The organism is Desulfobotulus sapovorans DSM 2055 (assembly GCF_059569355.1).
This window is the reverse complement of sequence record NZ_JCANVJ010000014.1, coordinates 1-55412: the sequence shown is the minus strand read 5'-3', so window position 1 is coordinate 55412 and position 55412 is coordinate 1. Positions and strand designations below refer to the sequence as shown.

The window sequence follows — 55412 nt, the reverse complement described above, 5'->3', positions numbered from 1 at the left end:
AAATCAAGGCTATGGATGCAAAAGGGTTTACATTGATAGAGTTGTTGATTGTGATCGCTATTCTGGGGATTCTTGCGGCCATTGCCTGGCCTCCGTACCAACGGTACCGGATGCAGTCCGGTCGTTCTGATGCACGGGCCAGTCTTATGGAAAGAGCCCAGCAGGCGGAGAGATTTTTTGTGCGGAACAGTACCTATGCCAATGCCTTTGGTGTGAATGCAGGAGACAATACCTTTTTCTCGGCTGAAGGACTTTACACGATTGTGTATGCGGGTACGGCGACAGGTTTTACCTTGACGGCAACGCCCAGGCTGGGGCAGACAGCGGATACTCTTTGTTCCCGTATGATTGTCAACAGTCTGGGGCAGAGAACGGCACGGGATGCAGCGAATAACGATACCTCTGTTCCCTGTTGGTGAGAAATTGTACTTGGTCGCGAGATGGATGGGTGTGGAAAAGCATACTTGAAAAGGGTTCTATTCTTTTCAAGTATGCTTTTTTTGAGGTCAGTTTTTTTTCGGGCCCTGTATGGTGAAGCTTCCGTTGGCAGTGAGTGCAATGGCATAATGGATCTGGTTTGTATCAACAGCCGTGTCGTCATTGTTGGGAGAGCCAATGGTAAAGGTTCCTGCAGGAGTTCCTGTTGTCATACCTGTAGGAAGATAACGGATATTGTTGGGGCCTCCAAGAATTAACAGATTGCCTTTTGGCCCTGAAAAGCTTCTCACCAAAGCCTCTCCTGCATCTCTTATCCCGTTTCTGCTGGTATCCACAAAAACGATGTATCCGGTTTCCCAGCCCTTTCCTGCGGTAGTACTGCATGTCGGTGCAACGGGGGCTACGGAACTGTCTGTTGCATTGGGATTTGCAGATCGGCAGAGGGTTATGGGAGTCCCCCGTGTGATGGCTTCATTTCTGGCATAGCTCAAGGCTGTTCCCAGGGTGAAGACGGCCGTTTTTTTCTGGTTGTTGCCCCGGACTTCCCGGAATGTGGGTGTGGCAATGGATACGATAATGGCAATGAGAGCCATGATCACAATTACTTCAATGAGGGTGAATCCCTTTGTATTGTTCATGAGGCCCCCTTTCTTTCTTGAGATATCCGCTGGATACGGTTTGGGCTGGGGCAGACTAAAAATTACCGAAGAGGGCTAAGTACCAGCGTCCCCAGCCGTGCATCTTTTCTGGACTGAATTACAACGGCCGCAGAGGCTTCTTCCCGGGTATCCAGGATAAAAATGGCACCAAAGGGAATACGGTCTTTCCGGATATCCTTTTTGTTTCCCGTAGGATTGATCTCTTTTTCTTCGATCAAATGGTATTCCTGACCGGGAAGTACCCCCTCTTTTTTTCCAAGATTGATATACAGGAGATCGCCCTGGGCGAACATGACCTGACCCAGATCGCCAGCAATGATTTTTCCTTCAAGCCCTGGGGTGTGGTCATCCATGGGAATCTGAGCGCTGCGTTGTGGAAGGGGGAAAAGTCCGTCATGGGCCTGGATGGGACGGAAGGCGTGGGTGACCTGGCCAACGGTCAGCGTGTCTTTGTACTCTGTGATTTCAATAATGCCGGAAATATGGTGCAGGTAGCCAGCGGTTTTGCGGGGAAGATCCGGATCCTGAATTTTTTCGGGTTTGCCGTATACAATGTAACGTCCGGCAATGGGAAGGGTGTATCCCGTTGCGGGCTGAAGGTATACCCTGTCGCCCGAACTGATCATATCCTTGGCTTCCGTTGCCGAAATCAGGTGGGCTGACGGTGCTTCAGGCTGGGGGGTGATGAAGCCGACCTTGTGGATGGCAGAATAGGTGAAGCTAGGCCTTGGGGGGGGCGTCTGGGCGGGGGGGGCTTTCTTTTCAGGGAGAGCCTGCGGGATGATGGGCAGCTCTGGTGTTTCTGGCCGGAGGGCAAGGCGGAGTTTCTGACCGGGATAGATCCAGTGAGGATTGTGGCTTGTGATGCTCACGCCGTTTTCTGCCCAGAGTCCCGGCCAGTACCAGGCCGTGTTGAAAAAGCGGGCGGAAATATCCCAGAGGGTATCTCCTTTTTTTACAATGTAGTAATATCCGTCCCCATCCTTCAGAATATCCGCTGGCAGGGTACTGGCAGAGAGAAAAGAGGGGCAGAGAAGAAAAAATATGAGGGTCGTGTACAGTACAGATCTTGGAATCATGGCGGATTTTCCTGTAAGTGATGAAGGGTAGGATGACGTGTGTACCATTGTTTTTTATCGGGATTCCGGTGTCTTTGTCAAGGTGGATATCCCGATGTGGGTATCCTGATTTTCCAGGGAGTGCCCGGTGCGGTTTGGGTTCCGCCGGGATCGGGGAACATGTATTCAAATGGAAAGAGAGAGAAATTCCCATGCAGCGTATTGTTCAGCTTTTTTTTGAAGCACTCATGCTGAAACGTCTTCCCCGTTCCGGCTACCAGTTTCTGGGTTCTGGAGATGAGAGTGTGGCCGAGCATTCTTTTATGATCAGTCTTATTGCCTATGTGATGGGACGCATGACGCCAGGGGTGGATTGTGAAAGGCTGATGCTCATGTGCCTGCTTCACGATCTGCCCGAAGCCCGTATGGGAGATTTGAATTATGTCCAGAAGAACTACGTCCGGGCCGATGAGGAAAAGGCGGTACGGGATCTTGTTCATGGGCTTCCCTTTGGGAAGGAAATGGCTGATCTTCTGAAGGAATTTTCCGAAGGAAAAACCCCGGAAGCAAGGCTGGCAAGGGATGCGGATCAGCTCGCCTTTCTTGTGGATCTGAAGGCCCTTGCGGATACGGGACGTCAGGGGCCTCACAAGTGGATGGATGTGGTTGAAAAACGGATTGTAACGGATACGGGCCGCAGTTTGGCGCACAGCCTGATGTCCACGGATTGGGATGCCTGGTGGCTGGAAAAGTACGTTGACGCTTCTGGAGATGAAAGTTAGGTTGGCGCTCATGACATCGTTTTTTCCGGACAGGGTTTCAGGGGGCGGATACCGTATAATGAATTAAAGCAACTTATATGCCCATGGTAAAGGTGGGGGAAGCCCCCGTTTTTTTCGGGAAAACGGGCATTTTTTTGTCGGATTTAGCGTTTTTTGTCGGTGATTGTGGTGCCGGGCTTTGGGAAAGAATGGCCGTATGCACGGAGAAGAACAGGAAACGGAAAAGGACGGGGAACCGCTGAATGCCCCCTCTGGGGAGGTGGATGGGCGCAGCATGGCCCTGATCCGTCACTCCCGGGAACTGGAGCGGCTCCTGCAAAATGCCCTGGAACAGAACAGGCTGCTTCTGGAGGAAAGGCACTTCTTGCGGAAGAAGATCGGATGGCTCCAGGAAAGACGCCGACGTGCCAGGGAAAACAATCTGGATCTTCTGGCCTTTCTCGTGAATCTTCATCTGGAAGGGCACAGGACGGCTATGGCTCAGGAGCTTTCACTGGCCATTGGCAGGGATCTTGGACTGGAAAAGGTGCAACTCTGGCGATTGTCCCAGGCGAGCCGTCTGTATCCCCTCGGACTGTTTCATGTGCCGAAGTCCCAGCATCAGAAAAGGGGCTTGTGTTTTTCAGCCACACAGGAGGATATTCCTGTGCAGGTTCCCCTGGCGGCTGCCCGTATGCTGGAAGCGCTTGACGGTATGGCCGGGCTTGCTGCCGTGTTGCGCCATCTGGGGGAGCGCTGTGACGGCAGTGGCGGGCCGGACGGTCTGAAGGGACGGCGGATTCCTGTGGAAAGCCGGATTTTATCCGTGGTACTGGCCTATCAGGAGTCCCTGCATGACTGTGGCACATCTGCGGAGGTGCTGCGGCGGATGCGGGGGGAAGCCCTCTGGGATCCTGATGTTCTGGCCGTTTTGCAGCATCATGCCCAGGATGGCGGGGATTTATCCTGCCGTATCCGCATCTGGGATCTGACTCCCGGCATGATCCTGGCGGCGCCTGTGCATGCCCGTGCCGGAGCCATGCTGCTTCCTGAAGGAACCTGTATTACGGCCCATCACCTGAAGCAGCTTGTCGCATACAGTGGAGCCGGGCCCCTTGAGGACATGGTGACCATACGGAAAGAAGGACTTCCTTTAAAAGACTGAAGCAGGGGCTGCCTGTCAGGAAAAGGAGTTTTTATTTTTTGCAAAAATTCTGTAGAGAATAGGGAGGACAGCGAGCCTGTCCATTTTATGTACCGTCAAAGCGAATTTCAGGACTTTCCCCTGCAACTGAAACAGTAAGGATAGATGCATGGATATTGCCTCCATTGTGGGCCTTCTTGCAGGTCTTGGTTTTATTCTCATGGGTATTCTTTTGGGAAGCGGCATCGGTCTTTTCATTGATTTCGCTTCCCTTGCCATTGTAGCGGGCGGTACCGTAGGTGCGACTCTGGTGGCTTTTCCCATGAAGGATTTTGCCAAGGTGGGCAAGGCCATGAAACGTATTTTTCTGTTCAAGCTGGAAAAGCCCGAAGAGCTGGTGGTAAAGCTTGTGGAAATTTCCAACAAGGCGAGAAAGGGCGGTCTCCTTTCCATAGAAGGGGATATCAAGGTGATTGAGGATCCCTATTTCTCCTCTGCCCTTCAGATGACCGTGGATGGTGTGAAAACGGCGGATATTGCCGCCATCATGCAGAAAAAAATGGGGATGGTTTCCAAGGAAAACAAAAGCGGTGCCACCATGTTTACGGTTATGGGGGCGTATGCCCCGGCTTTTGGCATGATCGGTACCCTGATTGGTCTTGTACAGATGCTGGCCAACCTGGATGACCCTTCCACCATTGGTCCGAAAATGGCTGTGGCCATGATCACAACTTTCTATGGTGCGGTAATGGCCAACCTGTTTTTCCTGCCCATGGCGGACAAGCTGAAAATACGGAGTGCTGAGGAAATTATGAATATGACCCTTGTCTATGAAGGTGTGATTTCCATCCGGGAGGGTGAGCATCCCCGTCTGATGGAGGATAAGCTGAATATCTACCTCGCCAATGCCAAGAAAAAGGATGAGGGCAAGAAATGAAGGCAGGCGCTGGAGTCTCCATAGGCCGAAGGGGAAAAGTGAGGAAATGCCATGGCAGATGAGAATGCGAATGAAAATGAAGCTGCCCCTCAGCTGGCTCCACCCGAAGAAGAGGAAGATGAGGGGGGAGGGGGAGGTGCACCGGCCTGGATGGCCACCTTTGCAGATCTGGTTACCCTGCTCATGTGTTTTTTTGTTCTGCTTTTTGCCATGAGTACCATTCAGGATGAGGTGTTTAAAGAAATTGTACAGTCTTTGCGTACGGCTCTGGGGGTACAGCAGCTGCCCGAAGCCGGTACCCGCGAGGGCCTGATCATGGAGCCCAGCCGTCCGGATCCCCGTGAAAAACAGAGGGACGCCGTGGATGAATTGGGTTCCATGGTACAAAAAGAGGTGGAAGAGATTGTGTCCGATGTGCGGGAGCTGGTGCTTTTCAACCGTCTGGGGGGGATGGTGGAGGTCAGGGAGAGCGATGTGGGGGCTGTGATTACCATTTCAGACATGGTGCTTTTCCGTTCCGGTGAAGCGGTCATGGTGCCAGAGGGGGTTGAAATTATGGCTAAGCTTGCAGATGTTCTCAAGCAGTTTCGCTATCCTATCCGGATTGTGGGGCACACGGACAATGTGCCCATTACCACCGCCTTTTTTCCGTCAAACTGGGAGCTTTCCACGGCAAGGGCTTCCCAGGTGGTGCGTTTTCTCATCGGACGTGGCCTGAACCCCATGATGCTGACGGCTCAGGGCTATGCGGAGTATCGCCCCGTGGATACCAATGACAACAATCCCGGTCGGGCCAAAAACCGGCGGGTGGAAATTATTTATGAGCGGGCCAGCATTGGCGATGCATTGGGGAAATGATGAAACGTCTGACTCTTCAGGAAACGGCAGCAAGTCTGGATTTACCGGTGCATACCCTGGAGCGCTGGATTCGTCAGGGACGTATTCCCATTGTACGTACGGCACAGTTCTGTGAATTTCGGGAAGAGGCTTTGAGCCGCTGGGCGCGGCAGCATCATATCCCCTTCCGGATTGCCGGAGATACGGCACATGGTGTGCCGCATGGCCAGAACGAGGCCTTGCAGGCTGTTTTACGGCGTGGCGTCCTTCTTCGTGAACTCAGGGCAGGGACGCCCGCCGATCTTCTGGGGCAGATGGTGCGTGCCCTTCCCGGTCTGAACCCTGATCTGGAACCCCTGCTTTTGGAAAGGCTTCTCGAAAGGGAGGCCTTGGGATCTACGGGGGTGGGAAGGGGGATTGCCCTGCCCCATCCGAGAACGCCCCTTGAAAATTTTCCGGAAAAAAGTTGTATTGTCACGGCTTTTCCCGAAAAACCCATCCCCTATGGTGCCATTGACGGACAGCCTGTTTTTGTCCTGTTCATGCTGCTTGCTCCGGATGTGAAGGCCCATCTCTCCCTGCTTTCCCGTCTTTCCTTCTGTCTGCGGGACAGGGATTTTCATGCCCTTCTCTCCAGCAGACCCGAGGATGAAATTCTTTTTGCGGCTGTGGAGGAGATGGAGAAGGCCTTTCAGGCCAGGGGGAGCGCATGAGGGGGGAAGGGATGAAATTGACCGGAAAATGGGGATTCCGGGGGTGGCTCTGGCTGCGAACCCACATGGATCCTGCCTTTTTTCTCATCCTGATCGCCATTGGTGTGGGGGTGGCCGGTGGTCTTGCTGCTGTGGCCCTGCACCACCTCATCGGCAGTTTTGCCTCCTTTGCGGCAGCCCACAGACAAAGTCCCCTGGGATTTTTTTTCCCCGCCCTTGGAGCCGGTGCAGCGGTTTTTTTCATGGAAAAGATTGTACGGGAAGGAGGGGGGCACGGGGTTCCTGAGGTGATTTATGCGGTGAGCCGCCATGGCGGGCTGATTCGTCTGCGGTCAAGTTTTTCCCGTATTCTGGCCAGCAGTATGACCATTGGCAGCGGTGGATCTGCAGGGCCTGAGGCTCCTGTGGTGATGGCGGGGTCTGCCATTGGATCCAATATCGGTCGTTTTCTGGGGCTGGATGAGAGGCAGCGGGTAGTGCTGGTGGGCTGCGGTGCAGCCAGTGCCATAGGGTCTATTTTCAATGCCCCTCTGGCGGGTATGGTTTTTACCATGGAAGTGCTTCTGGGCCAGTGGCGCAGCACCCACCTGGTTCCTATTACCATCGCGGCGGTGACGGGTACGGAAGTCAGCCGGAGGATGAACGGCAACCGGATTCCCTTTGAAAGCGCTGCGTTCACTGTGCATCTCCAGGATATTCTGGCAGCAGCGGGGCTGGCGCTGCTCACCGCACTTGTGGCCATCGTCATTATGCGCAGTCTTCGGGGGATGCATGGGTTTTCCGTCAGAGTCGCGGGCCGCATGGGAATTTCCCTGTGGATGAAAGCTGCTCTGGGCGGGCTGTTTGTGGGAGGAATCGGTTTTTTTTTCCCCGTAGCACTGGGAGAGGGCTATCAGGCTGTCCGGGAGATGATTGCAGGACAGTACAGTTCCGGAATTCTCCTTGTTTTTCTGGCTCTGCTGGCGAAGATGGCGGCAACCAGTTTTACCCTTGGCTGGGGAGGCGTAGGAGGAATTTTTGCTCCCAGCCTTGTGATGGGCGCGTTAACCGGTCTTTTCTATCATCGGATTCTGGTGCTGGCCTTTCCCGGAGTAGTCTGGGCCAGTGAGGGGGGCTTTGCCCTTCTGGGGATGGCGGGGCTTCTTGCCGGTGTCCTTCAGGCCCCTCTGACGGCTATTTTTCTGATATTTGAGATTACGGGGGGCTATGATGTCATGCTGCCCCTGATGGTGGTATCTGCCCTTTCTACCCTGCTCTGCCGTCTGGGGGAACCCGCATCCATTTATCTGCGGGATCTCATGGCCAGGGGAGAGCTGCTCCGCCCCGGAACGGATCGCCGGGTACTTCTGGATCTCAGAATCTCTGAAATCATGGAGCGGGACTGCATGTCCATACGCAGAAATCTCCTGCTGCGGGATTTTGTCCGTTTGCAGCAACAGTCCCGCAGAAATTATTTTCCCGTGGAAGATGAGGCTACGGGCCGTTTTGTCGGCATGGTGCATCTGGATGATGTGCGGCCCTATCTTCTGGATGATCTTCTTTATGATACGGTTCTGATGGAACAGCTCATGCACAAGGATGTCGCAGTGGCCCATCCGGATGATGAATTGCAGGATGTGCTGGATCTTATGGATGCCAGAGGGGTGTTCAGTATGCCCGTTGTGGCCAACCACCGGTTTGTGGGTATGATCTCCAGGGCAACCCTTCTGGATCACTACCGCAGAGAACTGCGGGTACAGACGGGAGAGCTTTGATGGGAGAGATTGTTGCCAGTCCTCGTTTTTTTCATGTGTACCAGGATACGCCCAGAGGTCGCGAGGCCTTGCAGCAGACCGCCTTTTTCTGCCGGATCATGGGCGCTGCACCTGTGGTATATATTCCCGAATCGTCCCGGTTTCTCATGTATTTTGAAAACCGTGTGGTGCAGGTGGATCTGGAGGGTGGCCACTGGGGAAAAAGGGAGCGTGAGAGGGCGCAGTCACGGGCTGCGGAAATTCTGGCTGATGCAGGTCTTGATGCACGTTTTTTAGAGGTACGGCACAGAACGACCCCTGCCCTTCCGGATATCCCCGTGGACTTTGACTACATGGCCTGTCCCGTTCCTCTGCACACGGATTCATGGGTATATTCGGATCTGGGGATGCGCAGGCTTCCGGCTGTGGCACCGTTTTTTGTGCTCATGCCCGCACCTGTGGCCAGACCCTGGAAAAGTCTTCTGCTTTGTTATGGTGGATCCGAAGGGGCATCCCGGGCTTTAAAGATTGCTCTGGGGCTTGCGGAAACCATGGGCCTTCCCCTGGATGTCTTCGGCCTTGGAAATCCGGAAGAGCTGGCCGCTTCGCTGGAGAAGACCGCAGGTTCCGGAATGTCGGCTATCCGTCACTGCCTGTGGCGACAGGAGACAGGGGAGAATCCCTGGATGGGTATCCCTCCCGATGCTCTTCTGGTGCTGGGAGCATCGGGAAAAAGCTGGATACGGGAAGCCCTTTTACCTTCTTTCAAGAAAAAAATCCGGTGCTGGCTGTCTTTTCCCATGCTTTTTGTGGGATCCGAGGGAGCGGCCACATTTCTGGAGGATTTTACATCCTTACGTGGCTGAGTTTTATGGGGCCTTGCAGCATGGTATGGGCACTGCGTTGGAACTGTTCCGTAATATCGGAAACGTAAAAACGGTGTTCCCCGTTTTTTCCAAGCAGGGCATCCACCTCAGGGTGCTGCTGGAGATAGCGGGCCACCGTACCGGCAACACAGCTCCCCGAATCAATGATGCGTACACCCTTTCCGATTTTTTTCTGGATCAGATCTTTGAGGATGGGGTAATGGGTGCAGCCCAGAATCAGGGTTCGGATTTGTCTTGTTTTGAGGGGATGCAGGTATTTTTTGACAATGCGTGTGGTTTCCGGCGTGTCCAGCCAGCCCTCTTCCACCAGGGGAACGAGCAGGGGGCAGGGGATGGAATGAACCGTCGCTTCAGGTTTTAAGGCCTTGATTCTGGCTTCATAGACACCCGATGCAATGGTGGCCCGTGTGCCAATAACCCCGATGCGTGGTGCGGTACGGACTGTAATGGCAGCATCCACAGCAGGATTGACCACTTCAAAAACGGGCAGGTCAAAGGCCTGGGTCACGGAGTCCATGGCCGTACTGGCTGCGGAATTGCACGCAATGATAATGATTTTTGCCCCTCTTTCGATGAGAAAGCGGGTGTTTTCCATGGCGTACTGCCGTACCGTCTCCGGGCTTTTGGAGCCATAGGGCATACGGGCGGTATCGCCATAATAGAGGATATCATAGCCGGGAAGCTGCTGCATGATGGCCCGTACTGTGGTCAGGCCGCCAATACCGGAATCGAAAATACCGATCATGGGTGCATGGCTTTCATTTGGCCCCGTCTTCCATATCCATGTCAGATCCGGAAGACGGGGCAGGAAAGGGTGTAAAAAAGATGCATTTTAACAGCAATCCGATGCGCCAGGAGATTTTCACACTGGGTCTCGATGTGGGAGTTCTTTCCGCCTACCTCTGCTGCTGCGGTATTGCTGCGGAAGGGCTTTTGTCCCGGAGCCGTTTATGCAATGTCTGGAATCAGGGAGAAGAGGCACTGGAAGCAGCCCTGGCCATCCTGGAAGCCCGCAACATCATTATGGCTTTTCAGCAGGACGGGGAAACGGTGTATCAGGTGCATCCCCCTTCCCTGTGGGTGACTCCGCTGTAAAACCTGGACGAGTCTGCCTGAGGGAGGCGAGGGTACGGGCACGTATGGCTTCGGGGGGAGCATCCGGTCGTATACCCGGACAGGCTTCTCCCATCAGCCGCCAGTTGCCGGGCTGGCGGAGAACGGCGGGGATAAAGGGCCATTCCCGGCACATCCGGGGTTTCACGGGATGGATGGAACAGATGTTGTTTTTTTGAAAAACACAGCGTCCTTCCTTTCCCATGGCAAGGACCAGACCCTGATCGGACTGCTGGCAGAATTCCCTTTGGGTTTCGGTTGCAGAGGCACCGATGAAGGCGGCGATGGCACGGATATCTTCTGGACTGACATAGGTGCCACCGAAACCTACGCAGCACTCTCCACACTGTTGACAATCAAAGACCGTATCTTCAAACATGGCGTCGTGACTCCAAGGCCCGTTTCAGCGTGACCTGATCAATGTATTTGAGATCGCCGCCCATGGGGATTCCCGAAGCAATGCGGGTGACCCGGACGGGAAAGCCGGAAAGCTGGCTTGCGATATAGGCTGCTGTGGCTTCTCCTTCCACTGCGGTACCGGTGGCCAGGATCACCTCCTGTACCTCTTCTGGGCGGATACGCAGTAAAAGCTCCCGGATACGGATATCTTCAGGGCCGATACCATCCATGGGTGACAAAACTCCCTGAAGGATGTGGTATACTCCCCGAAATCCACCGGAGGCCTCAACAGCCATCATATCTGCGGGGCGTTCCACCACGCAGAGCACGCCCGTATCCCGCTGTGGATCCCTGCATACCGGACAGAGATTGCCTTCGCTCAGGGCAAAACAGCGCTTGCAGAGGCGTACATTCTCTTTGAGGGCCAGAATGCTCCGGGCTAAATTTCGCACATCCTCACCGGGAGCCTTGAGAAGGTGCAGAGCCAGACGTTCGGCGGTTTTCGGCCCAATGCCGGGAAGTGTCGCAAGGCTGCGGATCACCTGAATCACCGAAGGGGGATAGTGCTGCATGGCTGTCCCTCAGAGAAGAAAAATGTCCGTTGCGCATGGCGTCGCAACGGACATGGAACAGGAAGAATTTCCCATGGGACTTTTCAGAAAAGCCCCGGTATTTTCATACCACCGGTAAGTTGACCCATGGCGGAGGACATCATTTCCTGGGATTTTTGCAGGGCATCATTCACGGCGGCCATGAGAAGATCCTGGAGCATTTCCACATCTTCAGGATCCACCACCTCTTTTTCAATGTGAATGGAAAGTACCTGCTGCTGTCCATTGACCGTTACACGTACCATGCCGCCGCCTGCGGAGGCTTCCACGGTTTTTTCAGCCATTTCCGCCTGCATTTTTGCCATTTGCTGCTGGAGCTTCTGGGCCTGCTTCATCATCTGGCCCATGTTGCCTCCCATGCCTTTCATCGTGCCTCCTTCAGAAAAGTGATGTCCACAACCTTGCCTTTAAAGATATCCAGGGCATCCTGTACCAGGGGGTGGGTTGTGGCGTCGTTTCGTAACAGTTCTTTTTCAGACTGGCTGCGGAGCGCCGCAGAATCGTTTTCTTCCGTGACATGGATCACAAGGGAAAGGGGGGTACCGAAAAGTTCCGCAGCATGGGTTTCCACAAGCTGCCTGTTTTTTTCATGTGTCAGTCTGGCTATAAAAGATCCCGACCCCTGAACTTCAAGTTCCATACTCTGATCAGAGAGCTTTTTCAAGGTTGTTTTGGTTGCCAAAAGGTCTCCGAGGGACGGGCTGACCTCACGCAGGCGACTGATGAGGCTTGGCCAAAGGGTTTCTTTTTTTCCATGGGGTAGGGTGGCGGTTCGGGGAGGGGGGACGGGAACAGACGCGGGAGGGGATGGGGCAGGCAGTACGGAGGGAGGCAATTCTGAAAGACGCGGGTCGGGTGAGGAGGCAGGGGGACGGGCAGCAGGCTCAGCGGGCTTTTTTTCAGGGGCAGGAGGGGGGGGTGTCTGGGGGATGGTGGGGAAACCCTCTGCTTTCAGGGGCGCGGAGAGGAGGGAAGGGGCTGACAGCGACGTGTTTTCTTCCCCATTCAGCATGTCCTGACGCAGGATCTCCAGTCTTTCCACAAGGCGGTCAATGGAAAGAGCGGGTTGAATACGGATACAGCGGAGCAGCAGGGTTTCCAGGGCCAGCCTGGGATGACTGGCATGGCGCATGCTGCCATCTTCGCCCATGAGAATATCCAGAAGTCGGGAGAGGTAGTGCTCTGTCAGGGGCCTGGACTGGCTGAGGAGATCCTGAACCATGGTGTCGGGAAGATCCAGAAATTCACCGCAGTCCTTTGGCTGCATTTTGGCGACCAGCAGATTGCGGATGTGGTTTGAAAGGTCTCCATGGAATTTTCTGAGATCCACACCCCCATCATGGAGATCCCGGATAAGGGTAAGCATTCTGCCCGTATCCCCCCGGAAGAGGGCATCTGCCGTTTGAAAGGCCTGGCTGCGTGCTGCGATCCCCAGAATACGGGCCACGTCTTCACGGTTTCCCTGACCACCATCCAGGCTGGAGATTACCCGATCCAGCAGGCTCAAGGCATCCCGTACGGAACCATCCGCCTCCCGGGCGATCATATCCAGCGCCTCTTCTTCAAGGAGAACGGATTCCCGCTGACAGAGACTGGCGAGATGGGCGGTCAGGACAGGCGTCGAAACTCTGCGGAGGTCATGACGCTGGCATCGGGAGAGTATGGTCAGGGGGATTTTGTGGGCTTCCGTGGTGGCAAAGAAAAAGAGTACATGGCTGGGAGGTTCTTCCAGTGTCTTGAGAAGGGCGTTGAAAGCTGCGGTGGAGAGCATGTGGACTTCATCAATGATGTAGATTCTGTAGGGGCTGTGAGCGGGCATGTAGCCCAGACCTTCCCGAAGATCCCGGATCTGATCCACGGAATTGTTGGAGGCACCATCAATTTCCATCACATCGACCCCGTTGCCTGCGGTGATTTCCATGCAGGAACGGCAGGTGTTGCAGGGGAAGGGGGAAGAACCCTGGGCACAGTTCATCGCTTTGGCAAGAATACGGGCAATGGAGGTTTTTCCTGTCCCTCTGGGACCACAGAAAAGAATGGCGTGGGCCAGACGTCCTGCAAGGATGGCGTTTTGCAGGGTCTGGGTGACATGATCCTGGGCAATGATTTCAGAAAAGGACTGGGAACGGTATTTGCGAGCCAGTACCAGATAAGACATGGGGGTCTCCTTGCCGTCGTATGGGGGAGTACGCAGCATTGATGAAGGGTTCATCATTCTGCCAGAACGTCTGTTTGCCCACTACCAGAAAAAAACAGGATTTTAAAGGGATGATTTTTGGCGGAAAATTGGAAGAAAAACGGGAGCTGCCCTACAAAATTCTGACGACGGCCCTGGCGCAGCCATGCCGTTTCAGGCGTTGCCTTTAGATCAGTAAACCCATCGCTCCCGCGCTGGAATGTGGGAGTGATGGCTGAAGGAAGGTGATAATCAGATGCAGCCTTGCCTTGCAGTTTTTCAGGGGGGCATGGAGCTGAACCCCCGGAAAAGAAAAAAGGGAATCCGAAGATTCCCTGACAATTCGTAACCTGCTTTATTTTAAAAGCTTGTAATAAGCAGGTATCTTTTTTGTATGGCGGAGAAGGGGGGATTCGAACCCCCGGTACGCTTTTGACGTACACACGCTTTCCAGGCGTGCACCTTCAGCCAGCTCGGTCACCTCTCCGCAGTGTATGGCCTGACATTGTATGTCAAGAATGCGCCAGACAGGAATGAGTAATTAGTCGTTTTTATTTCTGGTGTCAACAGAAGAATTGGAACAGGGAGGATCTTTTTTGTGATCAGGTTCCTGGCTTCAGAATCTCTCTGGCCTCGCGGCTCTGTATGCCAACCTGATCGTAAAGAAAAAGGGGGGAATGGAGGAGCAGGCCGGAGGCAGCGCCAAGGATACCTTCCACAATCACCAGACGGGCGGGATTTCCGGGCAGGGAGTGAATGCTGCGCAGTCTCTTGGGGGTGATTCGGTATGCGTTCATGGTGCAGAGCAGCTCTGTGCTGCGATCTGCCGGGAAAATACAGTGAAGTTTTCCGCCTGTTTTCAGGAGGCGTTTTGCTGTGTTCAGCCAGCCATCAAGGGTGATCAGGATTTCATGCCGGGCGATGGCCCGCTCTTCCTGGGGGTTGATACGACCGCTGTGGTGTTTGTAATAAGGGGGGTTGATGACAATGCTGTCCACAGGGCCGCAGGTCACTTGCTGATCAAGAAGCTGCATGTCCGTTTCCAGGATCCGGAGCCTGTTCTGTACGCGATTTATCAGGGCGTTTTTCCGGGCCAGCTCCGCAAGCCCCGTCTGGATTTCAACGGCAGTAATGGTAATATCAGGATTTTTAAGGAGCAAAAGCAGGGAAAGGATGCCGCATCCTGTCCCAAGATCCAGTATATGCTCACCGGAACGGGGGAGGATGTGGTGGGCCAGAAGGACGGGATCCAGGGAAAAACGATACCCTTCCTTGTGCTGAAGGACGTTCAGGGTTCCAAGGCTGTCTGTGCTGAAGAGTGTCACAGGACTCCGATGCGCAGACGGATATCCTGGACAAGGGGGGAGCCGTATGCCGTGTTGATGCGTTCTTTGATTTCTGGTTTAAGAAACTGCAAATGCTGCATCCAGACAGAACTGGCTACGGCGACAAGGAGGCAGCCATCCCTGAAGGAGATGGGTTTGGCATTTTTTGCAATTTCAGAACCGACAGCTCCTTCCCAATAGTGCCAGATTGCCTGAAAATCTCCTTTTCCATAGCGGTTGCGGAAGGGTTCCATGGCGATATCAAGGGCAGCACTGATATGGGAAAGTCTCTTGTTTTGGGGTCTTTTTTTTGTCATGGGGACTCCGCTGAAAATTCGATCCGATGGTTGCCAGGGTGGGTATTCTTTTTGCCCGGATGTATGGAAAGGCCCGTGGGGTGGAATATGGCAGTCTCCTGATAAAGGATACGATTTTCAGGTTTTTGTATTTCCCTTGACTTGAAGGGCGTTGCATTTTAATTTGCTGAATTATGTTTTTGTCTTTTTTTGAATTTCTGCCGCAAAAAAATAAAATGCACAATGGGAAAAACAGATTTTTTCAGTATGAAGCCAGATGGCTTACACAAAAATCGTGAAATCCTCCTTAATTATTCCCTTCCATTCGTTTCCGGTCTTTTCGGTTATTCTTCTGGAGTCTCGTTTGAGAGGGCATAAGAGTCAGATTTTTTTGTGCATGGGGGTGGAGAGGACGGAAAAAGAAAAAGCTGGAGGGGGTGGCAGTCGTATGGATTGTGAGGATGGGTCCCGGACAGGGATTTTTGAACCTTTTGGAAGGAAAATACGCATATGAATTGGGACTGGGATAAGCTCAGGGAACAACAGAAAAAAAATGGTCGCCGGGAAGGTGGCGGGGGAACCCCTCCCCAGGTGGATGAAATGGTGGATCAGTTGAGAAATATCCATGTGCCAGGAAGTTTGTGGCTCATTGCCCTTGTGGCGCTAGCCGTCATGATGGGATCTACCATGTTCTATACGGTAGGTGTCTCTGAGGTGGGGGTTGTGCAGCGATTCGGTAAATTTTCCAGAATCACGGATCCTGGTTTGAATTTCAAGCTTCCCGCAGGTATTGAGACCGTTACCAAGGTAAAGGTGCGGCTGGTATACAAGGAAGAATTCGGTTTTCGTGAAAATATGGATGCAAAAACCCGTTTTGCGGGCAGTGATATGGAAAATGCAGCTCTTATGCTGACTGGGGATCTCAATGTCGCTCTGGTGCCCTGGATTGTGCAGTATCAGATTCGGGATCCTTACAGCTTTATGTTCAAGGTTCAGGATCCAAGGCAGCTGCTGAGGGATCTTTCCGAGGCCAGTATGCGCCTTGTCGTGGGGGACAGGAGTATTAACGAGGTCATCAGTTCCCGCGAAGAAATTGCCATTGCAGCCCAGGAGATTCTCCAGAAGGAGCTGGATAAGGCGGAGGCGGGGATCTATGTTGTCACCATTGAAATGAAGCGAACCAACGTGCCTGAGCCTGTTCAGCCATCTTTTAATGAGGTCAACCAGGCCGTGCAGGAACGGGAGCAGATGATATATAAAGCCAAGGAAGAGTACAACAAGGCTGTCCCTGCTGCGAGGGGTGAGGCCCAGCGCGTTATTCTTGAGGCTGAGGGGTATGCCATGAACCGTGTCAACCGTGCGGAAGGGGATGCAGCACGGTTCCGGAGCATCTATACCGAGTACAAAGGGGCAAAGGATGTGACGGAGAGGCGTATGTATCTTGAGATGATGCGGGATCTTCTGCCTACACTGAAGGAAAAGTATATTATCGATGCGGATCAGGGTAATGTGTTGCCCTTCCTGAACCTTGGAAAAGAAGTCGGGGTGAAGTGATGAAAATAAAAGGTCTTTTAGGTGCCATTTTTGTGGTACTGGCGATCGTGATCTATTCTGCGGCCTTTGTTGTGGATGAGACTGAGCAGGTTGTGATTACCCAGTTCGGTAAAATTGTGGGCAAGCCCATTGTGGAGCCTGGCCTGAAGTTTAAGATTCCTCTGATTCAGACGGCAACGTTTTTTCCGAAAAATCTTCAGGCATGGGATGGGGATCCGGGGCAGATTCCGACTCTGGATAAAACCTATATTTATGTGGATGCCTTTGCCCGTTGGCGTATTGTGGATCCTGTCCGGTTTTTCCAGTCCATTGGCAGTTTTCATCTGGCTAAAGGACGACTTGATGAAATCATTGATCCTTCTATCCGCAACCTCGTGACTTCCAATTCTCTTGTGGAGTCTGTCCGCTGGACCAACCGGGAGATGGATCCCTGGGTGGAGATGGATGCCTTTGGAGAAGAGGAAACCGTAGAGGAAGAGAGGGACAGGATGGCCGTTTCCCGGGAAACCAGTCAGATCAGGGAGATCCGTTTGGGCCGGGAGCGTATGACCCAGAAAATCATGGAACAGGCTCAGCCCAGGCTGGATGTTTTTGGTATTGAGCTTGTGGATGTCAAGGTAAAACGGATCAATTATGTGGAACAGGTTCGGGAGTCGGTCTATAAAAGAATGATTGCCGAGCGTCGTCAGATTGCGGAAAAATACCGTTCTGAAGGTGTGGGAGAAGCCCGTAAAATACGGGGGGACAAAGAGCGGGAATTGCAGCGTATTGACTCCGAGGCCTATCGTACGGCCCAGAAAATCCGTGGTGATGCGGACGCGAAGGTGGTTGGGCTTTTGGGAAAAACTTATGGTGTGGATCCTGATTTTTATACCTATCAGCAGACTCTTGAAAATTATAAGGATGCACTTCAGGGGAGTCAGGTGGTTTTTTCAACGGATTCAGATTTTATGCGGTTTCTTAAACACCAAGGGGTAGGTAAAAAATAGCTATAAAAAAAGCACCCGGAAACGGGTGCTTTTTCTTTGCCGGAAAAAGGCAGGACTTATTTTTTTTTACGCTGATGGCGTGTGCGGGCCAGAAGTTTCCGGTGCTTGTGGCGCCGCATTTTTTTTCTGCGTTTTTTGATGACACTACCCAAGGTAACACCTCCAGTTTGAAAGGAAAAATACAGGGTGGTTGAACGAAATACACTTTTTACATCGGATCAGAGCATTAATCCACAGAAAATACATTCCTATGCTTTTCAGGGGTTGAGCTTTGACCTTTCATAAAAGGAAGAAACCGTATTTTATCGGTTGTATACCTTATCGATCTGCTGCTGATATCGATAAGCTGGTTTCATAGCACGTCGGCGCTCCCATTGTCCACATGATTTTCCGGGAAGAGCCGGTGTGGAAAGGAGGCGGATCTTGAATCAGGTTGGTTTCAGGGATGTCTTTTCGCAGGAACTGCTGGATATTCTGGACAGTGCTTTGCATGTGGCTGAGGAGTCTGTGGCGGATTTTTATAAAATGAGTACATCACAATGGGCGCGTCTTCGCTATGATGTGCAGACGGCAGCGACACTTCTTGCTCATGAACATGTGGCAGGGGTGTACGCCCAGGTACTGCGCTATGTCGGGATGCCATGGCGGAGCAGTACATCCGCATCGGCCTTTACCGTTTACCGTATCTGTCTTCAGGATGGCTTGATTCTGCATCGTCTGCGGGAAGATTCCCGTATGGCTCCCCTGCCTTTTCTTGTTTTTATTCTGGTGCATGAACTGGTACATGTGGTGCGTTTTTCCAGCCATCTTCAGCTTTTTGATGCCTCTCTTGATGCCAGGATGCAGGAGGAATCAAGGGTGGAAGAACTTACCCATACCATTGTACGAGGTATTTCTCTGCGAGGAATGGGGGGGGTCTGCTCTGCTTTTGCGGGTGCAGAACGGTTGATGCTGGATCCTGTTGTTTCCTGGGCGTGTAGGGACAGGAGATGGATTGGGAAAGGGGCGGGTTGAAAAAGGTTTTTTTCAGGTCTTTTCGGGATTCTTGACAAGGGAAAAGAACTGACTATCTTTAGCACGTTTTGTAAATGGATGTGCAGTTCAGAAAACTTCTTTCAGTATTTTTCAAGATCAGGAGAGGGTGGCATGCCGATTTATGAGTATGAATGCGCCAGGTGTGGAAAGATGATGGATGTATTACAGAAAATTTCGGATCCTCCCCTGGCGCATTGTCAGTTCTGCGGTGGATCCGTACGTAAGGTCATGTCTCAGACGACGTTTCACCTGAAGGGTGGAGGCTGGTATGTGACGGATTATGGTGGTAGTAAAGCACCGTCTTCTTCTTTCTCACCCCCTCCGGGTGGTGAAAATTCAGGTGATTCTCAGTCCTCGGATTGATTATAGGGTATCTGAAAGCGGCCTGAGGGCCGATTCCCGGTACATAGAAGAAAATCTGGTTGGGTCAGGTGCCCAGGATGCACTTGGTTTTTCCGGGGTTTTTTTGTGTGAAAAATGAGGCCGAAGGACTTTACAAGTGCATCGTTGTGATTATCGTATCGACCGATTCCGGAGTCATCCAATGAATCATAATTTTTGCCCATTTTTTTAAAAAGGAGAGTTGCTGCAATGAACATCAGACCTTTGTTTGACCGGATTGTTGTCAAGCGTACTGAAGAGGCTACAACGACCAAGGGTGGTATCATCATTCCGGATACGGCCAAGGAAAAACCTGCTGAGGGAACCGTTATTGCCGTTGGTGACGGCCGTATAAATGAAAAGGGTGAGCGCATTCCCATGGATATCAAGGTAGGCGATCGGATTCTTTTCAGTAAGTATGGCGGCAATGAGGTGAAAATGGGCGGCGAAGAATTCCTGATCATGTCACAGGATGATGTCTATGCCGTTGTGAACGAAGCCTGATTTCTGGGATGATGCCAGTTTTGAGGGGTGTAAAGTTAATTCAGATCTGAACGGAGAAAGATATCATGGCTAAAGAGATTATTTATAGTGAAGATGCACGTGCAAAGATGCTCAAGGGTGTAAAGGCTCTTGCGGATGCTGTGGTTGTTACCCTTGGACCCAAGGGGCGTAACGTTGTTATTGAAAAATCCTGGGGATCGCCTACGGTCACCAAGGATGGGGTTACCGTGGCCAAGGAAATTGAGCTTGCGGATAAGTTCGAAAATATGGGTGCCCAGATGGTTAAGGAAGTTTCTTCCAAAACATCTGATATGGCCGGTGATGGTACAACCACGGCAACGGTTCTGGCGCGTGCCATTTACGAAGAGGGGCAGAAGCTGGTTGTCGCCGGTAACAATCCCATGTCCATCAAGCGCGGGATTGACAAGGCTGTGGAAGTGGCTGTGAAGGAGCTCATCAAGCTGAGCAAGCCCACCAAGGATCGTCGTGAGATTGCTCAGGTGGGTACTATTTCTGCAAACAGTGATGAAACCATTGGCAATATCATTGCTGATGCCATGGAAAAAGTGGGCAAAGAGGGTGTGATTACCGTGGAAGAGGCCAAATCCATGGAAACAACCCTGGATGTGGTGGAAGGGATGCAGTTTGATCGTGGTTACCTTTCCCCTTATTTTGTCACGGATACGGAAAAAATGGTTTGTGAGTTGCAGGATGCCTATATTCTCCTCAGTGAGAAGAAGGTCAGCAACATGAAAGAACTGCTTCCCATTCTGGAGCAGGTTGCCAAGATGGGTAAGCCCCTTGTTATTATTGCAGAAGATGTGGACGGCGAAGCCCTGGCCACCCTTGTGGTCAACAAGCTTCGGGGTACCCTGAGCGTTGCTGCTGTCAAAGCTCCCGGTTTTGGAGACAGAAGAAAGGCCATGCTGGAAGATATTGCTGTGCTTACCGGTGGGCAGGTGGTTTCTGAAGATATGGGGATCAAGCTGGAAAGCATGCAGCTTACGGATCTTGGCAAGGCCAAGAGTATCTCCATTGACAAGGAGAATACCACCATCGTGGATGGTGCCGGTTCCCGCACAGCCCTTGAAGCCCGTGTGAAACAGATCCGTGCTCAGGTGGAAGAAACTTCTTCCGATTATGACCGTGAAAAACTTCAGGAACGCCTGGCCAAGCTTATCGGTGGTGTTGCTGTGATTAGCGTGGGCGCCGCTACGGAAACGGAAATGAAGGAAAAGAAAGCCCGTGTTGAAGATGCACTGAATGCGACCCGTGCCGCAGTTGAGGAAGGTATTGTTCCTGGTGGTGGCGTGGCTCTGGTTCGCTGCATGGCGGCATTGGAAAAAGGCAAGTTCAAGGCTGAAGAAAAACTGGGTGTCCGTGTGATCATGCGGGCCATGGAAGAGCCTCTGCGTCAGATTGCCAACAATGCCGGTGTTGAAGGCTCCGTTGTCATTGACAAGGTAAAGCAGGGTGAAGGGCCTTTTGGATATAACGCTGCGACGGATGTTTACGAAGATCTCATCGAGGCGGGTGTCATTGACCCCACCAAGGTGGTGCGTTTTGCCCTGCAGAATGCCGCCAGTGTGGCTTCCCTGATGCTTACCACAGAGGCCATGATTGCAGACAAGCCTGATGAAAAAGCAGCGGGTGCAGCCATGGGTGCTGGTGGCATGGGCGGTATGGGTGGTATGGGCGGTATGATGTAAGGGCTTGATCTGTTTTCTTGTCCGATAGTGTGTGAGTGAAAAAGGCCCCGGTGTACGTTTGCGTACTCCGGGGTTTTGCCTTTCCTTGACACAGGGGGGTGGGTCTTATAGGTAATGAAACCGAATATTTTGGAGGGGGGATCCGGGCTGTCCGGATCATGACATTTAATGCCGTTTCCGGGGTGAGCGCATGTCCCACGATTCTTTGGATTTTCTTGTGATTCTCGGTTCAGCAGGCCCGGTGGTGAAGCTTGTTCTGTTCATCCTGATTCTTTTTTCTCTCATATCCTGGGCCATTATTCTGATTAAATTTTTTTCTTTACGTCGGGATTATCGGGAGTCTCTGCGGTTTCAGGAATTTTTTTGGAAGAGCGCCAATCTTTCCGATGTGCATTCCAGGATGAAACACATGGGGGAGAGTCCGGCTGCCCGGCTTTTTCGGGCAGGTTATAAAGAACTCAAGGCTATGGAGACCATGGGGGAGGGAGAAACTCTGGGAACCAGGATGGTCGGACTTGATACCCTGAAGCGAACCTTGCAGCGTACCATTGCCGCGGAGGTGACACGCATGGGGCAGAGGGTTTCTTTTTTGGCAACCTGCGGGAATACGGCACCTTTTATCGGGCTTTTGGGGACGGTATGGGGTATCATGGACGCTTTTCATGGTATTGGAGTGAAGGGATCTGCCAGTTTAGCCGTGGTTGCGCCGGGTATTTCCGAAGCCCTCATAGCGACAGCCATTGGGCTTGCTGTTGCTATTCCCGCCGTTGTTGCCTATAATGCATTTTTGCATAGAATCCGTACTTTGAGTTCGGAGCTTGAAAATTTTTCTTCGGATTTTCTGAATATCGTTGAGCATGATTTGCATCGTATGCAGGGGGGCTCCTGATGGCAGGGGGGTATCGCAGCAATGAAATGATGAGTGATATCAACGTGACCCCTTTTGTGGATGTCATGCTTGTTCTTCTGATTATTTTCATGGTAACTGCCCCCATGCTGCAACAGGGGGAAGAAGTTTCACTCCCGCAAGTGGATTCTGCTCCCATGGAAGAAAAGGCTGCTCCCCTGATTATTGTGATGGATCGTGATGGGGGAATCTGGATTCAGGATGTCCGTATCGCGCCGGGTTTTCTGGAAAGCCGTATGGTTGACTGGATAAGGGGCACCACTGATCCCCAGGTGCTTTTGAAGGCCGATACCCAGGTCAGTTATGGCAAGGTTGTGGAAGTCATGAATGCAGTGCGCAGGGCGGGAGTTGTTCAGCTTGGTATGCTGACCCAGCCTCTGGAGGATAAAGGACGGTGATGGCGGTGAAGAGAGACGGCCTGGAGGATCGTTTTGGGCTGTTTGTTTTTTTTTCCCTTGTAGTTCATATTATTTTGTTCTGCTTACTGTTTTTCGTCTCATCATGGATAAAACCTCCTTTGCCTGTTTTCCTGTCTCCCATGCTGGTGGATCTTGTGGCACCTCCCTCGGAAGTTCCATCTTCTTCCTCTGTATCCCCTGAGCCTGAAATCAGGGCAGCTGTGCCGAGACGTCCCCGTCCCCAGGACGTGCCTTCTGTCCCCCGTATTGCTGAGAAACCCTTGGAGGTCGAAAGAAAAACGGTTACGGAAAAGGTTCTGCTCCCCACCCTTCGAGAGACCAAAGTTTCTCCTGCGGAAGAATCCCCTTCTTCTTCTCCGCCTGTATCGATAAAACGCCCCTTGTCTTCCCAGCGGACAAGATCTTCTGTCGAGGAACTCAATCGGGGTGTCGTGGATTCTGCTTTGGCTGAAATGGCGCGTCAGGTGGAAGCGGGACGTCCTGCAGCGGAATCCGACAGGGGGAAGGAGCCGGAGGCAGATCGTACTCCGACATCTTCAGGCAGTATGGGGGAGGGGCCGAGTGGGCATTACCAGGGGATGATATCTCAGAGAGCCTTGGATCTCTATCGTTCTCAGGCGGCTTACAGGGTGCAGCAGAATTGGGTCTATGCGGGTCAGGGTAAGGCCCGGGAGGGGGCTGTGGTGGTTTTTCATATTATGAGGGACGGACGGGTTCGGGATCTTGTTGTGCAGCAGTCTTCGGGGAACAGGCTGGTGGATGAGTCTGCCCGACGGGCCATACTGAAGTCAGAACCCTTTCCGGTTGTTCCGGATGCGATTAGGGAGGAGCGGATAGGGATGGGGCTTCGTTTTACGGATAAAGGGGTGGATTTGTGATGGCAGGCGGAGATGTGTTTTCTTTCGGTATATGGAAAAGCCTGTGGCTTTTTCTGTTCTGTCTGGCCACATCGGGCCTGGGACTTGCTTCTGAAACCGTACCTATTATTGAGATACAGGCACCTTCTTTCAGAAAGGTGCCCATTGCTATTCCGTCTTTTATTCCGCTTAAAGAAGATGCCGCTCTTCAGGATCTTAGTCTCAGTGGAGGGGAGTATCTCGCTGAGTCTGTTCGTTTTTCAGGGTATTTTAATGTTTTTTCAGCCCACGATGTACCGGACTTTCCCAGGCTTGGGGGAGTGGTTGCTTCACAGATTGATTTTTCCCTGTGGAAGCAGCAGGAAGTGGAGCTCTTGGTCACTGTGGGGCTTGTTGTGGATACGGATGGGCAGTTGGAGATGGAGTGTCGTCTGTTTGATGCCATTCAGGGTACGCTGGTGGTGGGAAAACGTTACCGTGGGCCTGCTCTCGATTATCGCAGGATGCTGCGTCTTTTTGCTGCAGAAATTCTTTTTCAGGTTACGGGGCGCCAGGGCCTGTACGAAAGTCGGCTGGCCTTTGTTTCCGACAGTACAGGGCATAAGGAAATTTATATCTGTGATTATGATGGTACGGGGGTGCGCCAGGAAACACGGGATCAGAGTATTGCCCTGTCACCCGCCTGGTCATCCGATGGTAACTGGCTGGCCTACACATCTTATGCAAAGGGCAATCCGGATCTCTACATCCGTCATTTGGAAGGAGGGCGGGGGGTCGTGGTTTCCAAGTCGGGCCTGAATATCACACCTGCCTGGATTCCGGGGGCTTTTCAGCTGGCAGCGACTCTTTCTTTTGAGGGGAATCAGAATATTTATCTGTTGACCGGTCATGGTAAAGTGATTAAAAAACTTAGCCACAGCTGGGATATTGATGTTTCTCCCTCCTTTTCCAGCGATGCCCGGCAAATGGCGTTTGTCTCAAGGCGTTCCGGATCTCCCCAGATTTATATCCTGGATATGGCTTCTGGGGAAACCCGCAGGGTCACCTTTGAGGGGAATTACAACACTTCCCCGGCCTTTTCTCCGGATGGAAAATTCCTTGCTTTTGTGGGGATGCGGAAGGAAGAAGGAATCAATATTTATCGTATGGATCTTGAAAACAATACGATTGTACAGCTGACACGGAATGCCGGGGACAATGAAGACCCATCCTGGTCTCCGGATGGCAGCCTGATTGCTTTTACATCTTCCCGTGAAGGTGCTTTCAAGCTTCATGTCATGACGGCCTACGGTACGGATCAGCGTCGCCTGCTGTCCATGCCCGGTCATCAGACAACACCAAGATGGTCGTTAAAACCTGTACATTTTTAATGAAATGAAGGAGGACGTATGGCTGCAAAAATGAGAGGGCGTTATGGGTGGGTGCTGCTAATGTTCTGCGTCATGGTGCTCGCATCCTGTGCAGGCAAGACAGGGGGAGACGATCTGACGGATACCCTTGCAGAACAACAGCGCCAGGAAGAGGCTGCACGTCTTCAGACGGAAGCAGAGGCCAAAAAAGCAGAACAGGCCCGCATTGATGCCGAGCGTCTTGCCAGAGAAAAAGCGGAAGCTGAGCGTCGGGAAATGGAGCAGAAGGCCCAGGCCAAAGCGGATTTTTTCGGGTTGCATGTTCATTTTGAGTTTGACAGCTTTGTGCTGACTTCCGAAGCGATGCGGATGTTGGACACCAAGGTTGCGTGGCTTCGTGCAAATCCCACTGTGAAGGTCACTGTGGAAGGTCACTGTGATGAAAGAGGAACGCAAGAATACAACCTGGCTCTGGGGGATCGACGGGCCAGAGCTGCCAAAAAGTATCTTGTGGACAGCGGTATTGCGGGAGATCGGGTAGCTACTATCAGCTATGGGGAGGAAAGACCCCTGGATGGTGCAAAAACCGAAGCCGCATGGGCACAGAACCGCAGGGCTCAGTTTGTAATTCGTTAACCTTATGAATAAAAGATCCGGGATAGGCAGGGGATGCGTATTCCGGATCTTTTTCAAGGATCCGTATTCATGATAAAGATGACAGGGCACGGAGCCTGTATTGTTATTGGGGTCAGCCTGTTTCTTTTCGGTTGCGCCACACGCCAGGATATCGCGGAAATCGATACCCGTATGCTGTCATTGGAACAGGGGGCTGAAGCTTTTTCTGTCATGCAGGAAGACAGCGTTCAGCAAATGGCGCTTATGGCGGACAGGCTTGCATCCCAGGAACAGGATTTGCGATCCTCTTATGCCCGTATGCGTTCAGAAATGGATGGCCTGCGGCTTGCCATTCAGCAGTTGCAGGGAAGCATGGAGGAAAGTGATTTTCGTGCCCGTGCAGGAATGGGAGATCCCCATGGACTGAAGGATGAGCTGGCTTTTTTAAAGGATGAGATTCTTAAATTATCCGGTCGTCTTCAGCATCTTGCTGACTATGTCGGTCTTGAAACTGCGGAAGTTGTTCCTGCTGAAAAGCCTCTACCCGAAAAAACGGTGGATCAGACACCTGTCCAGCCCCTTGATCTGGATGCTCTTTATGAAGAAGCCAAACAGGCTTTTGACAGTGGTGCCCTTGAAAGGGCCCGGGATGGTTTTCAGGAAATCCTGAAACGTTTTCCAAAATCTGAAAGAGCGGATAATGCCCAGTTCTGGATCGGGGAAATTTATTACCGTGAAAACTGGTATGAAAAAGCCATACTGGAATATCAGAAAGTTATTGATGGATATCCCAAGGGGAACAAGGTCGCATCCGCACTTCTGAAACAGGGGCTGGCTTTTGAGAAATTGGGGCAGAAAGCCAATGCCCGATTGATTCTTGAAGAACTGGTGAGGAAATTCCCTGGTTCCAGCGAAACCCTTATTGCCCAGAGAAAGCTTCGACAGTTATAAAATGCAATGTATTCTGGGTCTTGACCCGGGTCTGGCAAGAACAGGGGTGGGGATTGTCCGGGGTGAGGGACTGCGTGTGGCCAGCTATGCCTTTGGCTGTATTGAAACATCAAAGGAAGCTTCCCTTGCGGAACGTCTGGGAAAAATTTATCTCCAGCTCTCTTCCCTTCTGAAGGAAGAACAGCCGGATCTCATGGTTGTGGAGGATATTTTTTCCCTGCAACAATATCCCCGTTCCGGTATCCTTCTGGGAAAAGTGACGGGGGCGCTTCTGGTTGCCGGATGTCAGGCCCGGGTTGCCGTGCGGGAGGTGGCGGTACGGGAAGCCAAGAAGGTGTTGACGGGCAGTGGTACGGCTTCCAAGCAGCAGCTGGAGCGTGCGGTACGTCATGCCCTCTCCCATCCGGAACCCATTCGGCCGGATCATGCCTCGGATGCCCTTGCCCTTGCCCTTATAGGTCTTTACCGTTTTCATGGCACGGAGAAAAATCGTTTGCATATGCCAGGAGTGCTATGATTGCGTATCTTGAAGGCTTTTTGTTCAAAATTGAAGAAGACCGGATTCTGCTTCTTGTGCAGCATGTGGGATATGAGGTGCTTTTGCCGACTCTGGTGCTGGATGCTCTGGCAGGGCAGGTATTGGGAACTCCCCTGGCCCTGCACATCTATTATTATCAGACAGACCGTCAGCCTCGCCCGGTTCTTATCGGTTTCCATACGGAAGAGGAAAAGGATTTTTTTCAGCTTTTTCTTACCGTGGAAGACATTGGTCCCATGAAAGCGGCCAAAGCATTGACGTTGCCTGTGACTGAGATTGCCCGTTTGATTGAATCCGGTGACGTGGCTGGGCTTTGCGGTTTGAAGGGAATCGGAAAAAGGACGGCTCAGAAAATTGTTGCGACCCTTGCGGGTAAGGTAGCACGTTTTATGGAAATTCCTGTAATGTCTGATCCGGAAGGCCACTTGTCTTCACCCCGGCATGGGGAGGTGATTCGAATGGTGATGGATGTGCTGACCCTTCAGATGGGGCATCGTTCCGCAGAGGCGGAAAAACTGATTCATGCAGCCCTGTTGCGCAGCCCCGATATTCATACTCCCGAGGCCCTCCTTGAAGAAATTTATCGGGGCTGGAAACCCGGAGGCATCCATGAGGGATGAGTCGGTTTCCCCCCTTCTTTTTTCATCAGAATCCCGGGAGCTTGTAACCCCGGATCTGAGAACGGAAGACCAGGAAGAAGCTTTTTTTTCCCTTCGCCCCGCCTCTCTGCGTGATTACGTGGGACAGTCTGAAACCGTTGAAACCCTTCAGATTGCGATCTCTGCTGCACGAAAGAGGGGGGAACCCCTGGAACATGTGCTTCTCCATGGGCCTCCTGGCCTTGGAAAAACCACCCTTGCCCATATCATTGCCCATGAGATGGGGGGGAAACTTACCCTGACTTCTGGGCCAGCCCTTGAAAAAGCGGGAGATCTTGTAGGGATTCTGACCCATCTTTCCGAAGGGGACATTCTTTTTATCGATGAAATTCACAGACTCCCCAGAACGGTGGAAGAATTTTTATATTCGGCAATGGAAGATTTTGCCATTGATTTTGTCTTTGACAAAGGGGTGCATGCCCGCAGCCACAGATACCGGTTGAACCGTTTTGTCCTTGTGGGTGCGACCACCCGTGTAGGTCTGTTGTCGGCTCCTTTGAGGGATCGTTTTGGCCTGTTTCGGAGTCTTGATTTTTATGGTGAAGCAGATCTTGTACGTATTGCCGTGCGCTCTGCGGGTCTGCTTGGTATTGAGATGCATCCAGAAGCCGCCCGTGTTCTGGCTTTGCGAAGCCGGGGAACCCCTCGTATTGTGAATCGGCTTTTGAAACGGGTACGGGATTATGCGGAGGTGAGGGGAGATGGCTGTATTTATGAGAAAACCGTTCAGGAAGCCCTTCTTCTGGAGGGAATTGATGGTATGGGGCTGACGCCTCTGGATCGTCGTTATTTGCAGACGATTGCCCGGTTTTATGGTGGAGGGCCTGTTGGTATTGAAGCCATTGCCGCAACCCTGCAGGAAGAAAGTGATACCCTGGTGGATCTTGTAGAGCCGTATCTTTTGAAAACCGGCCTTGTGATCCGTACATCCTCAGGTCGTCGTCTGGGTTCCCTTGCCTACAGCCATCTGGGGCTTTCCGGATGTGGGAGCTAAGATCTTGTGGGTTGCCAGTAAAGAATTAGGCTTAGAAAAATTTTATATGGAAGCGTACGAATTCTGTCGGAGAAGCGAATTTTTATGGGGCGTGTACGAATCGTTTTGGGAGTGATCCTGTATCTGTGCGGGCAAGTGACTTTTGCCCAGGAAGATGCAGTTCCCGGGGTTTTTATTTATCAGGAATCGCAGCCTTTTACGGCTGTCCTTGTAGAAAAAGCAACGCAGACTTTCTGGCTTTATGGGAAGAATACCGAGGGCTCCTTGGTGGTTCGGCATCATTTCCCCTGCTCCACGGGAGAGATATCAGGGGATAAGCAGGTCTCAGGAGATAAAAAGACCCCTGAGGGGGTGTACTTTTTTTTGACGGAATTTGAGCAACGCTATCTTGCGCCGATTTACGGTACGGGCGCTTTCCCCATTGATTATCCCAATTATATGGATTTGCGTGCTGGAAAAACAGGGAACGCGATTTGGCTCCATGGTACCAACAGAGCCCTTCGTCCTCAGGACACCAATGGCTGTATCGCTCTTGAAAATCATAATCTGGATACCATTCGCGGGGAAATCCAGATATTGCGCAGCCCTATGATTGTGGTGGAAAATCTTGCTTTACAGCAGGATCCCTCTGCTGAGGAAGCGGCAGCGTTCAAAGCCCGAATCCATGCATGGAAAGACAGTCTGTGGAGGGCATCCTATCATGCCTATCTGGCCTTTTATGATCCGGATTTTCTTCCGGAGATTGTCTGGTGGCCGGAGTGGGTAAAGCTGCGGGAAAAGCTGGAAAAAGAGATGGGATCCCTTTCCCTTGTAATCGAGGATCTGGATATTTTTCGTGTCGGGAACAGGGTAACGGCGATATTTGATCTTGCTCTCAGATCCGGAGAAATCCGGCAGAACCTGGGAAGACGGCTCCTTTATTTAGAACCGGATGCCCATCAGGAGATGCGGATTGTGGGGGATCCCTGGCTGTCTCCTCCAGAGTCTCCCGTTTCGGTGGGGGATCTTCTTTTGACGGGACTCCGGGAATTGGATGAAAGAGGGAATGCCGAAGGGCAGGTTCTGCGTATGGTGGATGACTGGCTGGAGGCCTGGTCCAGCCAGAAAATGGAGGTCTATGGTACCTTTTATGCACGGGAATTTCGCTCCCAGGGGCGGGATCGCAGGGCATGGATCCGTTACAAAGAAGGGCTTAGCCGTTCCTATACGTATATCAACGTGACGCGGGAGGGAGATGTGCAGGTGCAGATGCATGGTAAAGACCGTGCAGCAGCATATTTTACGCAGAAATATAACTCCAGCGGATTTGAGACAAGGGGGCGCAAGCGGCTTGACCTGATACGTGAGGGGGGACGATGGAAAATTTACAGAGAGATCTGGGAAGGCTGAGGCGGGAGTATGCAAAGTTCCCTGTCCTGGAGCAGACTTTCAGGGAGAGATGGAGCCTGGTGCTTGTAGGCAGCCGTGGGCGTATTTTGAAGCTTTCTCTGAAGTGGGGATTCATCGTTTTTTCTTTTGCGGCTTTTTTGTTTGTGATTCTGGGAGCCGGCCTGTGGCATTTTTCCCGTTTGGGCTGGGAATATGCTGAGTCCCGGGTTATTCCCAGGGGAGAAATCGATGGTCTGCGCCGGGAAAATCACCAGTTGATGGCACGGCTTGCTGTTCTGGAGACCCAGTTGGGCGAGAGGGCTGTTTTTCATGAGCAGGAAGAAGAGGGGCTGAGGGGAGAGAGCCAGGAGCTTTCGGAAGATATCCCTCCTGTTAAGGAAAGCGAACCGGAAAATTTCAGTACAGCAGAAGAATTGGAACTGGAACAGGAAGAAGGGGAGCCGATTTCATCGGGCGAGAACCCACCCGATGTGGACGTGGTCTTGCAAAAGGTGGCCATTGATGACTATGTTGCAGGTCTTCGTGATGGGGAATACAGGGTTTCTTTTAATATCCGGAACCTTGTAAATGACACAGGAATTTCAGGGCATATTATTTCTGTTCTCATTCCGGAAAATTTATCATCACCTTATCTTGCTTCTCCTTCCCTTGCTGTGCAGGAAGGCAAACCTGTGGATCCACTCAAGGGACAATTTTTTTCCATTCGCAGATTTAAAGATGTTCGTTTGCGTTTCGGGAATATTGATATTCGGCAGTTTAAGAAAAATCGTATTTTTGTCTACAATGAAGCAGGGCTTTTGTTGTATGTCCAGGAATTTGAGGTGATTGCACCCTTGTAGGCATTGCGGGATGTGTGCGGAATATCTGGATGTACCGGAACGGGCGAAGCCACGGAATAATTTTGTTTTGTTACGGGGGGATGGGCAGAAAGCCTTTCCGGAAAAGACGGTGTCGTGAACAGAGCGGTTTTTCCCAAAATGTATCAGAGTGTGCTGTTTATGACCGGGCAATGGCCGAGTGTTGCTGCGCAAGGCAGCTGCGGGCTGGGGAACTTTTTTTTTTATTTTTTGAAATGCATATTGCTGTGGCTTGCTGTATTTTCCGGGGTCAGTCTGGCAGCGTCTTCCCATGAAACCTATTTCAACGGAACGGATCATGCGCTGGATGTCTATCGGATTTGTGGAGAGACACCTGGAAAAACCCTGATGATTATTGGAGGCATCCAGGGAGATGAATTTTCAGGGGTTCTTGCTGTAGATCATTTTGTGGACATTTCCTTAAAGCGGGGCAGTCTTATTCTTGTCCCCAGGGCCAATATGCCCTCGATCATGGCAGGACGCAGGCAGGTTAACAGGGATCTGAACCGTACTTTCGGCAGTGAGCATGACAGGGTTTCTGGAAAGTACGAGGAAGAGCTGGCATCTGTCCTGAAAGCGCTGATGAAGGAAAGTGATTTTCTTTTAAACCTGCATGAAGGCTCTGGATTTTATTCGCCTGTGTGGATTTCCCAGGATCGGAATCCTTTGCGTTATGGGCAATCCCTTATCGCGGATGCTGCCATGTTCAGAAAGAAAGATGGTACGGTTTTAGATCTGGAAGCCAAGGCACTTGATGTTGTGGAGAGGATCAATTGTGATATCCCCGACAGGCGGAATCACTTCCATTTTAACAATCACAGAACCATGGAGGAAGATTCTCTTCACAAAGAGCAGCGAAATTCCGCAACTTTTTATGCCCTTACCCAACAGGAAATTCCTGCCTTTGGTGTGGAAACCAGCAAAACCCTGCCCACACACATGAAAGTACAGCATCATATCCATGCCATTAAGGCCTTTTTTGATATTTTGGAAATCGTCCCTGAATTTCCGGCTTTAAGTCTGACGCCGCCAGTGCTGGATTATCTTGTCGTCTCCGTGGATGGCTATCCTCCTGTTGTGGTGCGTAAAAATGAGACTCTTGAGCTGCTCAGGGGAGCTCATTTGACGATTACAGATGTTGTAGCCAATTATTCCAGAGGGTTTTCCGTACAGATTGATGGTTTTGAGGGGAAGAATCATTTGGGCAGAGGGGTTACTCTTGAGACATCGGTACGGGTACGGGTGCTGAAGGATCATCAGCCCTGTGGATCCATTGCCCTGCGTGTCCGGGAAGAGCCCCAGCCCCTGCCGTTGCTGGCAAAGAAGTCTGAGGAAGAGGGACTTGCCTATCAGTTGCGCATCAATGACAGGGTCTTTTGGATTCCCGATGGTACAGAGGTGGATATACCCTGTGGTGCTGTTTTTGAAATCATGGATGTGGCATCGGGTTCTCTGGATCCCTGGGATCTTGTGGTGAATTTTAAGGGCTTTGTGGCTAACCCCGACAACAATACCGGGGAAGACAGGAGGGTACCCATGGATACGGCCAGGGATCTCTGGGTTCGCTATTCCGAAGGGCAGAGGGGGCTGGTTTATCCTGTGGAGACGTCCTTAAATGGCAGGGTTCTCGGGGGATTCAAGGTGCGTTTACGGGAAAAAGACTGTGCAAGGCCCGGAGAGTGAGTAGAATGGATGGCGTTTTTCATGGGGTTTCTGCTGTCAAGCCCTTGAAAATATGCGGTATCTTTACCAGAATCAGAAGGAGAAAAGATGTGGGTAAGGTCAAGAATCTGTCAATTATTGACAGTGATCTCAAGATAGAAGGAGTTTTACATGCCACAGGGCGTCTTGTGATCAAAGGAAGTGTTAAGGGGACGCTGACGGGATCCACCGTTGTTATTGCCGAGGAGGGGCGTGTATATTGTGATGCCACGGTGGAGGAAATGACCATCGGTGGTATTTTTGAAGGTAGTATTATGGCCAAGGATCGTGTTATCATTCTTGCCACAGGACGATGTGCGGGAACCGTGGCCTGCAAGGATCTTGTGGTGGAAAGCGGGGGATTGGTGAATGCGGAAGTGACCAGTACCCGGGAAAAGGAGCCTCAGGCTCCGGATACAGGGGAGTCGGGTGAAAAAAACGAGGATCGATCCCCCCAGGTTGGCAGAAATGCAAAGATCCGGAAAGTTCTTTGAAGAATCTTCATTCCGGTGCTGAAGGAGTGTCGGTAGACAGGACAGCAGGAATATCCGCAGTAAGGCCTTTGAAGGATGCAAAGGTGATGTCCTTAAAGAGATATCCATGGTGGCGTGCCAGGTTCTCGAACAATGCCCGGTAGCTCAGGGTGATTCTGAGAGACCAGTCTAGGCACAGAAGCGCTGCTGTTTTTCGGATACCTTCCCTTTCCCCTTCAAGTTCCACGAAAAACCCAAAGGGCATCTCATCCAGACAAATTTCCACATTGTGAAGAATAAAGGTTTCCCGGTATTTTTCATAGGGGGTCGTGTGGGTAAATCCCAGTATCCGTAGTGCCTGACATGCGGAATCAAAGTCATCGATACCCGTTTCAATTTCCCGCAGTGTTTTGAATTCGGAATCTGGAATATCCGGGGCTGTTTTAACCGTGAGGAGGTTTTTTTGATCCTGTCTCAGGCGCAGCACAATCCCTTTTTTTCTGAGATCCAGACCGGGTGTATCAAAGAGAATATTTTTTTCAAAAATCCGCCCTTTGCACAGAGGCTTTTGTGAAAGAATCCGGTTGCGGAACCCGGAAGGCTCTGGTATATAAAATTTTACTTCGGTTTCGAGGTTCTTTTTCAATGGAGTCTCCAGGAATCGGGATACGTTTTTTTGGATGAATGCTTTTTTGCCCCTTAAAAAACTAATTCTGATCAGAATTTTTATGGGCAGGATTACAGGTATTCGGTTTTTGGCAGAAAAAGTTTATCATCCGGATATGTGTCAAGGCGGCAATCAGAGCAGGTTGGTGACCTGCTTTTTTTATGTGCCTGTGTAGCCGAACGCAGGCCGGGTGTCAATCTTCGGATCGCCCCGTTTCCGAAGTAGGTTCTTTATGAATCGCATTGGTGCTATGCCGCAAAATGGATATGGAATCATGTTATTTTAATCGGGAGTGACAGCGGTGAAAAAATATACTTACAGTGCAAAAAAGGAAGACAACCAGGGAAAATGGTGGGTCATTGATGCCGATGGCATGATTCTTGGCCGCCTTGCCACCTTGGTCGCGTCGCGTATTCGCGGCAAGCACAATCCCTTGTATACCCCCCATGCGGATACCGGTGACTGGGTTGTGGTGATCAATGCTGAGAAGGTGCGTCTTACGGGCAGAAAGTGGCAGCAGAAAACCTACTATCGCCATACGGGATATACTGGTGGTATCAAGGCCATTACAGCAGAAAAACTTCGGGAGAAGCGGCCGGAAGATATGGTGCGTTTTGCCGTGCGTGGCATGCTGCCGAAAAACAGTCTGGGCCAGAAACTCCGCAACAAGTTGCATGTATATGCCGGCCCGGCCCATCCCCATGTGGCGCAGCAGCCGGAAGAACTTAAACTGCAGTAACCCGAGATATCCGGAGTATTTATATGGAACAAAATAATTTTTACGCAACGGGAAAACGTAAAACCTCCACAGCCCGCACCTGGATCCGCCCCGGATCTGGTAAAATTATGGTGAACGGTATGAATGTGGAAAATTATTTTAAAATCGATACCCACCGTCTTGTTCTGGGGCAGCCTCTGGCACTTACGGAAAGAGCGGAGCGCTATGATGTAACCGTAACCGTAAAAGGGGGCGGTATTTCCGGTCAGGCGGGTGCCGTACGTCATGGTATCACCAAAGCCTTGATGGAAGCAGAACCTGAGCTTCGGGCCGTTTTGAAAAAAGCCGGGTTTATCACCCGTGATGCCCGCGCCAAAGAGCGGAAAAAATACGGTCAGCGTGCGGCACGTGCACGTTTCCAGTTCTCCAAGCGCTAATCGTTATCAGGTGTTTTTTGTGTTACATGAAAGGGTGGGCCGCATGGCCTGCCTTTTTTTGTCTATTCCGGATCATGTGAAAAATAGTCACGATCCTGAGGTGAAACCTGAAAGGACTCCTTTTTATCCGGGTCCATATTTTCCGGTGCGGAGGACTCATGGGCATCCGGCTTGCAATTAACGGATATGGCAGAATCGGGCGCTGTGTACTCCGTGCCCTTTATGAATCGGAGAAACGATCCCATATGCGGATTGTGGCTATCAATGAGCCTGCGGATCTGGCCTCCATGATGCATCTCACACGTTATGATTCCACCCATGGCCGTTTTGCGGGAACCGTGTCCTGTGAAGGTCAGACGCTTTGGGTGCAGGGAGATCCCATTGCTGTTTTTCATCAGCGGGAGGTTCAGGGCTTGCCCTGGGCAGACCTGGAAGTGGACGTGGTGCTTGAATGCTCGGGCCGATGGGTACGTCGTCAGGATGGGGAAGCTCACAAGCTTGCAGGTGCAAAGAAGGTGCTGTTTTCCTGCCCGGGAGAGCCGGGTATGGATGCCACCGTTGTTTTCGGACTCAATGAAGGGGAGCTTTCCGGGAAAGAGACCATTGTTTCCAATGCCTCATGTACGACCAACTGTATCTGTCATGTGATTCATGCTCTGGACGAGGCCCTTGGAATTTCAGAAGGTGTGATCAGTACAACCCATTCCATGATGAATGATCAGCCTGTCATTGATGCGTATCATCACAGGGATCACAGGCGTATGCGCAGTTCCGGTTTTTCCATTATTCCCGCAGAGACGGGGCTGGCAAGGGGCATTGAACGTATTTTACCCCACCTTCAGGGGCGTTTTCATGCGGTGAGTCTTCGGGTTCCCACCATGAATGTTTCTTTGATGCAGCTCACGGCAAGGGTTGGGGAAGCCGTGGATCGGGAGACTGTGAATAGTATTCTCAGGGAAACGGCCTGCCGGAAGCCCCGGATTTTAGGCTACACAGAGGAAAGGTTGGTTTCCTGTGATTACAACCACGATAGCCGGTCTGCCATTGTGGATGGTACCCAGACAGGAATTGGGGGGCGGGATTTGCTTACGGTAATGGCCTGGTTTGACAATGAGTGGGCCTATGCCCATCGTATGCTGGATACGGCAGAAGTCCTGATGCGGGCTGGAGGCGGTTTTTGATTCAGGTTTTCCCGTGGTTTGCCGATTTTCTCTGTATGAATGGAGGAATGATGATGCGTATGGGACTTGGGTTCTGGATCGTGTTTCTGCCTTTTATCTTCATGGCCCAGGGTTTTGGCGATGAAGATTCAGATTTTCGCGGGGTAAGATGGGGGATGGGAAGAATTGCGGTTATGGCCTCGGAGAAGGAGGTGCCGGAACCGGTTTCAGGTGCCTATCTTTCTTACCGGATCTGGCTTCTGGAGGGTGAGGTCTTTTTACGTTATCGTTTTGTGGAAAACCGTCTTGTGGAAGCACGATACGTTTTTCCTGTAAAAAGCAGGGAAGATGTTAACCGTTTTCATGGTTTTCTTGAAAAGAAGTATGGAAAGGGGGCACTGTCTTCTCCTGGGGCACCATGGGATGGTTTTGTCGGGTGGGAGACGCCAAGAACCCGGATTCGCATGGAGCTGGGGGGGGAAGGGTGGGCGCGTATCCTGTATACGGGAAAAGAGATGGTCGATTGGCTGGAAGCAAGGCACCTTTTAGAAAAAGAAATGATTCAGGCAGAGATTCTGGATATGTTCTGAATTCTGGATCTGCTGAAGGGGAAAATTTTTAAATCGGATCAGGGGATTGTTCAAAAATATTTTTTGGGAACCGGTTCATAGATTCTGAAGTCACATCCATGGAGAAAAGATATGATACCGCATGGTATTCTTTCTATTGTGGGAGTTTGCTGGTTGATTTCAGGGCTGTTTCCTGCTCTGGCATCGGAGACGCGAAGCTGGCGTGTGGGAGACAGGGTCTTTCATGAAAAAGATCGGGTCTGGCAGCAGAGGGATAAGGATTCTGAAGCAAGGTGGCGCAGGGAAGGTCGGTTTTTTGGGGAGAGGAATTCCCATTGGTTACAGGTGGAGAATTCAAAGTTTATGCTCAGGGATAAAACCTGGATGCGTAAAGAGCGGTCTTTGTGATATGAAGAAAAATTTATGAAAAAGGCTGTTTGACAGGAGCTGGCCGGTGAAATTCCGGATGGATGGCAGGACAAGGGCATGATCAAGGAGGCCGGATGATTCGTGTTGTTTTTAATCAGAAGGGTGGTGTGGGAAAATCCACCATTGCCTGCAACCTTGCGGCAGTGGCCGCAAGCCAGGGAAAGCAGGTTCTGGTGGTGGATCTCGACAGTCAGTGCAATGCATCCCAGTACCTTTCCGGCTCCCATGGGGTTCCTGAAACGGGGATCACAGATTTTTTTAAAGATCACCTGTATGTCAGTTTTTTTCAATCCAAACCCCTGACCTCGGTGATTCATGCAACGCCCTTTGAAGGGCTTTTTCTTGCTGCTGCCAGCCCGGAACTGGAAGAAATGGGGGCTAAGCTGGAAAGTCGTTACAAAATGTTCAAGCTGAAGGAGGCATTGCGTAAGCTGGAAGATTTTGATGAAATTTATGTGGATACACCACCTGCATTGAATTTTTTCAGTCGTTCTGCCCTTATTGCAGGGGATAGCTGTCTTGTCCCCTTTGATTGTGATGCTTTCAGTCATCAGGCCCTGCATACCTTATCCCAGAGCATTGATGAAATCCGTTCGGATCACAATCCAGGTTTGCGTCTGGAGGGGGTTGTTGTCAATCACTTTCAGGCAAGGGCCAGTATGCCCACAAAACTTATCGCCATGGTGGAAGCGGAGGGTTTTCCTGTTATACCTACCTACATTTCTTCTTCTGTACGGATACGGGAATCCCATTTTGCCTGTGAACCCATGATTTTTTTTGATCCAAAACATAAACTGAGTGTTGAATTTGATCATCTGTACCGCTGGATTTCGGGGAAGGCTGTCTGAAAATTTTGAGGAGGTTTGGGGGATGGAAGGCGTTTTCTGGGGGATTCTGTCGGGTTTTCTGATGGGGAGTTTGGGGTATGTTCTTAACCGGTTTATCTTCTCCCCCGTTTTCCAGTACAGAAAGATCAAGCGCAGACTGGCAAAGGATCTGGCATGGGCTGAGTTCGTGTCAGAGAAAGACGGCCTGAGCCTTTCGGAGACGGCACGCATTGAAAATTTTCGACGCCATGCCAAGGCCCTGACTCATTATACGGAAACGGTCATGCCAATCTGGATGCAGCTTTCTCTGGAACGTCAGAATGAAAACCCTTTGCTGGCTGCATCTGAATTGATGACTCTGGCGAATATACGAACACCGGGTCACCTTCCCAAAAGAATTTTTGCCGTCCGGCAGCATCTGAGGATACGGAAAAAATCAGAGAAGACGGCCTGATGAACGCTGTTTTTCCCTGCGTCCCCACATAAACCCGAGGAATATTCCCCCAAAGACCAGCCCTCCGCCAAGCATCATGTTTTTTTGTTGATTTTCTGATCGCAGACGCGTGTTTTCATGCACAAGGGTTTCGTTTTCTTTTTTTTGTACCGCACAACTTTGGCGAAGGGTGAGATACCCTTCGGAGTCCCTGCTTAGTTGTTCCAGGGAACTTTTTGCCTGATTTAGTGCCTGCTCGCTTTCCGCCAGATTTTTTTCCAGAATGTTTACATTTTCTGTTGCAACAGCACAGGCCTGTCGGTTTTCTTCCGTTTGTTGTTTGAGGATTTCATTTTCTTCCATAAGAAGAGTTATCTGCTGTGCATGGGGCATCCGCTGGATGAGGTAGCGACTCAGTATCCATCCGGATACCGGCTGAGACGCTGTATCAATGGACTGGATATGCGCCCAGCCATTTTTTTGTTCAAGAATTTTTACGGGCTGTCCTGAGTTCAAAAAATAAAGGATTTTATGTTCCGTAGAGGGGCCACGTCGGATACTGAACTGAGAGACATCCGTGATGTAGAGGGATTCTGCATGGGCATGGAAGGGAAAGAGGGGGAGCAGAAAATGGCTCAGGAAATATAAGGTAAAGATATGGCGCATGGTTTTGTGTCCTTGCCAAAAAAAGAAGTTATCGTCAGTTCCCCCTTGAGGAGGTTTTTTATGGGATCTGTATTTTCAGATAGAAGATATTTTTGACAGCTCTTTCCTACTATTTGGATTTGTTATGGTGTTTTTCGGCATTGACATGCATTCTTTTTTAGTGCCTTGCCTCCAGACAGCCTGGCTGCATGGATGTTTTATTTTGAGAATGATAATATTTGCGTGTATTTTTATAGCTGGATTTGAAAGAAAAGTAAATGTTCCTGGAAAGATCAGTTGGTGTGATGGGGAGAGGTGAAACATGGATAGTGAAAATACGTTTTCTTTTTCTCCAATAGGAAGGGTTTCCTCCTGTTTTTCTGAAAAATTTGGTATTCCCAGGCAGGCTGGGCTTGCTCCTTCAGCGTTTGCTGAAATTCATTTTTATGGGAACTATGGGGTACCGGAAGCCCTGCGAGGCTTGGAAGAATTTTCCCATATATGGGTAATATTTGTTTTTCATGCCAGTGCCAGAAATGTATGGCGTCCCACAGTGCGTCCTCCCCGCCTGGGAGGAAATCGTCGCATGGGGGTTTATGCAACGCGAAGTCCCTTCCGGCCTAACCCTCTGGGTTTATCTGCCGTGCGTCTTGAGGGGCTGGAGGTTCGGGGGGGATCCACAGTATTGAAAATTTCCGGCGTAGATTTTTTGGATGGAACCCCCGTTTTGGATATCAAGCCTTATCTGCCCTATGGAGATGCCCTTTTTTCCGCATCTGGCGGCTTTGCTTCAGATTTTCCAGAGGCTCTGTTTACGGTTACTTTTTCCCATGAGGTGGAGAGTTACTGCCAGGCTGAGGTGAATGCGGGCAGAAAGGACTTGAGACCTCTTATTCGTGAACTGCTGTCCATGGACACAAGACCGGCCTATTCCAGGCGTTCGGGGCCTTTTGGAACCCGACTTGCGGGTCATGAATTACGCTGGCATTTTACGGAAAAGGGGGTTGAAGTGACAGTCCTCTTACCTCTGATGGCGAAGGCTTAAATTGGAGTTCTGACTATGACCTTGACTCACTCTTGCAGTCCCTGGTCTTGCCCTTGATCCTGCCATTCCATTGAGAGGTGAAAACAGCCATACAGTTTACCTTTACAGCATGGAGGTGGTAGCTGAAGAAAGGTGGAAATCATTGATGGGACTGTTTTTTACCTCGACCCTGATATGTGGTCTGATTTTTGCATTTTGTCTTGTATCGGATTTCCGGGAGAGGATGCCGCTTCTGGAGCAGTGCGTATAAGTTGATATGGAACTTTTTTGATCAATGGCCGGATAGAAGGGATATGCCCATGGAGATTCTCGGTATTGATGTCGGGTTCGGTTTTACAAAGGCGAGCAATGGTCGCAAGACATTCTGTTTCAAGTCTATTCTGGGTGAAACCACAGATATTCAGTTTTCAACGGGTCTTGGAAACAGGGATATTGCCGAAAACCTTCATGTGACTGTGGACGGTAAAGCCTATTTTATTGGAGATTTTGCCATTACCCAGTCATCGGTACGGCAGTTTACGCTGGATCAGGAGCGGCTTCTGGAAGATTTTGTTCCTGTACTGGCCTTGACGGCTGCGGGGCTTTTTGCGGAAGAAGGCATTACCCTCAATGTGGTTTCCGGGCTTCCCGTTGTGTATCTGAAGCATGATTATGAAAAAATGATCAAGGCCATGTCGGGAAAACACCAGCTGGTATACCATTTCCCCGATGGCAGTCGTCAGAATCGGGAGGTGAGTATTCATGGTGTTCAGATTATGCCTCAGCCTTTGGGAAGTGTTTTTGGCCTTCTTATGGATGAGCATGGTCGTGTGGTGAACCGGGAGTTTCCCGAAAAAAAAATAGGCGTCGTAGATATTGGTTTCAGAACCACAGATTTTTTGATGTTTGACCGCATGTCCTATGTGGAGCGCAGCAGTTCGACTGTAGATATGGGTATGGCAAGAAGTTTCATGGCCATTGCGGAAAAATTAAAACGGGAATCCGGTGTTCAGGTGGAACTTTACCGTTTGTATGAAGCCGTGGAAAAGGGCTGGATTCAGATCCGGGGTAAGGAATATCATATTGCCAGTTTGCGGGATCGGGTTTTTGAACGGGCGGCATCAGAGCTTTCGGGTGAAATTGCACGTCTCTGGGCGGATGAGTGGGATATGCAGGGTGTCATTTTAACGGGTGGGGGGAGCAAGGCTCTGCACGATCATCTGGCCTCCAAGCTTGACGTTCCTGTGCTTACCATGCCCGATAAGATTGAAGACCCTCGTTTTTATAATGTGGAAGGCTATCTGCGTTTTGGCAAGAGTCGCTGGCGGAAAGTTCCCGTTCCCATGCCAGCGCCATCTGCTGTGGGAAAGACTGCTGAGGAGGTGGCAAAGTCTTGACGAGAGGCTGGTGTCCCTTTGACGGAGGGACACGCTGTTTCCTGGCATCTCAGGGGAAACGCTGGGAAACCTGCTGAAATAAATCAAGGACTTCAAAAAAAATTTCCACAAGTTCAGGATCAAACTGTGTACCTGCACCATCCCGGATGATGGTCAGTACCCGTTCTTCTTCCCAGGCCTCTTTGTATACCCTCTGGTGTGAAAGGGCGTCATAGACATCTGCCAGAGCCACAATTCTACCAAAAATGGGGATTTCTTTTTCTTTGCGGGGAAGCGGTTTTCCTGAAGCATCTATCTTTCCAGGCAGGGGAAGACCAGTGAGAATATCAACATGGCCCGGGTAGCCTTTACCATCCCACCGTTCATGATGGGTGAGGGCGACTTCGGAAGCAGCTTGGTCAAAATCCGAGAGCGGATTGAGGAAGAGTCGTGCTCCCTGAAGGGTATGTTCCTGCATGATGATGAACTCTTCTTCCGTAAAACGACCTGGTTTCTTGAGGATACTGTCCGGTATGGCGACTTTTCCCACGTCGTGGAGCATGGCCGCCATACGCAGGCGATCCCGCTGGCGTTCCAGGGTCACAGGATCCATATCACGACGTCTGGCCCAGGCTTCATAGAGAATCACGGCATAGCTGCCCACGCGGTTAACATGGGCCCCGGTCTCCTTGGGATCCCGCATCTCCGCCATGTGAATCATACGCAGCAGAATGGATCGGGTCAGCTGGGCTCTTTCAAGAGCCAAGGAGGCGATGGATGCGAAATGCTGGAGAATCCGGGTATCCTTTTCCGTAAACGCCCGAACCTTTCTGTCCGTATCCATGGAATTGAGGATTTGCAGGACACCAATGGCCTGTTGGTTGATATTGGTAAGGGGCAGGGTGTACATGGAGCGGCTGCGATACTGGGAACGTACATCAAAGGAGCGGCTGAAACGGTAGGGGGCAGATTCGGGAATACGATAAACATCATCGATGCAGAGTGCTTTGTTGTGCAGGGCCACATAACCTGCAATGCTACGGTCATCTACAGGAAGGATGAAGCTGCTGTACAGCAGTTTTTCGCCTGGAGCCAGTTTGCTTTCCAGGGTATCGTTCTGGGTATAGGTAAAACGCAGGGTATCATTTTCCCGTATATAAATGGAGCCGGCATCTGCATCCACAAAATCACGGGCTTCGGTGAGGATGCGTTCCATGAGGATATCCAGATCCTGGATAGCATTGAGATCACATCCTATCTGTAGAAGCCGATCCCGCTGTTCCTGATCGTGCATGGCCTTTCCTCCTTACCTTCCTTTTGTCTTCGGATCATGCCGGTAATAACCAGGCTGTTCCCGGTACGATGCTGAAAATCCCCCCTGTTTTTCACACCCCAAGGGAATCAGAAGGTATAAAACAATGGATTATAAACGCATTCAGGTTAATGTGGGTGCAATACCGGACGCATAGAGGAAATTCAGGGTTTTTCAGCGCATACCGGTATACGGGTACCAGTCCCCCTCGCGGAGACGTTCTACACGGTATACCACAGATTCTCCACTGGATGCGTTAAAAATAATTTTTCTTCCCCATGTCCCCCCTACATCTTCCACCCCAATGGGAATCTGTGCTTCCTTGAGTAGTGTCCTTGCTACATGGATGTTTTTTTCAGCTACTTCCATAGCATCTTTCATGGAAACCGGGGCAGCACCACCAAAGAGCATCCCTTCAAGATATTTTTTTTGTGGTTGCTGATCCAGGAAGATGCGGATGAGGGTACGGGTGGCTACATTTCCGTAGAGGGTGGTTGCCTGCTCAGGTGCGGGGGCTATGGGATACAGAAAATGATTCATGCCGCCGCGCGCTTTTTTTTTGTCAAAAAGTGCAACAGCCACACAGGATCCGAGTACGGCGGAAATCTGCATGGCTTCCTCTGGAACAAAAAGAAAACCTGGCTGGAGCAGGTATTGGGGAAGGGTATGGGGGTTATGCACCATGAAAAGCCATCTGAGAAGCAAAGGGTTTCAAGGTTGTTAAAAATGAATTCTTGCCCCTGAAAAAAATATTCTTGTGGAGCCTATCCATGTTTTTGCCGGTTAAGGCGGCCCACGGCCAACTTGGCTTCCCTTTCTTTGATGGCATTGCGTTTATCATACAGTTTTTTCCCCCGTGCCAAGGCCAGGGCAACCTTGACTTTTCCCTGTTTAAAGTACAGCTTTGCGGGGATCAGAGAATAGCCTTTTTCTTTTGTTTTTCCGATGAGTTTAATGATTTCATCTTTATGTAACAGCAGTTTGCGAACCCGCAGGGGATCGTGGTTGTTATAATAGGCATGGGAGTAGGGTGTAATGTGCATCTGGTAAAGAAACATCTCTCCATTTTTGATCTGGGCGTAGGCATCTTTTAGGTTGACCTGGCCATTTCTGATGGATTTGACTTCCGTCCCCGTGAGGACGATTCCAGTTTCCATGACATCTTCAAAGATATATTCATGACGGGCTTTTCGATTGTCGCTGATCATTTTGGTGTTGTTCACACCGTCCTCCTTGACACCAATATGTACTCTGCCCGCATCTTGCAGGCTTTTTTTATCCGCTGAAGTCCGTTGTTGTCAGTTTGCCGTATTTTCGGGATAGGGTTTGTGCCACATCCTGGGTCGTGATCTTTTGAAGGAGATCCTCCGTAAACAGGCGGCATTCCCGGCTGTTCAGGTGACGGATCATATTTTTAATGGCGGGCATGGACTGGGGATTCATACTCAGCTCCCGTATCCCAAGCCCCATCAGGACAGGCAGGTTCTGGGGAATTCCTGCCATTTCGCCGCACATGGCAACAGGAATCCCCGCTTTGTCTGCCTCGCTCACGACCCGTTGAATCATGCGTAGAACCGCTGGGTTTAGAGCATTGTACAGGTGGGCCACCTGGGGATTCCCCCGGTCAATGGCCAGGAGATACTGAACAAGATCGTTGGTTCCGATACTGAAAAAATCAACTACCCTGGCAAGGGCATCGGCCATGACGACAGCGGAAGGGACTTCAATCATGATACCGACGGGAATATCCGGGTTGTGTTTCTTTTTTTCCCCAGCCAGCTCTGTGGCACAGATTTCTAAAAGCTGCCGCGCGTCCATAACTTCCTCAACACAGGAAATCATGGGAAACATGATTTGGGCATTGCCATAGGCTGCAGCTCTCAGGATGGCGCGGAGCTGAGTTTTAAAGACATCTTTTTTTTTCAGGCAGAAACGTATGGCACGCAGTCCCAGTGCTGGGTTGGCTTCTTCCGGTGTGAGGGTGTAGGCAATGGCCTTGTCCCCATTGATATCGAGGGTTCGGAAGGTGACGGGAGCTGGCGCCATGAGTTCCAGAACTTCCCTGTATTGTTCGAAGAGTTCTGTTTCACTGGGGAAATTGGTACGGCTGAGATACAGAAATTCCGTACGCAGGAGTCCGATACCATCTCCGCCATGATCCCGGACAGAAACGACTTCTTCTGCCAGTTCGATATTGCCCATGACCTGGATTTCAAGGCCGTCTGTTGTGATGGAGGGGAGATGGGAACTGCGTGAGATAGATGCCCTGTGATCTTCAAAGCGTCTTTTTTTTTCTTCATAGAGCAGCAGGGTTTCATCTTCGGGATGCAGGATTACCTTGCCGCTGATACCGTCGACAATGATAATATCGTCGTTGTGAAGTACGGATGTGGCATTTTCAAGACCCAGGACGCAGGGAATCCCCAGAGTACGGGCAATGATGCTGGTATGGGAGGCTGTACCACCATGATCTGTGACAAATCCCATTACCCATTCCAGTTGGATTTGGCTCGTTTGGGAGGGAGAAAGGTCGCTGGCAACGAGGATTACGCGCTTGCTGATACTACCTATGCTTTCTTCCTTCGCTCCCAGAAGGTTACGCATGATGCGTTCGGAAACATGAACAATATCCGCAGAACGACTCTGTAAGTAGGGATCTTCAATATTCTGGAACATGGCCCGAACTCCTGCCACCACAGTTTTCAGAGCCCATTCTGCATTGACACCTTCTGTTTCAATGGTTTCGATGGTGCGACCATAGAGCATCTTGTCCTTGAAGAGAACAAGATGGGTTTCCAGGATTTGGATATGTTCTTTTAAAGCCTCCGGTGTACTTCCAATGATTTCAAGGAGTTCGGCTTTGGCTTTGCGAACGGCATTTTTGAAACGGTTGATTTCCTGGGGGCGTTGAGGCGGAGCAATGCCATATTGGGGAACGACATCCACACCTTCCCTGTCCACCAGATAGACTTTACCGATGCAGATACCGGGTGCACCGCTGATGCCCTCCAAGACCGTTTCTTTTTTTTCTCCCGTAGGCATGGTGAGCTTATTCTCCAAATCCGTCTTCGACAAGTTTGGCAATGTTGTCGAGCAGTGGAAGATCTTGAGGATCCTCTGCATAAAGGGTGATGCGGGTTCCCTGTTCGCAGGCCAGGGTCAGCATATCAATAATGCTTGTGGCGTCAATCTGTTCAGTGGATTTTTCTCGGCAGATCCAAACCCCGGCCTTTGCAGATTGTGCAATACGCGCAATGGCAGCGGCGGGTCTGGCATGCAGGCCGAGGGCGTTGACGATGGTGAGTTTTTTCTGATGCACGTCCGTAATAAATACCGCTTTTTGGGGTTATGGGATGGAAAACGGAAAGCTTTTTGTGACAGATATCATGATCTTGTGTGCCGCGTCTGGGAAAAGATTTTGTAGCAACATTCCTGCCGATGCTTTCAGAGACGGGATGACGCGATATAACAGATCATTCAGGTTACGGGGTATCGCGTGAACTTAAATTGTAAGGACTCGGTTTCGGGGTGTTTTTTTTGTATAAAGCAGATCCTGCATATCGGCAGGATCTTTTTCCTTGCCCAGGAGAGGCTACAATTCCAATCTGTATTCCCCCAAAAGGGTTTTTAAGCTTAAAATTGTTGCCTTCCTTGGCCGGAAAATCAGAGTCTGAAGATGCAGCTGTTACTTCATGGCATCCTTGAGGGCTTTTCCTGGAATGAATTTAGGCGTTTTCCGGGCTGCAATCTCGATTTCTGCTCCGGTCTGGGGGTTTCTGCCTTTTCTGGCCTGACGTTCCATGGTTTTAAAGGTACCAAAACCCACAAGGGTTACGGGTTCGTTGTTGGCCATTGCTGTGGTAATAGCAGCAAAGACACAGTCAACCGCAGCCTGGGCGTCTTTTTTCGAGCTTACAACTTTTGCAACTTCTGCAACCAAATCACCCTTGTTCATGCAGAACCTCCTTAGAATGTTAATCGTCAGCTTGTGATCTAGGAATTGTTGTTGTTTCCGGTGCTACGGTATGGATAAAAAACGGCGGGCATCCAGAATTTTCCAGGAGGTGTTACCCTTTGTGGAAAAGAAATCATATGCGTCGCCCAAATTACGTGCTTGCCAAAGGGCTGTCAAGGAAGAAGTGTATAAAATTCCGTTTGAAAATTAAAATGTTATCATCATTTTTATGAACGGGTAAATTCTTATCCTGACTCTAAATCGATATCAATTTGATTTTGCATTGTAAAAACGAGGATGAACGGTGTTTTTCATGGGGTTAAGCTATAGCAGCAAGTTTGATTCCGTGCAACTGCGATTTTCCATATTTTATAGCTGTCTTGGCGTTTTGGAACTGTTTTGTGAAGTTGTATAAAAAAACTTGACCCTGGGTCATTCTTTCTGTATGGTCTTCTTCAGCATAAAAATTTTCAGGAAAGGTTTTGTCTTGTGAAGAACACATGTGCAGGCAGCTTTAACAGCTATTATTGGTGGTACTATTATTTTAGTATCGACCTGCCTGCGCGTGCGCTCCAGCAAAGCTGACAAGAAAAGCACACGTACCGAGGCGGGTCGCTAAAAGACTCCCACGGTACCGCCCCGATAAAAAGACGAGACAAGGGCCGTGGAGAGACTTCTTCACGGCCCTTTCTATTCGTCAAAACATCAGGAGGCAGGCAGTCATGATCGGCAAGCAGATCCGCATGGAACGCATCATCAATCGGGAAACCAAAAAAACCATCATTGTGCCCCTGGATCACGGTGTATCCGTTGGGCCCATTGACGGTATCCGCAACCTCACCGCCACCATCCAGAAGGTGGCCGAAGGTGGGGCCAATGCCATTGTGGAACACAAGGGCCTTGTGGAGGACGGTCTGCGGGGCAGCGGCCCGGACATCGGTCTTATCATCCATCTTTCCGCATCCACAAGCCTTTCTCCCAAGCCCAATGCCAAAACCATTGTGTGCTCCGTGGAGGAGGCCATCCGCCTTGGGGCGGACGCAGTGAGCATTCATGTGAATCTTGGCAACGGAGACGAAAAGCAGATGCTCAATGATTTTGGCCGCATCAGCTACGAGGCGCGGAGCTGGGGCATGCCCCTTCTGGCCATGATGTATCCCAGGGGGGAGAAGATCACCAATGAATACGACAAGGAAGTGATCAAGCATGCGGCCCGTGTCGGAGCCGAGATGGGGGCGGATATTGTGAAAGTCTCCTACACCGGTTCCACGGAAAGTTTCCGGGAGGTGGTGGAGGGCTGTTTCCGGCCTGTGGTTATCGCAGGCGGGCCTAAAATGGATTCAGACCGGGATGTTCTGGAAATGGTAAAAGGTGCAACGGACGCAGGCGGGGCAGGGGTTTCCATGGGCCGCAATGTGTTCCAGCACAGAAATCCCACCGCTCTGGTACGGGCATTTTCCGCCATTATCAACGGCGGGGCTTCCGTGGATGATGCCATGGAGATCATGCGTCTGGCGGAACAGGGGTGAGATCGGAGAGCCACCGTTTTTTCAATGCAGACGGTGGCTTTCGGTTTTCATGGCAGCGGGATGTGGGCGGAAAGCCCCTTATTATAAAGGAAGGGATGAGGTGGATATGCGGGAAATCTGGGTAAAGGTAGCGCCCTGGAACAAGGAGCTGGTGCTCACCGCTCTGGAGGGCGGCGCTCAGGGGCTTTGGGTGGAAGACGGCAGGGGCGAGGCGGTGAAGGCGCTGGCAAGGATTCCGGTACTGGCTTCGGACGGGGATTTTATTCCAGGAGAGACGGCGGAGATTTTCAGGATTTCGGACGGAAAGCAGGAGGAAGAGGTGGCGGGCCTGGCCGCAAGCCGCCTTGTGGTGCTGGAATGTACGGACTGGACCATCATCCCTCTGGAAAATCTTATTGCCAGAAAAGTGGATGTCATGCCTGTGGTGAAAAGCCTGGACGCGGCCCGCACGGCCTTTGGCATTCTGGAGGTGGGGGTTCGGCGTGTGATGCTGGACATCCAGGAGCCTCTGGCCCTTCAGGCGGCCCTGGAAGGTCTTCAGGTTGAAAGCGGCAGAGAAGCGCTGGAAGAGGCTGTGGTCACCGAGGTTCGGTCTTTGGGTATGGGCGACCGGGTCTGCGTGGATACCTGCACCTCCATGGTGCCCGGCCAGGGTATGCTGGTAGGGGACAGCTCCTCGGCGCTTTTTCTTGTGCATGCGGAAACGGAGTCCAATCCCTATGTGGCACCCAGACCCTTCCGGGTGAATGCCGGGGCGGTGCATGCCTATACCCGCGTGGACGGAGGGCGAACCCGGTATCTGGCCGAGCTGAACGCCGGAGACACGGTGATGCTGGTGGACAGCGAGGGCAACACCAGCCCGGCTGTGGTGGGCCGGGTGAAGATTGAAAAAAGGCCTCTTCTCCTGATTCGCGCCGAGGTGGCGGGCAAGGGCGTGCATACCATTGTGCAGAATGCGGAAACCATCCGCCTGACAGCACCCGGAGGCAGACCCGTATCCGTTGTGGCCCTGAATCCCGGAGACCGGGTTCTGGTCTGTCTCGAAGAAGGGGGCCGTCATTTTGGCCATGCCGTGGAAGAAACCATAACGGAAAAATAGGCGGGAGGCCGGATGACAGCGGACATGGAAGCGGTTCGACGGGCCCTGGAAGTACTCCGTACCCGCATTGACACGATTGACGACAGCATTCTGGATCTGCTCAACGAACGCCTGGATCTGGGCCGGGAGATCGGAGCCGTCAAGGAGGCGGCGGGTCTTCAGGTTCTTGATCGATCCAGGGAAAAAAGCATTTTTGACCGCCTGGTGAGCCGCAGCGTGGGCCGGGCCGTGTCGGATACCCTCATCTATCACCTCTACGGCACCATCATGGCGGCCACGCGGGAGGTGCAGCGTTCCCGCACCATCGCTTATCTGGGGCCGGAAGCCACCAATACCCACATCGCAGCCCTTCAGCACTTTGAGTATGCAGGGCAGTTTGTTCCGAGAACCACCATTGCCGAGGTGTTTGAGGAGGTGGAAAAGGGGAGCTGTGACTTTGGGGTGGTGCCTGTGGAAAATTCCCTGGAAGGGGCGGTGAACCATACCCTGGATCTGCTTTTTCTTTCTCCTTTAAAAATCTGTGCGGAAACCTGCCTTGCCATTTCCCATGATCTGCTCTCACGGGAAACGGATCTCAAGGCTGTGTCCGTGGTGTATTCCCATCCCCAGGCCCTGGCCCAGAGCCGGGGCTGGCTGGCCCAGCACCTTCCCCATGCGCGGCTTGTGGAAATGGCCAGTACGGCGGCGGCGGCGAGAAAGGCGGCCATGGAGCCGGGTGCGGCGGCTGTGGCGGGCAATCAGGCCGCAGCGATTTACAACCTTCAGGTGCTGGCCTCCCACATTGAGGACAGCGGCCGTAACACCACCCGTTTCCTTGTGATCGGCAGGGAGGAAACCCAGCCCACGGGTATGGACAAGACCACCCTCATGTTCGTGACGGCCCATGTGCCGGGTGCCCTGTTCAGCAGCCTCAAGCCCATTGCGGATCTGGGGATCAACCTCGTGAAGCTGGAGTCCCGTCCCACCCGTCAGGAAAACTGGAGCTATTTTTTCATTGCGGATCTGGAGGGTCACCGGGAGGATGCGGAAGTGCAGGAGGCCGTGGCCCGTATGCGGCCCAACTGCCTGTTTCTGAAAATTGTGGGCTCCTATGCCCGCTGCCCTTCTTAAAGGAGAAACCATGGACAGCGGAACCCGGCTTTTCGGGGTGCTGGGGCATCCTGTGGGACACAGCCGCAGCCCTGTGATGCACAACGCGGCCTTTTCTGCCCTTCATATCAATGCCGCCTACCTTGCCTTTGATGTGAAGAGTCCGGAAGGCGTTCCTGAAGCCATGCGCACCCTGGGCATCCGGGGCATGAGCGTGACTTTGCCCCACAAGGAGGCCTTTCTTTCCCTTGTGGATGTACTGGATCCCATGGCTGAAGCCATGGGCGCGGTCAACACCCTCTGTCTTGGGGAGGATGGCCGGATTTCCGGCATGAACACGGACTGGTGCGGCGCACGGGATTCCCTTCTGTCGGTGACTTCCCTTGAGGGAAAGCGGGTGGCCGTCATTGGTGCGGGAGGGGCGGGAAGGGCCGTGGCTTACGGCATCCGCGATGCGGGCGGGTACCCTCTGGTGGTGAACCGGAGCCGGGAGCGGGGGGAAGCCCTGGCACGGGAACTGGAAGCCCCTTTCTGCCCTCTGTCGGATTTTTCCGGAGAGGATGTGGCGGTGCTGGTGAACACCACCTCCGTGGGGATGCACCCTTTTCCCGATGCCATACCCGTGAATGCAGGGGTACTGCGTCCGGGTATGGTGGTGATGGACATTGTGTATGCGCCCCGGAAAACCCGGCTTCTGGCCGCTGCGGAAGCCTGTGGCTGCAGGGTGGTGGATGGTCTTGAAATGTTCATCCGTCAGGGGGCCTTACAGTTTGAGACCTGGACAGGACAGTCCGCCCCCCTGGATGTGATGCGCAGGGCGGTGGAGGCCAGTCTGTGAGACACTCTGGTCTGCCATGAAACCCATGTGGCTGAATTTTTAAAAGTAAGGAGGAAAGATGTCCGAAACTCCGTTTGCGGTGCGGCCCCATCGTCCGGAAGGTGTGCGCGTCCGGGTTCCGGGATCCAAAAGTTACACCCACAGGCTTCTCATAGCCGCCGCACTGGCGGACGGGCCTTCGGAAGTGTCGGGCTGTCTGCGCAGTGAGGACACCCTGCTCACGGCCCAGGCTCTCAGACAGATGGGCATTCCCATCACAGACCATGGTGACGGCCGCATGACTGTGGAAGGAAAAGGAGGCAGGCTTCAGGGTTCGGACAGTCCCGTCTTTCTTGGGAACTCAGGGACTTCCATGCGGCTTCTTTCCGCTGTGGCGGGGCTTGGAGAAAAGGCCAGCACCCTGGATGGCAATGCGCGGATGCGCCAGCGTCCTCTGGGGGATCTTCTGGATGCCCTGGCTCAGGTGGACATCCCCGCACGCAGTGTTGAGGATACGGGCTGCCCACCCGTGGTCATCGGCGGCGGCAGTCGCAGGGGGGGGGCGCTTTCCATTGCCTGCCATCTGAGCAGCCAGTATCTTTCCGGCCTGCTGCTCATGGCACCCTGTCTGGAAAAGGGGCTGGACATCACGGTGACCCGTGGGCCGGTCTCAAGACCCTATATCCTCATGACCCTGGAGATCCTCGAAAAGCTGGGCATTGCCTTCAGCCGGGAAGGAGACACCCATTATATTGTTCCCGGAGGCCAGACCTACAGGGCCGGAAATTATCTTGTGGAACCGGATGCCTCCAATGCCAGTTATTTTTTTGCCGCTGCCGCCATTACGGGAGGTTCCGTAAGCGTGGAAGGACTTTCTCTGGGGTCGGCCCAGGGAGATCTGGGGCTTCTTGGTATTCTGGAGCGCATGGGCTGTACGGTGGCCAGTGACATCCGGGGGATCACGGTGAAAGGCGGAGAATTGCAGGCCATTGACGTGGATATGGGAGACATGCCGGACATGGTGCCCACCCTTGGGGTGGTGGCGGCCTTTGCCCAGGGGACAAGCCGTATCCGCAATGTGGCCCATCTGCGGGAAAAGGAGTGTGACCGCCTGAGTGCCGTGGCAACGGAGCTTACCCGCATGGGCGGGGTGGTGCGCATTGTGGGCGATGATCTGGAAATCACGGGGGGGCAGCCCTTGCACGGGGCGAGAATCCATACCTACGATGATCACCGCATGGCTATGTGCTTTGCCGTTGCGGGCCTGAAGGTGCCGGGTGTGGAGATTACGGATCCCGGCTGTGTGGCCAAATCCTTCCCGAATTTTTTTGAGGTGTTTTCAGGGGTCATGGGATGAGATTGCGTATTTTTCTTGTGGGATACCGATGTGTCGGGAAAAGTACGGTGGCCCGTCATCTGGCCCGTATGCTCGCGTGTTCCTGGGTGGATCTGGATGCCCGCATTGAGAAGAACGCGGGGCGGCCCATCGGAACCCTGGTGGCTGAGGAAGGCTGGGAAGCATTCCGGGATCGGGAAAGCCTCGCTCTGGAACAGGTGATTGCGGAAGGCTTTGGTGTCATTGCCACGGGCGGCGGTATTGTGACCCGGCCGGAGAATATCCGGAAAATGCGGGAGGCGGGCCGGGTGGTACGCCTCAATGCCCTTGCGGAAACAGTGGTGAGGCGCATGGAGGAGGATCTGGCAAGGGGGGCCGTGCGGCCCTCCCTTACGGGAACATCGGCCCTGGATGAAGTGCGGGATGTGATGGCGGCCCGGGAGGCCCTGTATGCAGCGGCGGCCCATGACACGGTGGAGACGGATTTTCTGACACCGGAAGCCCTGGCCCTGAAGATCCTCTCCCTGCAATGAAGCCCCTGAAAAAAAGGGCAGGGTGAAAAAAACGGTTTCCTGCTCAGGGCAGAGAAGCCCCATTCTATGAAAAAGGAGGTTTGGGATGCCTGGAAGCACCATGGGTCATATGTTTCGTGTCACCACCTGGGGGGAATCCCACGGCCCGGCCGTAGGGTGCGTGATTGACGGCTGTCCGCCGGGTCTGGCACTGGATGAAGCCCTTGTGCAGCGGGAGCTGGACAGGAGAAAGCCCGGACAGGCAAAAACCAGCACCACCCGCAGGGAGGCGGATCTCTGTGAGATCCTTTCCGGGGTGTTCGAGGGCAAAACCACAGGCACCCCCATTTCCATTCTGGTGTGGAACAAGGATGCCCGGTCCCAGTCCTATGAGGATATCAAAGACCTTTTCCGGCCCGGTCACGGCGATCTCAGCTATCAGGCCCGCTATGGCATCCGGGACTGGCGGGGCGGAGGGCGGGCTTCGGCCCGCGAGACCATCGGAAGGGTGGCGGCCGGGGCTGTGGCCGGTCTTCTTCTGGAAAAGGAAGGGATTTCCGCCAGGGCCTTCACCCTGGCTCTGGGAGGGATTGAGGCGAGAGTGATGGACATGGACGCTCTGGACAGCAACCCCTATCGCTGCCCCGATGCAGAGGCGGCTTTGGCCATGGAGGCCCGTGTGGCGGAGGTGCGGGCTGCGGGGGATTCCATCGGCGGCCTTGTGGAGCTCTGGATCGACGGGCTTCCTGCAGGTCTGGGGGATCCTGTGTTCGACAAGCTGGATGCAGACCTTGCCGCAGCCATGATGGGAATTGGCGCGGTCAAGGGGGTGGAGATCGGGGCCGGTTTTGCCGTGGCCGCCATGCGGGGCAGCAGGGCCAATGACGCCATGACACCTGAGGGGTTTCTTTCCAATCACAGCGGCGGCATTCTTGCGGGCATCAGCAGTGGGGCGCGGGTGGTGCTGCGTCTTGCGGTGAAACCCATCCCCTCCATTACCATTCCCCAGGAGACCGTGGACATCCATGGGAATCCGAGAAGCATTGTGACCCGTGGACGGCATGATGTGGCGGCCATTCCCCGCATTCTGCCCGTGGCCGAGGCCATGGCAAAGCTTGTGGTGGCGGATCATCTTCTGCGCTGGAGGGCCATCCGATGATTCCGGAGATTTTTCAGGGTAAAAGAATCGGCATTATCGGTGGCAACGGAGGCATGGGGCGCTGGTTTTCGGGTTTTTTCCGGGAGCGGGGGCTTTTTGTGACGGTGTCGGATCTGGGTACGGAGATGACCAACGAAGCCCTGGTGCACAGCTCGGACATTGTGATCCTGTCAACGCCCATGGCCACAGCGGTGCGTCTTGCCCGGGAGCTGGGGCCTCTTTTTTCAGAAGAGCAGCTTTTTGTGGATTTTTCCTCCCTTAAAGAGGAGGTGATCACCGCCATGCTGGAGGCCTCTTCTGCAGAGGTGCTGGGCATTCACCCCATGTTCGGACAATATACGGTGGCCATGCAGGGGCAGAATGTGATTCTGACCCCAGGGCGGGGAGAGGTCTGGACAGCGCCTTTCCGTACTCTCTTTGAAGAGGCCGGCGCACGGGTTTCCGTCATGCCTCCTGCTGACCATGACCGGCACATGGCCTTTGTACAGAGTGTCACCCATCTTGTTACCATTGCCACGGCGGCTTATATGAAAAGGGAGGGGCTGGATACGGATACGGCCAAAAGCGTGGCGACCCTGATTTTCCGTCTGAATCTCGACTGCGTGGGCCGTCTGTTTGCACTGGATCTGGGGCTTTACGAGGATCTCATTGCGAGAAACCCCTATGCGCGGGAGGTCAGTGGTCTTTTTTCGGAGGTTCTGGCGGATACGACGGAAAAAATGCTGGCGGTTGAGGGCTGTTCACGAAGGCAGTGGATGGAGGAGCTGCGGGATTTTCTGGGGCCTTTCTGTGGCGAGGCCCTGCGGGAAAGTAATCGTATTTTGGGCGTTTTTTCTGAAACATCCTGATGTTTTGTTTGATGGATCCCATTTCAATGGCCCGGGGCTTTGTGGCGACGAAAGAGGGCAAGATCTTTTTCGGCGGGAGTGGTAGGGGCCACTGCGTTTTTTGTATGCTTTCCCTGTCGGATGGTTCCACTGGAGAGCTTTTTGTGAGCTGTTTTTGGGTATGTTCTGAAAAAACAGTTTTTAAAATTCTTATGTTTCAAGCAAGTTAAGAAAAAAGAAAAAAGATGGAAAAAAAGGTGTTGACACCCTTGGGTCAAATGGGTAGTTTGCGCCTCGTTGCTTACGGCGGCGGATCGAAAAAATCGATCTTTGAAAATCAGGCAGTGAAAGAATAAGAACATACCCCTGAGTAATCCTCTTAGGAGGAAGTACAGAGATTCAACGGAGAGTTTGATCCTGGCTCAGAATGAACGCTGGCGGCGTGCTTAACACATGCAAGTCGAACGAGAAAGTTCCCTTCGGGGGATAAGTAAAGTGGCGCACGGGTGAGTAACGCGTGGATA

62 protein-coding genes, 1 tRNA gene and 1 rRNA gene (1 of these 64 running past the window's edge) are annotated in these 55412 nt (G+C 52.1%); 45 read left to right on the top strand and 19 right to left on the bottom strand.

The genetic code is table 11. The features are described 5' to 3' along the window. On the top strand, nt 1-419 hold the 3' portion of the coding sequence (locus BR04_RS10850) for a type IV pilin protein (protein WP_496356031.1). The gene continues 4 nt to the left of window position 1, outside the view; 419 of the gene's 423 nt are visible here — the last part of the coding sequence; its start codon lies beyond the left edge, outside the window; the stop codon is at nt 417-419. A gap of 87 nt (nt 420-506) precedes the next feature. On the opposite strand, the gene BR04_RS10845 is transcribed toward BR04_RS10850, so the two are convergent. After that, a complete protein-coding gene (locus BR04_RS10845; RefSeq protein ID WP_496356030.1) occupies nt 507-1076 on the bottom strand; it encodes a GspH/FimT family pseudopilin in 570 nt (189 codons plus the stop codon). Nucleotides 1077-1138: 62 nt separating this feature from the next. Next, on the bottom strand, nt 1139-2176 hold the full coding sequence (locus tag BR04_RS10840) for a LysM peptidoglycan-binding domain-containing protein (RefSeq protein ID WP_496356029.1): 1038 nt from the start codon (nt 2174-2176) through the stop codon (nt 1139-1141). 191 nt (nt 2177-2367) lie between these two features. Here BR04_RS10840 and BR04_RS10835 point away from each other — a divergent pair, with 191 nt between their 5' ends. The 7 genes from BR04_RS10835 to BR04_RS10805 all read left to right on the top strand — a co-directional run bounded on the left by BR04_RS10835 (nt 2368) and on the right by BR04_RS10805 (nt 9146). Then, entirely contained in the window at nt 2368-2937 is a 570-nt protein-coding gene (locus tag BR04_RS10835) for an HD domain-containing protein (RefSeq protein ID WP_496356028.1), read from the top strand. A 196-nt stretch (nt 2938-3133) separates the two neighbouring features. Continuing rightward, nucleotides 3134-4081: an HD-GYP domain-containing protein gene (locus BR04_RS10830; protein WP_496356027.1), complete on the top strand. Its 948-nt coding sequence runs from the start codon at nt 3134-3136 to the stop codon at nt 4079-4081. A 148-nt stretch (nt 4082-4229) separates the two neighbouring features. Further along, nucleotides 4230-4997, top strand: coding sequence for a motility protein A (locus BR04_RS10825; RefSeq protein ID WP_496356026.1), 768 nt, complete (start codon nt 4230-4232; stop codon nt 4995-4997). Nucleotides 4998-5048: 51 nt separating this feature from the next. Then, nucleotides 5049-5855 carry an OmpA/MotB family protein gene (locus tag BR04_RS10820; protein WP_496356025.1) on the top strand — a complete coding sequence of 269 codons (807 nt, stop codon included), beginning with the start codon at nt 5049-5051 and terminating at the stop codon, nt 5853-5855. Further along, nucleotides 5855-6547 (top strand): PTS sugar transporter subunit IIA, encoded by a 693-nt coding sequence (locus BR04_RS10815; RefSeq protein WP_496356024.1) that lies wholly within the window; start codon nt 5855-5857, stop codon nt 6545-6547. Before BR04_RS10820 ends, BR04_RS10815 begins: the two co-directional genes overlap by 1 nt. An 11-nt stretch (nt 6548-6558) precedes the next feature. Then, nucleotides 6559-8301, top strand: coding sequence for a chloride channel protein (locus tag BR04_RS10810; protein ID WP_496356023.1), 1743 nt, complete (start codon nt 6559-6561; stop codon nt 8299-8301). Continuing rightward, nucleotides 8301-9146 carry a hypothetical protein gene (locus BR04_RS10805; RefSeq protein WP_496356022.1) on the top strand — a complete coding sequence of 282 codons (846 nt, stop codon included), beginning with the start codon at nt 8301-8303 and terminating at the stop codon, nt 9144-9146. Before BR04_RS10810 ends, BR04_RS10805 begins: the two co-directional genes overlap by 1 nt. Here the strand turns inward: BR04_RS10805 and murI are convergent. Further along, nucleotides 9127-9912 carry a glutamate racemase gene (gene murI, locus BR04_RS10800; RefSeq protein ID WP_496356021.1) on the bottom strand — a complete coding sequence of 262 codons (786 nt, stop codon included), beginning with the start codon at nt 9910-9912 and terminating at the stop codon, nt 9127-9129. The two genes, BR04_RS10805 and murI, sit on opposite strands and share 20 nt — an antisense overlap. An 80-nt stretch (nt 9913-9992) precedes the next feature. Between murI and BR04_RS10795 the strand changes: the two genes are divergently transcribed. Then, on the top strand, nt 9993-10262 hold the full coding sequence (locus BR04_RS10795; RefSeq protein WP_496356020.1) for a hypothetical protein: 270 nt from the start codon (nt 9993-9995) through the stop codon (nt 10260-10262). On the opposite strand, the gene BR04_RS10790 is transcribed toward BR04_RS10795, so the two are convergent. The 7 genes from BR04_RS10790 to BR04_RS10760 form a co-directional block, all read right to left on the bottom strand. Further along, nucleotides 10189-10659, bottom strand: a complete 471-nt coding sequence (locus BR04_RS10790) for a YkgJ family cysteine cluster protein (protein ID WP_496356019.1) — start codon at nt 10657-10659, stop codon at nt 10189-10191. The genes BR04_RS10795 and BR04_RS10790 overlap by 74 nt on opposite strands. Beyond that, entirely contained in the window at nt 10652-11251 is a 600-nt protein-coding gene (gene recR, locus BR04_RS10785) for a recombination mediator RecR (RefSeq protein ID WP_496356018.1), read from the bottom strand. The genes BR04_RS10790 and recR overlap by 8 nt, the downstream gene beginning before the upstream one ends. Nucleotides 11252-11334: 83 nt before the next feature. Then, nucleotides 11335-11658: a YbaB/EbfC family nucleoid-associated protein gene (locus BR04_RS10780; protein WP_496356017.1), complete on the bottom strand. Its 324-nt coding sequence runs from the start codon at nt 11656-11658 to the stop codon at nt 11335-11337. After that, the gene (gene dnaX / locus BR04_RS10775) at nt 11655-13448 is read right to left on the bottom strand and encodes a DNA polymerase III subunit gamma/tau (protein WP_496356016.1); all 1794 of its coding nucleotides are present in this window, start codon (nt 13446-13448) and stop codon (nt 11655-11657) included. Before dnaX ends, BR04_RS10780 begins: the two co-directional genes overlap by 4 nt. A 413-nt stretch (nt 13449-13861) precedes the next feature. After that, nucleotides 13862-13953, bottom strand: a tRNA-Ser gene (locus BR04_RS10770). A gap of 115 nt (nt 13954-14068) precedes the next feature. Then, a complete protein-coding gene (locus BR04_RS10765) occupies nt 14069-14791 on the bottom strand; it encodes a tRNA1(Val) (adenine(37)-N6)-methyltransferase (RefSeq protein ID WP_496356015.1) in 723 nt (240 codons plus the stop codon). Continuing rightward, entirely contained in the window at nt 14788-15108 is a 321-nt protein-coding gene (locus BR04_RS10760) for a DciA family protein (protein ID WP_496356014.1), read from the bottom strand. Before BR04_RS10760 ends, BR04_RS10765 begins: the two co-directional genes overlap by 4 nt. A 489-nt stretch (nt 15109-15597) precedes the next feature. Here BR04_RS10760 and hflK point away from each other — a divergent pair, with 489 nt between their 5' ends. Together hflK and hflC are read left to right on the top strand one after the other, a co-directional pair. Next, nucleotides 15598-16641, top strand: coding sequence for an FtsH protease activity modulator HflK (gene hflK / locus BR04_RS10755; RefSeq protein WP_496356013.1), 1044 nt, complete (start codon nt 15598-15600; stop codon nt 16639-16641). Beyond that, nucleotides 16641-17630: a protease modulator HflC gene (hflC, locus tag BR04_RS10750; protein ID WP_496356012.1), complete on the top strand. Its 990-nt coding sequence runs from the start codon at nt 16641-16643 to the stop codon at nt 17628-17630. The genes hflK and hflC overlap by 1 nt, the downstream gene beginning before the upstream one ends. Nucleotides 17631-17686: 56 nt before the next feature. Here the strand turns inward: hflC and BR04_RS10745 are convergent, their stop codons facing one another. Beyond that, a complete protein-coding gene (locus tag BR04_RS10745; protein WP_496356011.1) occupies nt 17687-17782 on the bottom strand; it encodes a 30S ribosomal protein bS22 in 96 nt (31 codons plus the stop codon). Nucleotides 17783-18053: 271 nt separating this feature from the next. Between BR04_RS10745 and BR04_RS10740 the strand changes: the two genes are divergently transcribed. From BR04_RS10740 to BR04_RS10660, 17 genes are all read left to right on the top strand, one after another. Beyond that, nucleotides 18054-18644 carry a hypothetical protein gene (locus tag BR04_RS10740; RefSeq protein WP_496356010.1) on the top strand — a complete coding sequence of 197 codons (591 nt, stop codon included), beginning with the start codon at nt 18054-18056 and terminating at the stop codon, nt 18642-18644. A gap of 132 nt (nt 18645-18776) precedes the next feature. Beyond that, on the top strand, nt 18777-19028 hold the full coding sequence (locus tag BR04_RS10735) for an FmdB family zinc ribbon protein (protein WP_496356009.1): 252 nt from the start codon (nt 18777-18779) through the stop codon (nt 19026-19028). 228 nt (nt 19029-19256) lie between these two features. Further along, nucleotides 19257-19550, top strand: a complete 294-nt coding sequence (groES, locus tag BR04_RS10730) for a co-chaperone GroES (protein WP_496356008.1) — start codon at nt 19257-19259, stop codon at nt 19548-19550. Nucleotides 19551-19615: 65 nt separating this feature from the next. Then, the gene (gene groL, locus BR04_RS10725) at nt 19616-21259 is read left to right on the top strand and encodes a chaperonin GroEL (RefSeq protein WP_496356007.1); all 1644 of its coding nucleotides are present in this window, start codon (nt 19616-19618) and stop codon (nt 21257-21259) included. 190 nt (nt 21260-21449) lie between these two features. Continuing rightward, on the top strand, nt 21450-22148 hold the full coding sequence (gene tolQ / locus BR04_RS10720) for a protein TolQ (RefSeq protein ID WP_496356006.1): 699 nt from the start codon (nt 21450-21452) through the stop codon (nt 22146-22148). Continuing rightward, complete coding sequence (locus BR04_RS10715; protein WP_496356005.1) at nt 22148-22564, top strand: ExbD/TolR family protein; 417 nt, start codon at nt 22148-22150, stop codon at nt 22562-22564. The genes tolQ and BR04_RS10715 overlap by 1 nt, the downstream gene beginning before the upstream one ends. A 281-nt stretch (nt 22565-22845) precedes the next feature. Beyond that, the gene (locus BR04_RS10710) at nt 22846-23463 is read left to right on the top strand and encodes an energy transducer TonB (RefSeq protein WP_496356004.1); all 618 of its coding nucleotides are present in this window, start codon (nt 22846-22848) and stop codon (nt 23461-23463) included. Continuing rightward, the gene (gene tolB, locus BR04_RS10705) at nt 23463-24812 is read left to right on the top strand and encodes a Tol-Pal system beta propeller repeat protein TolB (protein WP_496356003.1); all 1350 of its coding nucleotides are present in this window, start codon (nt 23463-23465) and stop codon (nt 24810-24812) included. The genes BR04_RS10710 and tolB overlap by 1 nt, the downstream gene beginning before the upstream one ends. An 18-nt stretch (nt 24813-24830) precedes the next feature. Beyond that, nucleotides 24831-25427 (top strand): peptidoglycan-associated lipoprotein Pal, encoded by a 597-nt coding sequence (gene pal / locus BR04_RS10700; protein ID WP_496356002.1) that lies wholly within the window; start codon nt 24831-24833, stop codon nt 25425-25427. Nucleotides 25428-25496: 69 nt separating this feature from the next. Then, the gene (gene ybgF / locus BR04_RS10695) at nt 25497-26357 is read left to right on the top strand and encodes a tol-pal system protein YbgF (RefSeq protein ID WP_496356001.1); all 861 of its coding nucleotides are present in this window, start codon (nt 25497-25499) and stop codon (nt 26355-26357) included. A 1-nt stretch (nt 26358) separates the two neighbouring features. Beyond that, nucleotides 26359-26874 (top strand): crossover junction endodeoxyribonuclease RuvC, encoded by a 516-nt coding sequence (locus tag BR04_RS10690; protein WP_496356000.1) that lies wholly within the window; start codon nt 26359-26361, stop codon nt 26872-26874. Further along, on the top strand, nt 26871-27515 hold the full coding sequence (ruvA, locus tag BR04_RS10685) for a Holliday junction branch migration protein RuvA (protein WP_496355999.1): 645 nt from the start codon (nt 26871-26873) through the stop codon (nt 27513-27515). Before BR04_RS10690 ends, ruvA begins: the two co-directional genes overlap by 4 nt. After that, the gene (gene ruvB / locus BR04_RS10680) at nt 27505-28548 is read left to right on the top strand and encodes a Holliday junction branch migration DNA helicase RuvB (RefSeq protein ID WP_496355998.1); all 1044 of its coding nucleotides are present in this window, start codon (nt 27505-27507) and stop codon (nt 28546-28548) included. Before ruvA ends, ruvB begins: the two co-directional genes overlap by 11 nt. An 84-nt stretch (nt 28549-28632) precedes the next feature. Next, complete coding sequence (locus tag BR04_RS10675) at nt 28633-29937, top strand: L,D-transpeptidase family protein (protein ID WP_496355997.1); 1305 nt, start codon at nt 28633-28635, stop codon at nt 29935-29937. Continuing rightward, nucleotides 29904-30776 carry a hypothetical protein gene (locus BR04_RS10670; protein WP_496355996.1) on the top strand — a complete coding sequence of 291 codons (873 nt, stop codon included), beginning with the start codon at nt 29904-29906 and terminating at the stop codon, nt 30774-30776. The genes BR04_RS10675 and BR04_RS10670 overlap by 34 nt, the downstream gene beginning before the upstream one ends. 240 nt (nt 30777-31016) lie before the next feature. Further along, the gene (locus tag BR04_RS10665) at nt 31017-32477 is read left to right on the top strand and encodes a M14/M99 family metallopeptidase (protein WP_496355995.1); all 1461 of its coding nucleotides are present in this window, start codon (nt 31017-31019) and stop codon (nt 32475-32477) included. Nucleotides 32478-32566: 89 nt separating this feature from the next. Continuing rightward, entirely contained in the window at nt 32567-32989 is a 423-nt protein-coding gene (locus tag BR04_RS10660) for a bactofilin family protein (RefSeq protein WP_496355994.1), read from the top strand. Nucleotides 32990-32996: 7 nt separating this feature from the next. On the opposite strand, the gene cyaB is transcribed toward BR04_RS10660, so the two are convergent. Next, nucleotides 32997-33614, bottom strand: coding sequence for a class IV adenylate cyclase (cyaB, locus tag BR04_RS10655; protein WP_496355993.1), 618 nt, complete (start codon nt 33612-33614; stop codon nt 32997-32999). Between the two features lie 322 nt (nt 33615-33936). On the opposite strand from cyaB, the gene rplM reads away from it, so the two are divergent. The 6 genes from rplM (at nt 33937) to BR04_RS10625 (ending at nt 38229) form a co-directional block, all read left to right on the top strand. Continuing rightward, nucleotides 33937-34374, top strand: coding sequence for a 50S ribosomal protein L13 (gene rplM / locus BR04_RS10650; RefSeq protein ID WP_496355992.1), 438 nt, complete (start codon nt 33937-33939; stop codon nt 34372-34374). A 23-nt stretch (nt 34375-34397) separates the two neighbouring features. Then, complete coding sequence (gene rpsI, locus BR04_RS10645; RefSeq protein WP_496355991.1) at nt 34398-34790, top strand: 30S ribosomal protein S9; 393 nt, start codon at nt 34398-34400, stop codon at nt 34788-34790. Between the two features lie 158 nt (nt 34791-34948). Beyond that, on the top strand, nt 34949-35971 hold the full coding sequence (locus BR04_RS10640; RefSeq protein ID WP_496355990.1) for a type I glyceraldehyde-3-phosphate dehydrogenase: 1023 nt from the start codon (nt 34949-34951) through the stop codon (nt 35969-35971). A gap of 50 nt (nt 35972-36021) precedes the next feature. After that, on the top strand, nt 36022-36540 hold the full coding sequence (locus tag BR04_RS10635; protein WP_496355989.1) for a hypothetical protein: 519 nt from the start codon (nt 36022-36024) through the stop codon (nt 36538-36540). Between the two features lie 482 nt (nt 36541-37022). Further along, the gene (locus tag BR04_RS10630) at nt 37023-37796 is read left to right on the top strand and encodes a ParA family protein (RefSeq protein WP_496355988.1); all 774 of its coding nucleotides are present in this window, start codon (nt 37023-37025) and stop codon (nt 37794-37796) included. 22 nt (nt 37797-37818) lie between these two features. Next, the gene (locus BR04_RS10625) at nt 37819-38229 is read left to right on the top strand and encodes a hypothetical protein (protein WP_496355987.1); all 411 of its coding nucleotides are present in this window, start codon (nt 37819-37821) and stop codon (nt 38227-38229) included. Here BR04_RS10625 and BR04_RS10620 read toward each other — a convergent pair. Beyond that, on the bottom strand, nt 38212-38874 hold the full coding sequence (locus BR04_RS10620) for a TIGR04211 family SH3 domain-containing protein (RefSeq protein WP_496355986.1): 663 nt from the start codon (nt 38872-38874) through the stop codon (nt 38212-38214). The genes BR04_RS10625 and BR04_RS10620 overlap by 18 nt on opposite strands. A 301-nt stretch (nt 38875-39175) precedes the next feature. On the opposite strand from BR04_RS10620, the gene tsaA reads away from it, so the two are divergent. Continuing rightward, nucleotides 39176-39898, top strand: coding sequence for a tRNA (N6-threonylcarbamoyladenosine(37)-N6)-methyltransferase TrmO (tsaA, locus tag BR04_RS10615; protein ID WP_496355985.1), 723 nt, complete (start codon nt 39176-39178; stop codon nt 39896-39898). A gap of 299 nt (nt 39899-40197) precedes the next feature. Further along, a complete protein-coding gene (locus BR04_RS10610; RefSeq protein ID WP_496355984.1) occupies nt 40198-41274 on the top strand; it encodes a ParM/StbA family protein in 1077 nt (358 codons plus the stop codon). Between the two features lie 49 nt (nt 41275-41323). Here the strand turns inward: BR04_RS10610 and BR04_RS10605 are convergent, their stop codons facing one another. The 6 genes from BR04_RS10605 to BR04_RS10580 form a co-directional block, all read right to left on the bottom strand. Further along, complete coding sequence (locus BR04_RS10605; protein WP_496355983.1) at nt 41324-42547, bottom strand: HD domain-containing phosphohydrolase; 1224 nt, start codon at nt 42545-42547, stop codon at nt 41324-41326. Nucleotides 42548-42739: 192 nt separating this feature from the next. Beyond that, nucleotides 42740-43249: a chemotaxis protein CheD gene (locus tag BR04_RS10600; protein WP_496355982.1), complete on the bottom strand. Its 510-nt coding sequence runs from the start codon at nt 43247-43249 to the stop codon at nt 42740-42742. Between the two features lie 80 nt (nt 43250-43329). Next, a complete protein-coding gene (gene smpB, locus BR04_RS10595) occupies nt 43330-43788 on the bottom strand; it encodes an SsrA-binding protein SmpB (protein ID WP_496355981.1) in 459 nt (152 codons plus the stop codon). A gap of 52 nt (nt 43789-43840) precedes the next feature. Continuing rightward, nucleotides 43841-45607: a phosphoenolpyruvate--protein phosphotransferase gene (gene ptsP, locus BR04_RS10590; protein WP_496355980.1), complete on the bottom strand. Its 1767-nt coding sequence runs from the start codon at nt 45605-45607 to the stop codon at nt 43841-43843. Between the two features lie 7 nt (nt 45608-45614). Beyond that, nucleotides 45615-45884 (bottom strand): HPr family phosphocarrier protein, encoded by a 270-nt coding sequence (locus BR04_RS10585; protein ID WP_496355979.1) that lies wholly within the window; start codon nt 45882-45884, stop codon nt 45615-45617. Between the two features lie 366 nt (nt 45885-46250). Further along, nucleotides 46251-46520, bottom strand: coding sequence for an HU family DNA-binding protein (locus BR04_RS10580; protein WP_496355978.1), 270 nt, complete (start codon nt 46518-46520; stop codon nt 46251-46253). 722 nt (nt 46521-47242) lie between these two features. On the opposite strand from BR04_RS10580, the gene BR04_RS10575 reads away from it, so the two are divergent. The 9 genes from BR04_RS10575 to BR04_RS10535 all read left to right on the top strand — a co-directional run. Next, nucleotides 47243-48049: a 2-amino-3,7-dideoxy-D-threo-hept-6-ulosonate synthase gene (locus tag BR04_RS10575; RefSeq protein WP_496355977.1), complete on the top strand. Its 807-nt coding sequence runs from the start codon at nt 47243-47245 to the stop codon at nt 48047-48049. Between the two features lie 106 nt (nt 48050-48155). After that, entirely contained in the window at nt 48156-49148 is a 993-nt protein-coding gene (locus BR04_RS10570) for a 3-dehydroquinate synthase II (protein ID WP_496356054.1), read from the top strand. 12 nt (nt 49149-49160) lie between these two features. Next, nucleotides 49161-50258 carry a prephenate dehydratase gene (gene pheA / locus BR04_RS10565; RefSeq protein WP_496355976.1) on the top strand — a complete coding sequence of 366 codons (1098 nt, stop codon included), beginning with the start codon at nt 49161-49163 and terminating at the stop codon, nt 50256-50258. Between the two features lie 10 nt (nt 50259-50268). After that, on the top strand, nt 50269-51075 hold the full coding sequence (locus tag BR04_RS10560) for a shikimate dehydrogenase (RefSeq protein ID WP_496355975.1): 807 nt from the start codon (nt 50269-50271) through the stop codon (nt 51073-51075). A gap of 58 nt (nt 51076-51133) precedes the next feature. Continuing rightward, a complete protein-coding gene (gene aroA / locus BR04_RS10555; protein ID WP_496355974.1) occupies nt 51134-52411 on the top strand; it encodes a 3-phosphoshikimate 1-carboxyvinyltransferase in 1278 nt (425 codons plus the stop codon). Continuing rightward, on the top strand, nt 52408-52923 hold the full coding sequence (locus tag BR04_RS10550; protein ID WP_496355973.1) for a shikimate kinase: 516 nt from the start codon (nt 52408-52410) through the stop codon (nt 52921-52923). The genes aroA and BR04_RS10550 overlap by 4 nt, the downstream gene beginning before the upstream one ends. Nucleotides 52924-53008: 85 nt before the next feature. After that, nucleotides 53009-54061 (top strand): chorismate synthase, encoded by a 1053-nt coding sequence (gene aroC / locus BR04_RS10545; protein WP_496355972.1) that lies wholly within the window; start codon nt 53009-53011, stop codon nt 54059-54061. Next, a complete protein-coding gene (locus BR04_RS10540) occupies nt 54058-54909 on the top strand; it encodes a prephenate dehydrogenase/arogenate dehydrogenase family protein (protein ID WP_496355971.1) in 852 nt (283 codons plus the stop codon). The genes aroC and BR04_RS10540 overlap by 4 nt, the downstream gene beginning before the upstream one ends. Nucleotides 54910-55287: 378 nt before the next feature. After that, nucleotides 55288-55412, top strand: a 16S ribosomal RNA gene (locus BR04_RS10535); the annotation flags it as partial.

Bases quoted from the DNA above. Each gene is read 5' to 3' on its own strand.
- BR04_RS10815 (WP_496356024.1), top strand. From the start codon at position 5,855: ATGAAACGTCTGACTCTTCAGGAAACGGCAGCAAGTCTGGATTTACCG.
- BR04_RS10610 (WP_496355984.1), top strand. From the start codon at position 40,198: ATGGAGATTCTCGGTATTGATGTCGGGTTCGGTTTTACAAAGGCGAGC.
- BR04_RS10580 (WP_496355978.1), bottom strand. From the start codon at position 46,520: ATGAACAAGGGTGATTTGGTTGCAGAAGTTGCAAAAGTTGTAAGCTCG.
- BR04_RS10830 (WP_496356027.1), top strand. From the start codon at position 3,134: ATGCACGGAGAAGAACAGGAAACGGAAAAGGACGGGGAACCGCTGAAT.
- BR04_RS10715 (WP_496356005.1), top strand. From the start codon at position 22,148: ATGGCAGGGGGGTATCGCAGCAATGAAATGATGAGTGATATCAACGTG.
- BR04_RS10675 (WP_496355997.1), top strand. From the start codon at position 28,633: ATGGGGCGTGTACGAATCGTTTTGGGAGTGATCCTGTATCTGTGCGGG.
- BR04_RS10550 (WP_496355973.1), top strand. From the start codon at position 52,408: ATGAGATTGCGTATTTTTCTTGTGGGATACCGATGTGTCGGGAAAAGT.
- BR04_RS10690 (WP_496356000.1), top strand. From the start codon at position 26,359: ATGCAATGTATTCTGGGTCTTGACCCGGGTCTGGCAAGAACAGGGGTG.
- BR04_RS10840 (WP_496356029.1), bottom strand. From the start codon at position 2,176: ATGATTCCAAGATCTGTACTGTACACGACCCTCATATTTTTTCTTCTC.
- BR04_RS10570 (WP_496356054.1), top strand. From the start codon at position 48,156: ATGCGGGAAATCTGGGTAAAGGTAGCGCCCTGGAACAAGGAGCTGGTG.
- BR04_RS10620 (WP_496355986.1), bottom strand. From the start codon at position 38,874: ATGCGCCATATCTTTACCTTATATTTCCTGAGCCATTTTCTGCTCCCC.
- recR (WP_496356018.1), bottom strand. From the start codon at position 11,251: ATGCAGCACTATCCCCCTTCGGTGATTCAGGTGATCCGCAGCCTTGCG.
- BR04_RS10670 (WP_496355996.1), top strand. From the start codon at position 29,904: ATGGAAAATTTACAGAGAGATCTGGGAAGGCTGAGGCGGGAGTATGCA.
- BR04_RS10760 (WP_496356014.1), bottom strand. From the start codon at position 15,108: ATGACAAAAAAAAGACCCCAAAACAAGAGACTTTCCCATATCAGTGCT.
- BR04_RS10780 (WP_496356017.1), bottom strand. From the start codon at position 11,658: ATGAAAGGCATGGGAGGCAACATGGGCCAGATGATGAAGCAGGCCCAG.
- BR04_RS10820 (WP_496356025.1), top strand. From the start codon at position 5,049: ATGGCAGATGAGAATGCGAATGAAAATGAAGCTGCCCCTCAGCTGGCT.
- aroA (WP_496355974.1), top strand. From the start codon at position 51,134: ATGTCCGAAACTCCGTTTGCGGTGCGGCCCCATCGTCCGGAAGGTGTG.
- ruvA (WP_496355999.1), top strand. From the start codon at position 26,871: ATGATTGCGTATCTTGAAGGCTTTTTGTTCAAAATTGAAGAAGACCGG.
- murI (WP_496356021.1), bottom strand. From the start codon at position 9,912: ATGATCGGTATTTTCGATTCCGGTATTGGCGGCCTGACCACAGTACGG.
- BR04_RS10795 (WP_496356020.1), top strand. From the start codon at position 9,993: ATGCATTTTAACAGCAATCCGATGCGCCAGGAGATTTTCACACTGGGT.
- ybgF (WP_496356001.1), top strand. From the start codon at position 25,497: ATGATAAAGATGACAGGGCACGGAGCCTGTATTGTTATTGGGGTCAGC.
- ptsP (WP_496355980.1), bottom strand. From the start codon at position 45,607: ATGCCTACGGGAGAAAAAAAAGAAACGGTCTTGGAGGGCATCAGCGGT.
- tolB (WP_496356003.1), top strand. From the start codon at position 23,463: ATGGCAGGCGGAGATGTGTTTTCTTTCGGTATATGGAAAAGCCTGTGG.
- BR04_RS10810 (WP_496356023.1), top strand. From the start codon at position 6,559: ATGAAATTGACCGGAAAATGGGGATTCCGGGGGTGGCTCTGGCTGCGA.
- hflC (WP_496356012.1), top strand. From the start codon at position 16,641: ATGAAAATAAAAGGTCTTTTAGGTGCCATTTTTGTGGTACTGGCGATC.
- BR04_RS10640 (WP_496355990.1), top strand. From the start codon at position 34,949: ATGGGCATCCGGCTTGCAATTAACGGATATGGCAGAATCGGGCGCTGT.
- BR04_RS10805 (WP_496356022.1), top strand. From the start codon at position 8,301: ATGGGAGAGATTGTTGCCAGTCCTCGTTTTTTTCATGTGTACCAGGAT.
- BR04_RS10825 (WP_496356026.1), top strand. From the start codon at position 4,230: ATGGATATTGCCTCCATTGTGGGCCTTCTTGCAGGTCTTGGTTTTATT.
- ruvB (WP_496355998.1), top strand. From the start codon at position 27,505: ATGAGGGATGAGTCGGTTTCCCCCCTTCTTTTTTCATCAGAATCCCGG.
- tsaA (WP_496355985.1), top strand. From the start codon at position 39,176: ATGGATAGTGAAAATACGTTTTCTTTTTCTCCAATAGGAAGGGTTTCC.
- aroC (WP_496355972.1), top strand. From the start codon at position 53,009: ATGCCTGGAAGCACCATGGGTCATATGTTTCGTGTCACCACCTGGGGG.
- groL (WP_496356007.1), top strand. From the start codon at position 19,616: ATGGCTAAAGAGATTATTTATAGTGAAGATGCACGTGCAAAGATGCTC.
- BR04_RS10600 (WP_496355982.1), bottom strand. From the start codon at position 43,249: ATGGTGCATAACCCCCATACCCTTCCCCAATACCTGCTCCAGCCAGGT.
- BR04_RS10635 (WP_496355989.1), top strand. From the start codon at position 36,022: ATGATGCGTATGGGACTTGGGTTCTGGATCGTGTTTCTGCCTTTTATC.
- BR04_RS10735 (WP_496356009.1), top strand. From the start codon at position 18,777: ATGCCGATTTATGAGTATGAATGCGCCAGGTGTGGAAAGATGATGGAT.
- BR04_RS10835 (WP_496356028.1), top strand. From the start codon at position 2,368: ATGCAGCGTATTGTTCAGCTTTTTTTTGAAGCACTCATGCTGAAACGT.
- BR04_RS10605 (WP_496355983.1), bottom strand. From the start codon at position 42,547: ATGCACGATCAGGAACAGCGGGATCGGCTTCTACAGATAGGATGTGAT.
- BR04_RS10625 (WP_496355987.1), top strand. From the start codon at position 37,819: ATGGAAGGCGTTTTCTGGGGGATTCTGTCGGGTTTTCTGATGGGGAGT.
- BR04_RS10560 (WP_496355975.1), top strand. From the start codon at position 50,269: ATGGACAGCGGAACCCGGCTTTTCGGGGTGCTGGGGCATCCTGTGGGA.
- BR04_RS10630 (WP_496355988.1), top strand. From the start codon at position 37,023: ATGATTCGTGTTGTTTTTAATCAGAAGGGTGGTGTGGGAAAATCCACC.
- pheA (WP_496355976.1), top strand. From the start codon at position 49,161: ATGACAGCGGACATGGAAGCGGTTCGACGGGCCCTGGAAGTACTCCGT.
- hflK (WP_496356013.1), top strand. From the start codon at position 15,598: ATGAATTGGGACTGGGATAAGCTCAGGGAACAACAGAAAAAAAATGGT.
- BR04_RS10540 (WP_496355971.1), top strand. From the start codon at position 54,058: ATGATTCCGGAGATTTTTCAGGGTAAAAGAATCGGCATTATCGGTGGC.
- pal (WP_496356002.1), top strand. From the start codon at position 24,831: ATGGCTGCAAAAATGAGAGGGCGTTATGGGTGGGTGCTGCTAATGTTC.
- tolQ (WP_496356006.1), top strand. From the start codon at position 21,450: ATGTCCCACGATTCTTTGGATTTTCTTGTGATTCTCGGTTCAGCAGGC.
- groES (WP_496356008.1), top strand. From the start codon at position 19,257: ATGAACATCAGACCTTTGTTTGACCGGATTGTTGTCAAGCGTACTGAA.
- BR04_RS10575 (WP_496355977.1), top strand. From the start codon at position 47,243: ATGATCGGCAAGCAGATCCGCATGGAACGCATCATCAATCGGGAAACC.
- dnaX (WP_496356016.1), bottom strand. From the start codon at position 13,448: ATGTCTTATCTGGTACTGGCTCGCAAATACCGTTCCCAGTCCTTTTCT.
- BR04_RS10845 (WP_496356030.1), bottom strand. From the start codon at position 1,076: ATGAACAATACAAAGGGATTCACCCTCATTGAAGTAATTGTGATCATG.
- rpsI (WP_496355991.1), top strand. From the start codon at position 34,398: ATGGAACAAAATAATTTTTACGCAACGGGAAAACGTAAAACCTCCACA.
- BR04_RS10790 (WP_496356019.1), bottom strand. From the start codon at position 10,659: ATGTTTGAAGATACGGTCTTTGATTGTCAACAGTGTGGAGAGTGCTGC.